This window comes from Pseudomonas sp. UMAB-40, from assembly GCF_900095275.1.
Classification (GTDB): domain Bacteria; phylum Pseudomonadota; class Gammaproteobacteria; order Pseudomonadales; family Pseudomonadaceae; genus Aquipseudomonas; species Aquipseudomonas mandelii_B.
This window is the reverse complement of record NZ_LT607578.1, coordinates 8928-66308: the sequence shown is the minus strand read 5'-3', so window position 1 is coordinate 66308 and position 57381 is coordinate 8928. Positions and strand designations below refer to the sequence as shown.

General features: G+C 61.1%; 53 protein-coding genes (1 of these 53 cut by a window edge). 24 read left to right on the top strand and 29 right to left on the bottom strand.

Translation table 11 applies throughout. The annotated features are described in order from the left end of the window. The 3 genes from K0F88_RS29520 to K0F88_RS29510 form a co-directional block, all read right to left on the bottom strand. Window positions 1-1739 carry the 5' portion of an ABC transporter permease gene (locus tag K0F88_RS29520; RefSeq protein WP_219097515.1) on the bottom strand. The gene continues 733 nt to the left of window position 1, outside the view, so the window shows 1739 of its 2472 coding nt (coding positions 1-1739); it begins with the start codon at window positions 1737-1739; its stop codon lies beyond the left edge, outside the window. Window position 1740: 1 nt separating this feature from the next. Beyond that, window positions 1741-2409, bottom strand: a complete 669-nt coding sequence (locus K0F88_RS29515) for an ABC transporter ATP-binding protein (protein WP_094471750.1) — start codon at window positions 2407-2409, stop codon at window positions 1741-1743. 181 nt (window positions 2410-2590) lie between these two features. Beyond that, window positions 2591-4288, bottom strand: a complete 1698-nt coding sequence (locus K0F88_RS29510) for a sulfatase-like hydrolase/transferase (protein ID WP_094471749.1) — start codon at window positions 4286-4288, stop codon at window positions 2591-2593. A 388-nt stretch (window positions 4289-4676) separates the two neighbouring features. Here K0F88_RS29510 and K0F88_RS29505 point away from each other — a divergent pair, with 388 nt between their 5' ends. From K0F88_RS29505 to K0F88_RS29440, 14 genes are all read left to right on the top strand, one after another. Beyond that, window positions 4677-6029 carry a UDP-glucose/GDP-mannose dehydrogenase family protein gene (locus K0F88_RS29505; RefSeq protein WP_094471748.1) on the top strand — a complete coding sequence of 451 codons (1353 nt, stop codon included), beginning with the start codon at window positions 4677-4679 and terminating at the stop codon, window positions 6027-6029. After that, window positions 6026-7084, top strand: a complete 1059-nt coding sequence (locus K0F88_RS29500; protein ID WP_094471747.1) for an NAD-dependent epimerase — start codon at window positions 6026-6028, stop codon at window positions 7082-7084. The genes K0F88_RS29505 and K0F88_RS29500 overlap by 4 nt, the downstream gene beginning before the upstream one ends. Then, complete coding sequence (locus K0F88_RS29495; protein ID WP_094471746.1) at window positions 7081-7827, top strand: sugar transferase; 747 nt, start codon at window positions 7081-7083, stop codon at window positions 7825-7827. Before K0F88_RS29500 ends, K0F88_RS29495 begins: the two co-directional genes overlap by 4 nt. Continuing rightward, the gene (locus tag K0F88_RS29490) at window positions 7828-8475 is read left to right on the top strand and encodes a CpsD/CapB family tyrosine-protein kinase (protein WP_094471745.1); all 648 of its coding nucleotides are present in this window, start codon (window positions 7828-7830) and stop codon (window positions 8473-8475) included. Window positions 8476-8497: 22 nt separating this feature from the next. Then, complete coding sequence (locus K0F88_RS29485) at window positions 8498-9523, top strand: polysaccharide biosynthesis/export family protein (protein ID WP_094471744.1); 1026 nt, start codon at window positions 8498-8500, stop codon at window positions 9521-9523. 17 nt (window positions 9524-9540) lie between these two features. Continuing rightward, window positions 9541-11133 carry a Wzz/FepE/Etk N-terminal domain-containing protein gene (locus K0F88_RS29480; protein WP_094471743.1) on the top strand — a complete coding sequence of 531 codons (1593 nt, stop codon included), beginning with the start codon at window positions 9541-9543 and terminating at the stop codon, window positions 11131-11133. Next, entirely contained in the window at window positions 11130-12218 is a 1089-nt protein-coding gene (locus tag K0F88_RS29475; RefSeq protein ID WP_094471768.1) for a glycosyltransferase family 4 protein, read from the top strand. The genes K0F88_RS29480 and K0F88_RS29475 overlap by 4 nt, the downstream gene beginning before the upstream one ends. Next, window positions 12215-13582, top strand: a complete 1368-nt coding sequence (locus tag K0F88_RS29470; RefSeq protein WP_094471742.1) for an O-antigen ligase — start codon at window positions 12215-12217, stop codon at window positions 13580-13582. Before K0F88_RS29475 ends, K0F88_RS29470 begins: the two co-directional genes overlap by 4 nt. Beyond that, window positions 13579-14547, top strand: a complete 969-nt coding sequence (locus K0F88_RS29465; protein ID WP_094471741.1) for a glycosyltransferase family 2 protein — start codon at window positions 13579-13581, stop codon at window positions 14545-14547. The genes K0F88_RS29470 and K0F88_RS29465 overlap by 4 nt, the downstream gene beginning before the upstream one ends. Next, on the top strand, window positions 14540-15676 hold the full coding sequence (locus tag K0F88_RS29460) for a glycosyltransferase (protein WP_094471740.1): 1137 nt from the start codon (window positions 14540-14542) through the stop codon (window positions 15674-15676). Before K0F88_RS29465 ends, K0F88_RS29460 begins: the two co-directional genes overlap by 8 nt. Window positions 15677-15688: 12 nt before the next feature. After that, window positions 15689-16690, top strand: coding sequence for a polysaccharide deacetylase family protein (locus K0F88_RS29455; protein ID WP_094471739.1), 1002 nt, complete (start codon window positions 15689-15691; stop codon window positions 16688-16690). Then, window positions 16687-17991 carry a lipopolysaccharide biosynthesis protein gene (locus tag K0F88_RS29450; RefSeq protein ID WP_094471738.1) on the top strand — a complete coding sequence of 435 codons (1305 nt, stop codon included), beginning with the start codon at window positions 16687-16689 and terminating at the stop codon, window positions 17989-17991. Before K0F88_RS29455 ends, K0F88_RS29450 begins: the two co-directional genes overlap by 4 nt. Further along, window positions 17988-19907, top strand: coding sequence for a hypothetical protein (locus K0F88_RS29445; protein ID WP_094471737.1), 1920 nt, complete (start codon window positions 17988-17990; stop codon window positions 19905-19907). The genes K0F88_RS29450 and K0F88_RS29445 overlap by 4 nt, the downstream gene beginning before the upstream one ends. Before the next feature lie 86 nt (window positions 19908-19993). Then, window positions 19994-20683: an N-acetyltransferase gene (locus tag K0F88_RS29440; protein ID WP_094471736.1), complete on the top strand. Its 690-nt coding sequence runs from the start codon at window positions 19994-19996 to the stop codon at window positions 20681-20683. Between the two features lie 63 nt (window positions 20684-20746). On the opposite strand, the gene K0F88_RS33075 is transcribed toward K0F88_RS29440, so the two are convergent. Beyond that, window positions 20747-20833, bottom strand: a complete 87-nt coding sequence (locus K0F88_RS33075; RefSeq protein WP_368073923.1) for a hypothetical protein — start codon at window positions 20831-20833, stop codon at window positions 20747-20749. Here K0F88_RS33075 and K0F88_RS29435 point away from each other — a divergent pair. The 5 genes from K0F88_RS29435 to K0F88_RS29415 all read left to right on the top strand — a co-directional run bounded on the left by K0F88_RS29435 (window position 20805) and on the right by K0F88_RS29415 (window position 24437). After that, a complete protein-coding gene (locus K0F88_RS29435; protein ID WP_368073922.1) occupies window positions 20805-21905 on the top strand; it encodes a GNAT family N-acetyltransferase in 1101 nt (366 codons plus the stop codon). The two genes, K0F88_RS33075 and K0F88_RS29435, sit on opposite strands and share 29 nt — an antisense overlap. Beyond that, window positions 21877-22668 carry a ChbG/HpnK family deacetylase gene (locus tag K0F88_RS29430; protein ID WP_094471734.1) on the top strand — a complete coding sequence of 264 codons (792 nt, stop codon included), beginning with the start codon at window positions 21877-21879 and terminating at the stop codon, window positions 22666-22668. The genes K0F88_RS29435 and K0F88_RS29430 overlap by 29 nt, the downstream gene beginning before the upstream one ends. Window positions 22669-22783: 115 nt before the next feature. Further along, window positions 22784-23476, top strand: a complete 693-nt coding sequence (locus K0F88_RS29425) for a GNAT family N-acetyltransferase (RefSeq protein ID WP_094471733.1) — start codon at window positions 22784-22786, stop codon at window positions 23474-23476. Between the two features lie 356 nt (window positions 23477-23832). After that, on the top strand, window positions 23833-24126 hold the full coding sequence (locus K0F88_RS29420; protein ID WP_010455649.1) for a type II toxin-antitoxin system RelE/ParE family toxin: 294 nt from the start codon (window positions 23833-23835) through the stop codon (window positions 24124-24126). Window positions 24127-24128: 2 nt separating this feature from the next. Continuing rightward, entirely contained in the window at window positions 24129-24437 is a 309-nt protein-coding gene (locus K0F88_RS29415) for an addiction module antidote protein (protein ID WP_010455651.1), read from the top strand. A gap of 13 nt (window positions 24438-24450) precedes the next feature. On the opposite strand, the gene K0F88_RS29410 is transcribed toward K0F88_RS29415, so the two are convergent. Next, window positions 24451-25263 (bottom strand): bifunctional 2-polyprenyl-6-hydroxyphenol methylase/3-demethylubiquinol 3-O-methyltransferase UbiG, encoded by an 813-nt coding sequence (locus K0F88_RS29410; RefSeq protein WP_094471732.1) that lies wholly within the window; start codon window positions 25261-25263, stop codon window positions 24451-24453. A gap of 178 nt (window positions 25264-25441) precedes the next feature. Here K0F88_RS29410 and K0F88_RS29405 point away from each other — a divergent pair, with 178 nt between their 5' ends. Continuing rightward, entirely contained in the window at window positions 25442-25828 is a 387-nt protein-coding gene (locus K0F88_RS29405) for a hypothetical protein (RefSeq protein ID WP_094471731.1), read from the top strand. Between the two features lie 3 nt (window positions 25829-25831). Here K0F88_RS29405 and K0F88_RS29400 read toward each other — a convergent pair whose 3' ends face one another. From K0F88_RS29400 to K0F88_RS29380, 5 genes are all read right to left on the bottom strand, one after another. Then, complete coding sequence (locus K0F88_RS29400) at window positions 25832-27259, bottom strand: sigma-54 dependent transcriptional regulator (protein WP_094471730.1); 1428 nt, start codon at window positions 27257-27259, stop codon at window positions 25832-25834. Continuing rightward, complete coding sequence (locus tag K0F88_RS29395; RefSeq protein ID WP_094471729.1) at window positions 27228-28721, bottom strand: sensor histidine kinase; 1494 nt, start codon at window positions 28719-28721, stop codon at window positions 27228-27230. The genes K0F88_RS29400 and K0F88_RS29395 overlap by 32 nt, the downstream gene beginning before the upstream one ends. Window positions 28722-28823: 102 nt before the next feature. After that, window positions 28824-29855: an SCO family protein gene (locus K0F88_RS29390; RefSeq protein ID WP_219097514.1), complete on the bottom strand. Its 1032-nt coding sequence runs from the start codon at window positions 29853-29855 to the stop codon at window positions 28824-28826. After that, the gene (locus tag K0F88_RS29385) at window positions 29852-32659 is read right to left on the bottom strand and encodes a multicopper oxidase domain-containing protein (protein WP_219097513.1); all 2808 of its coding nucleotides are present in this window, start codon (window positions 32657-32659) and stop codon (window positions 29852-29854) included. The genes K0F88_RS29390 and K0F88_RS29385 overlap by 4 nt, the downstream gene beginning before the upstream one ends. A 185-nt stretch (window positions 32660-32844) precedes the next feature. After that, entirely contained in the window at window positions 32845-34293 is a 1449-nt protein-coding gene (locus K0F88_RS29380) for a HAMP domain-containing sensor histidine kinase (RefSeq protein ID WP_094471727.1), read from the bottom strand. 291 nt (window positions 34294-34584) lie between these two features. On the opposite strand from K0F88_RS29380, the gene K0F88_RS29375 reads away from it, so the two are divergent. From K0F88_RS29375 to K0F88_RS29360, 4 genes are all read left to right on the top strand, one after another. After that, window positions 34585-35931: a hypothetical protein gene (locus K0F88_RS29375; RefSeq protein ID WP_094471726.1), complete on the top strand. Its 1347-nt coding sequence runs from the start codon at window positions 34585-34587 to the stop codon at window positions 35929-35931. A 35-nt stretch (window positions 35932-35966) separates the two neighbouring features. After that, entirely contained in the window at window positions 35967-38210 is a 2244-nt protein-coding gene (locus tag K0F88_RS29370) for an Ig-like domain-containing protein (RefSeq protein WP_094471725.1), read from the top strand. Between the two features lie 61 nt (window positions 38211-38271). Next, a complete protein-coding gene (locus K0F88_RS29365; RefSeq protein ID WP_077750527.1) occupies window positions 38272-38733 on the top strand; it encodes a curlin in 462 nt (153 codons plus the stop codon). Between the two features lie 27 nt (window positions 38734-38760). Beyond that, window positions 38761-40209 carry a curlin gene (locus K0F88_RS29360; RefSeq protein WP_094471724.1) on the top strand — a complete coding sequence of 483 codons (1449 nt, stop codon included), beginning with the start codon at window positions 38761-38763 and terminating at the stop codon, window positions 40207-40209. A 107-nt stretch (window positions 40210-40316) separates the two neighbouring features. On the opposite strand, the gene K0F88_RS29355 is transcribed toward K0F88_RS29360, so the two are convergent. From K0F88_RS29355 to K0F88_RS29265, 19 genes are all read right to left on the bottom strand, one after another. Next, window positions 40317-40676 carry a DUF6124 family protein gene (locus tag K0F88_RS29355; RefSeq protein WP_094471723.1) on the bottom strand — a complete coding sequence of 120 codons (360 nt, stop codon included), beginning with the start codon at window positions 40674-40676 and terminating at the stop codon, window positions 40317-40319. Window positions 40677-41741: 1065 nt separating this feature from the next. After that, the gene (locus K0F88_RS29350; RefSeq protein WP_219097512.1) at window positions 41742-42608 is read right to left on the bottom strand and encodes a CsgG/HfaB family protein; all 867 of its coding nucleotides are present in this window, start codon (window positions 42606-42608) and stop codon (window positions 41742-41744) included. Between the two features lie 31 nt (window positions 42609-42639). Next, a complete protein-coding gene (locus K0F88_RS29345; protein WP_094471721.1) occupies window positions 42640-43059 on the bottom strand; it encodes a curli assembly protein CsgF in 420 nt (139 codons plus the stop codon). Continuing rightward, window positions 43056-43448 carry a curli production assembly/transport protein CsgE gene (gene csgE, locus K0F88_RS29340; protein WP_094471720.1) on the bottom strand — a complete coding sequence of 131 codons (393 nt, stop codon included), beginning with the start codon at window positions 43446-43448 and terminating at the stop codon, window positions 43056-43058. Before csgE ends, K0F88_RS29345 begins: the two co-directional genes overlap by 4 nt. Beyond that, window positions 43445-43984, bottom strand: coding sequence for a type II secretion system protein (locus K0F88_RS29335; RefSeq protein ID WP_094471719.1), 540 nt, complete (start codon window positions 43982-43984; stop codon window positions 43445-43447). The genes csgE and K0F88_RS29335 overlap by 4 nt, the downstream gene beginning before the upstream one ends. Next, window positions 43959-44333 carry a type II secretion system protein gene (locus K0F88_RS29330; protein WP_094471718.1) on the bottom strand — a complete coding sequence of 125 codons (375 nt, stop codon included), beginning with the start codon at window positions 44331-44333 and terminating at the stop codon, window positions 43959-43961. The genes K0F88_RS29335 and K0F88_RS29330 overlap by 26 nt, the downstream gene beginning before the upstream one ends. A gap of 3 nt (window positions 44334-44336) precedes the next feature. Next, window positions 44337-44810 (bottom strand): type II secretion system protein, encoded by a 474-nt coding sequence (locus K0F88_RS29325; RefSeq protein ID WP_094471717.1) that lies wholly within the window; start codon window positions 44808-44810, stop codon window positions 44337-44339. Window positions 44811-44812: 2 nt separating this feature from the next. Then, the gene (locus K0F88_RS29320) at window positions 44813-46648 is read right to left on the bottom strand and encodes a type II secretion system protein GspD (RefSeq protein ID WP_094471716.1); all 1836 of its coding nucleotides are present in this window, start codon (window positions 46646-46648) and stop codon (window positions 44813-44815) included. Continuing rightward, window positions 46645-47163, bottom strand: coding sequence for a hypothetical protein (locus tag K0F88_RS29315; protein ID WP_094471715.1), 519 nt, complete (start codon window positions 47161-47163; stop codon window positions 46645-46647). Before K0F88_RS29315 ends, K0F88_RS29320 begins: the two co-directional genes overlap by 4 nt. Next, the gene (locus K0F88_RS29310; RefSeq protein WP_094471714.1) at window positions 47163-47711 is read right to left on the bottom strand and encodes a GspMb/PilO family protein; all 549 of its coding nucleotides are present in this window, start codon (window positions 47709-47711) and stop codon (window positions 47163-47165) included. The genes K0F88_RS29315 and K0F88_RS29310 overlap by 1 nt, the downstream gene beginning before the upstream one ends. After that, the gene (locus K0F88_RS29305) at window positions 47698-48243 is read right to left on the bottom strand and encodes a PilN domain-containing protein (protein WP_094471713.1); all 546 of its coding nucleotides are present in this window, start codon (window positions 48241-48243) and stop codon (window positions 47698-47700) included. The genes K0F88_RS29310 and K0F88_RS29305 overlap by 14 nt, the downstream gene beginning before the upstream one ends. A gap of 1 nt (window position 48244) precedes the next feature. Next, on the bottom strand, window positions 48245-49048 hold the full coding sequence (locus tag K0F88_RS29300; protein ID WP_094471712.1) for a hypothetical protein: 804 nt from the start codon (window positions 49046-49048) through the stop codon (window positions 48245-48247). Then, on the bottom strand, window positions 49029-50735 hold the full coding sequence (locus K0F88_RS29295; RefSeq protein ID WP_094471711.1) for a GspE/PulE family protein: 1707 nt from the start codon (window positions 50733-50735) through the stop codon (window positions 49029-49031). The genes K0F88_RS29300 and K0F88_RS29295 overlap by 20 nt, the downstream gene beginning before the upstream one ends. An 84-nt stretch (window positions 50736-50819) precedes the next feature. After that, entirely contained in the window at window positions 50820-51353 is a 534-nt protein-coding gene (locus K0F88_RS29290) for a response regulator (RefSeq protein WP_094471710.1), read from the bottom strand. Window positions 51354-51571: 218 nt separating this feature from the next. Continuing rightward, on the bottom strand, window positions 51572-52525 hold the full coding sequence (locus K0F88_RS29285; RefSeq protein ID WP_094471767.1) for a peptidylprolyl isomerase: 954 nt from the start codon (window positions 52523-52525) through the stop codon (window positions 51572-51574). A gap of 14 nt (window positions 52526-52539) precedes the next feature. After that, window positions 52540-54090, bottom strand: a complete 1551-nt coding sequence (locus K0F88_RS29280; protein ID WP_094471709.1) for an ABC transporter substrate-binding protein — start codon at window positions 54088-54090, stop codon at window positions 52540-52542. Window positions 54091-54099: 9 nt separating this feature from the next. Beyond that, window positions 54100-54720: an SCO family protein gene (locus K0F88_RS29275; RefSeq protein ID WP_094471708.1), complete on the bottom strand. Its 621-nt coding sequence runs from the start codon at window positions 54718-54720 to the stop codon at window positions 54100-54102. Beyond that, window positions 54717-55373: an SCO family protein gene (locus K0F88_RS29270; RefSeq protein ID WP_094471707.1), complete on the bottom strand. Its 657-nt coding sequence runs from the start codon at window positions 55371-55373 to the stop codon at window positions 54717-54719. Before K0F88_RS29270 ends, K0F88_RS29275 begins: the two co-directional genes overlap by 4 nt. Window positions 55374-55386: 13 nt before the next feature. Continuing rightward, window positions 55387-57339 carry a cytochrome D1 domain-containing protein gene (locus K0F88_RS29265; protein WP_094471706.1) on the bottom strand — a complete coding sequence of 651 codons (1953 nt, stop codon included), beginning with the start codon at window positions 57337-57339 and terminating at the stop codon, window positions 55387-55389. Window positions 57340-57381 lie beyond the last annotated feature (42 nt).

Below are 57381 nucleotides of genomic sequence, written 5' to 3'. Positions count from 1 at the left end.
AGCATCAGCGCATCGTCCTTGGCCAAACGGTCCCAGGGGTTGTCGCCCAAGGCTTCCAGCAGCGGCCAATGCTGGCGGTAGGTCGGGTGATCGATCACGCCGAAGATATCTGCCGGCCAGCCTTGGAGCTGGATCGACACCTGCCAGTTGGGCAGCACGGCCGTCAGTGAAGGCTGCTGTTTGAGCCAGGTGTGAAGTTCTCGGGACTGTGCCGGGTTTTGTGGATTGATGTAGAGCTCGGCGGTCAGCCGTTGTTCGAGCCAGTCGTTGAAGGTCTGGCGGAAACCGGCGGTCATGCTGCCGGCACCGATGTTCGCCGCCAGCGCCAACAGCAGCGCCATCAGGGCCAGGCTCAGCGCCGGCAGTTGCTGACGGCAGTCGGCGAGAAACCATTGGCCGAGCACCGAATGACTGCGGCTCAACGCCAGGTTCAAGACCAGATTCAGCACCACCGGCAAGGCCAGTGCGGCACCGATCAACAGCGCCGCCATCAGCACAAAGCCACTGGCCAGGCTCTCACCCCGGAACAAGGCGATGAGCGCGATGACAGCAGCCAGTGCCGCGACCCAACCCTGACGCCGTAACCAGCGCGCGTGAGCTTGATGCCAGGCCTGCGGATCGGCCAAAGCCAGCAACGGAAGACGTGCCGCCCGCAGCAGACTGTTGGCCCCGGCCAGCAACGCGCCGAGCAGGCTCAGGCCCACACCGCTGAACCACCACCACGGACTGAGGCTCAACTGCCCCGCCACTTCGGCACCGTACAAACCGCGCAGACTGGCGGCCACATCCGGCAACAGCACGCTGGCCAGCAGGTAGCCGCTGGCGACGCCGGCAAGGCCGCCGATCAGCGCCAGCGCTCCCAGCTCAACCACCAGACACGTGATCAGCATTCGAGCGCTGACCCCACAGGCGCGCAGGGTTCTGAGCAAGCCTCGACGTTGCTCCAGCGCTAGCCCGATCGCGGCGTGAACGATGAACAAGCCGACTACAAACGACAGAAACCCCAAGGCATCGAGGTTCAAGTGAAAGCTTTCAGTCAACCGCGAAAGGTTGTTTTCTTCCCCACTGGTTTTGAGCTGCAACTGGCCTTTGTATTGATCGGGCAGTGCGGCACTGAAATCCTTGGGCAACAGCAGGCGCGACAGTTGCTCCGGCAGGCCGAGAATCTGCTGGGCGAAGCCGATGTCCACCAGCAACATGCCGGGGGCCATATCGGTTTGAACGTGCAGCGGAGGCAATGCCACGCCGCTCACGCTCAGCGGCTGTTCACCTTCATGCAGACCCAACGCTTGCAAAGTCTGCGGCGAAATCCAGGTGCGGCCCGGCGGGGTGAAAAACTCGACAATTTGCTCGATCGCCAACGACCGCCCCGCCACCGCCGAGCCGGCCGGCAGCGACACCGGTTCGATGCCCATCAGCTGTAGACGTTGCTCCTCATGGCCCTTGAGCGTCACCCGCCCTTGCAACACGGGCGATACCGGCCAGCCCGCGCGACGCAGGTCGACAAACAGTTGCTGGGAAAAGGTCGCGCCACTGGGCGCACTAAGGCTGGCTTGCGGTTCGCCGCCGATCAACTGACTGGCTCGAGCATAGCTGTCACGCGCCTGGCTGTTCAGTGCCTCTACGCCGGTCAGCAGGCTGGTGGCGAGCCAAAGCCCGGCCAGCACACTGAAAAATTGCACCGGGTGCTGCCACCAATGGCTGAGCAGCGCCCGCAACGTTTCACGAAAGACGCGCACCTCAGTGCTCGCCCGCGCCAGCCAGATGGCCGCGGTGCAGCACCACTTGTTCCGCCAGGCGTGCGGCAACGCGATGACTATGCGTGACCATCAACAGGGTGGTAGGACTGTCGTCGAGCAATTCCAGCAGCAACTTCAATACTTCATCGCTGGTGGCTTCATCGAGGCTGCCGGTGGGCTCGTCGGCCAACAGCAATTTCGGCTTCGACGCCAGGGCGCGACCCAAAGCGACTCGCTGCTGTTGCCCTCCGGAGAGCTGCTCAGGGTAACGCCGCAGCAAATCACTCAAGCCCAGTCGCTGCACCAGATGCGCCTGCCAGCGCGGATCATGCCGCCCGGCCAGGCGCGCCTGAAACGCCAGATTGTCCTCGACCCGCAGGCTGCCGATCAGGTTGAACTGCTGGAACACCAGGCCAATTTCAGTCCGCCGCCAGTTCGCCAGTTGCCCTTCGTTCATCTGGTCCAGCCGATGTTCGCCGCTTTGAATGCTGCCGCGATCGACCTTGTCCAGCCCGGCGATCAAGTGCAGCAAGGTGCTCTTGCCACTGCCCGACTCGCCCATCAGCGCCAGGCTGCTGCCGGGTTTCAATGTCAGGTCGACACCTTGCAGCACCGGCAACGGACCTTGCGCAGTGGCGTAGCTTTTGAAGACGCCCTTGACCTGAAGCATGGGGGGAGGCTCGCTGATGGCAGTGCGCCTAGGATAGCGGACGGTAGCGGCACCGCGTTATCGTTCTTCGCGGGCAAGCCACGCTCCCACAGGACCGCGTCGTTCACAGCATTGGTAAACAACGCGGTCCCGTGGGAGCGTGGCCTGCCCGCGAAGAGGCCGGATCAGACAACCCAAAACCTCACTGCCCCACCGCCACACTCGTCGCCGCCTGCCCCGGCGTCACAATGCTCTTCAGATCAATATGCTTCCATTCAGGCTTCGCCCCCAACCGGGCATTGAACCGATAGTTGAACGTAAACTCGTCCGCGGTCGGCACGCTCAACGGCTTGCCATACACCGACTCGATCCCCGCCAAGTCATAGCCCATCAACTGCAACAGCGTCGGGAAGATGTTGTAGTGACTCGACCGATCCTTGTTCGCGGCCAGCGCCTTCGGCCAATCCAGTGTGCGCAACTGATCGCCTTGAATCACCACCAGCGGCACCAGGCCCTCCTCTTCCACCGGATCGCCCCCGCAGTGCGTATTCAACCCTGGGTTGCCTCGTTCATGCAGGTCTTGCCCATGGTCCGAGGTGTAGATCAGCAGCGCGTTGCTCATGTCCGCCTGGGCGAAAACCCGGGAGAAAAACTCCCCGACGTTCCACAGCAGCGTGTTTTTGTAGGCATTGCGGTACAGCAGCCAGTCATCCGGCTGACCGTTGAAGCCATCGCGCTTGCCGGTGTCCGCGATCTCGACAAACTGCCCGCGAGGCAGTGTCGGACGATAGGCCATGAACGCGTCCGGGTACTTGTCATGCACCGGAAAATGCGCGCCCACCTTGTTGATCACCACCAGCTCAGGCTTGCCGTCGTTGAGCAGGTCGATCAGTTTCGCCGCTGCCGCCATGTCGCGATCACGCACGCTGGTCTGGTCGAACTGCACAAATTCGTCGATGTCCTTTTTCTCGGCTTCGTTCATCAGGTTCTGCAAGTTGCCACCGGTGCGCTGGGCATCGATGTACACGGTGCGCAGGCCCGCCTTCTTCGCATACTGCCAGATCGACGGCATCGTGCTGTTGATGCGCATGTAGTCGGCGCGGGTGCCGCCGTACCGCAGGGTGATGTTGGTGTCGGCGCTGCAATTGGCAATGGACGCGGCGTATCCGTAATTGAAGATCGCGACGCCCGGGCGCGGTTCCTTGAGGTTGCTGTGCACACCGAACGGCGCGTTGATGTCCAGGTAGTTGCCGGAAATGCTTTCGTCGATGACCAGCACGATGTCGTGCCCCGGCGGCGCGTCGTTGCGCGCCAGGCTCACAGGCTCGCGCGGGCCGACGGTGTTGTGCAGGGCTTCATAAGTGAACAGATTCAAATAAGCCAGCGGCGTGTACATGATCGGCAGGCCACGGGCGCCTTCGCCAGCGCGCACAAACAACACCGCACTGAGCAGCAGCACCCCGAGCACCGGCGCCGCCACCAGCAACGCACCGGGCAATGGCATTCGCCGACGCGGTTTGAGCCCGATGCCGAACAACAGCAGCAAGCCGCCGACCACCCCACTGATGATCGCGTCGCGGTACTGGTACGCCGCCTCCTGAATGAACCCACCGGAATACACCAGCGACACGAAGCTGCTGTAGGTCAGGTAGTCGGCCGTGACGCGGGTATAGACATCGAAAAACACCGCGGACACAAACATCACCAGGGCAAATAGATGACGGATCAATGTCTGGCGAATGTAAGCGGTCATAAAAAGCGCCACGGTTAGCGCGATAAACATCCCGCCAAACAGCAGCACTGGAAAACCTATTCCCATTGCGCTCAGGCGTTCCAGGTAATAGTCGTAATTTTTGAATAAGTAGAGAACTAAGAGCAGTTCTTTAAGGTATCGAATCATAGTCTTTCCGATGCTCGCGGCCGTCCGTTGGCCAATAGATTGTCGGCCATTTTTTGACACTAGCACCGGGCCATCAAAGCGCAAGAAATGTCGGGTTTTTACACAAAGCGTCAAAAAAACGTTGACTCAAATCTGACACACTCGAACCGCTACAACCCTTGTGTTTCATGCCCTACGACCGTTTATCGTTTTCTTCGACATGTGAAAAACCCGTCAAAACCGCGGCAAATCCAGCAGCGGCAAGCACTTGATGGCAAAACGCCCCAAAAATGGGGCTGTTATAGCAGTGCAACATGTCATTTTGCTGACACGTTTTCCCAGCGCTGGGCTATACCCCTTTTGACAGTCTTATTTAAGTTCTTTCCACCGTCTTACGAGGCACGCCAATATGGACGTGAGCGTATTTGGTACGGGCTATGTTGGCCTGATACAAGCAGCGGCACTGGCCGATGTCGGACATCGTGTCTTATGTGTCGACATCGATCCGAACAAGATCAAGCAATTGCAACAGGCCGTGCCGCCGATCAGCGAACCGGGGTTATCCAGCACGCTGGAAGAGAACATCAAGGCCGGCCGTTTGCTGTTCACGACCCAGGCCAGCGATGCAGTCGAACACGCCGAGCTGATTTTCATCGCCGTCGGCACGCCCGCCGATGAAGACGGGTCGGCCGACCTCAGTCACGTACTGAATGTAGCCCGCCAGATCGCCAGTTACATGGAGGCCGATCGCACCCTGATCATCAAGTCCACCGTGCCGGTCGGCACCGCGGACCAGGTGTCTGCCACCGCCAACGAAGAACTGCTGCGCCGTGGCAAGAGCGCCCTCACTGTGCGGGTGGTCTCCAACCCCGAGTTTCTCAAGGAAGGCAGCGCCCTCGCCGATTGCATGCGCCCGGACCGGATCATCGTCGGCACCGACGACGAAGAAGCCCGCGGCCAGCTCAGCGAGCTCTACGCGCCGTTCTGCCGCAACCATGAAAAGATCATGTTCATGGACAACCGCAGCGCCGAGCTGACCAAGTACGCGGCCAACGCGATGCTCGCCACGCGCATCAGTTTCATGAACGAACTGGCCAACCTCACCGAGCTGCTGGGAGCTGACATTGAAGCGGTGCGCAAAGGCATCGGTTCGGACCCACGCATCGGCTACCACTTCATCTACCCGGGTTGCGGTTTCGGCGGCTCGTGCTTCCCCAAGGATCTGCGTGCCCTGCTGCACACTGCCGAACATAACGGCATGCCGTTGCGCCTGTTGCGCAGCGTCACCGACGTCAACGACAGTCAGCGTCACATCCTCTTCAGCAAACTGAAAGCGCAATTCCCCAACGGCCTGGCCGGCAAATCCATCGCGATCTGGGGCCTGGCGTTCAAGCCCAACACCGATGACATGCGCGAAGCCCCCAGCCGTTACCTGATGGAAGCGCTCTGGGCCGAAGGCGCGAGCGTGCAGGCTTATGACCCGGAAGCCATGTCCGAATGCCGGCGCATTTACGGCTACCGCAATAACTTGCACCTGTGCGCCACCCGCGACGACACCCTGGAAGATGCCGACGCCCTGGTGATCTGCACCGAGTGGAAGAACTTCCGTGTGGTCGACTTTGACTTGCTGGCGAGCAAACTGCGCTCGCGGGTGATCGTCGACGGTCGCAACCTCTACAACCCGGAACAAGTGGCGGCGGCCGGTTTGCACTACAGCGGCATTGGCCTGCGGCACATCGTTCCCGAGGCGCCGCGACCATGAAGATTCTCGTCACCGGAGCGGCCGGTTTCATTGGTGCCCATTGCGTGTTGCGGCTGATCCGTGACGGGCACCAGGTGCTAGGCCTCGACAATTTCAATGATTACTACGACCCGCAACTCAAACACGACCGCGTGGATTGGGTGCAGGAGCAGGTTGGCGCTTTCCAGCTCGCGACGGTTGACCTGGCCGACGGTCCGGCCATCGAGGCCCTGTTTGTCCGTGAAAAGCCTGAGGTGGTGATTCACCTCGCCGCCCAGGCCGGGGTGCGTTACTCGCTGGAGAACCCAAGGGCTTACCTCGAGAGCAATTTGAGCGGGTTCCTCAACATTCTCGAAAGCTGCCGCAACCACCCGGTCAAGCATCTGATCTATGCCTCGTCCAGTTCGGTCTACGGCGCGAACCAGCACACGCCCTATTCGGTGAAGGACGGCGTCAACCATCCGCTGTCGCTGTACGCCGCGACCAAGAAAGCCAACGAGCTGATGGCCCACAGCTACAGCCACCTGTATGGCATTCCCTGCACCGGCCTGCGTTTTTTCACCGTGTACGGGCCTTGGGGGCGGCCAGACATGTCGCCGATCCAGTTCGCCCGGGCGATTGCCGAAGGAACGCCGCTGAAGTTGTTCAACTACGGCGAGCACCAGCGCGACTTCACCTACATCGACGACATCATCGAAAGCATCGCACGCCTGATCGAGCGTCCACCGCAAGCCAACGCCGAATGGGACCGTGAACAACCGGACCCGGCCAGCAGCATGGCGCCGTGGCGGATCTTCAACATCGGCGGCCAGCACCCGGTGGAGCTCAAGGATTACCTGGCGCTGCTGGAAAAACACCTTGGACAAAAAGCCCTCGTCGAGTTGCTGCCGCTGCAGCCGGGCGACGTGCTCAACACCTGCGCCGATGCCAGCGACCTGGCTCGGGCGACCGGATTTCAGCCTTGTATCGAGCTGGATGAGGGACTCGGGCGCTTCATCGCCTGGTTCCGCGATTACTACCCACTGCCTATCGCCCACGCGCCGCTAGCGGCTGAACTTCAGCGGAGGATTCTATGACTGGACATGAAAAAACGGTGCCCCTGCAACAGATGCGCCGGGACAAGCGCCTGGACCCGGAGCACCGAATGCGCCTCGACACCGCGATCCATATGCAGGGTCGTGGCTGGATGACCGGCCGTGACGGCGGTCGCCCCTGGACGTTGTCACGCACCAACCGCGTGGTCGCCTGCTTCGGCGCGCTGGTCATTCTGCTATTGATCTCGCCCATCCTGTTGGGCCTGGCGCTGGCGATCAAATTCAGCAGCCCGGGACCGGTGATGTTCGTGCAGAAACGCACGGGCTACCGCGGTCGCAAGTTCGGCATGTACAAGTTTCGCACCATGGTGGCCAACGCCGAGGAGCTCAAGGAGTCCCTGCGTCACCTGAACAAGCACGGCGCCGACGCGATCGATTTCAAGATCGACAAGGATCCGCGCATCACCGGCATCGGTGGTTTCCTGCGGCGCAGCAGCCTGGATGAGCTGCCGAACCTGATCAATGTGGTGATGGGCGACATGCGCCTGGTGGGCCCGCGGCCAACCTCGTTCAACGCGTACCGCTACAAGGACAATCACCTTGCACGCCTGAGCATCTACCCCGGCATGACCGGCCTGTGGCAGATCTCCGGGCGCAGCAATATCGACTTCGACCAGCGCGTTGAGTTGGACCTCAGCTATATCGCCGAGCAGAGCCTGTTGCTTGATCTGAAGATCCTGTTGAAAACCCCCTTCAAAGTATTCAGCGGCCACGGAGCGAGTTAAATGGACGGTTCATCAGCCAAAAGCCTAAGCATTGCCAACCCGAGCGAGTCCAACCTGACGTCGACCGTGCTCGATCAAGATCTGCGGATCCTATTCCTCACCGCCGCTAACCCCGGCGCAGGCACCACCACCAGTGCCCTGGCGCTGGCCAGTCAGCTGGCACAAATGAGTAGCGGCGAGGTGCTGCTGGTCGATGCCAGCCAGTCATCGACCAACCTCACGCAGCAGCTGGGGCTGACCAAGGAGCGCGGTTTTCGCGACCTGCTGTTCAACACCCAGAGCCCGCCATTGCTGCAGGACTGCGTGGTGAATGTGTCCAGCCTGCCCTTCCACATCTTGCCTAACGGCCGGTATGTGCGCGGCACCGAACACCTGACACCCGAACGCCTGGGCCCGTTGCTCGATCAGCTCGGCAGTCAGTATCGCTTTGTGGTGATCGACGGCGACGCGGTGTATTCCGCCGCCGACACCATGATCATCAGCACCCAGGTGGACGGCGTGATCATGGTCGTGCGCTCCGAAGATACGCGCTGGGAAGTGGCCCAGGCGGCGGTTCAGCGCTTGACCCAGGCCGGCGCAAAACTGGTCGGCAGCGTCTTCAACCGACGTAAGTACTACATGCCGAAATGGCTCTACAAAAACCTGTGAGCAATCAGAAAAGGATGACGACATGAACGCCAAAATGCTTGTCCTGCTGTTGCTGCCGCTTGCAGGTTGCTCCAGCACTTCCGAAACCCAGAACATGCCGGTGAATATCCTCACGGCCTCACCGGCCAATGCCCAGGCCACCGATATGCCCAAAGTCGAACAGACCTTGCGGCCACAGGACGTGCTGGACGTGATCTTTCACATCAGCACCAGCGGCTCGGACGCCTACCGCATCCAGTCCGGTGACCAGATCGGCCTGAACTTCACCGCCGCCAGCCAGCTCAACGGCAATCAACTGGTGCTGCCCGATGGCACCATTGAACTGCCGGGCGCCAACACCTCGGTGAAAATCGCCGGGCTGACGTCCGAACAGGCGCGTGAGGAAATCCAGCGCGCCTACCAGCGCAAACAGCTGTTCCAGCCTAACCGCAACCAGCTGGCCGTGCAGGTCATCAGCCCGTTGAGCAACGAGTCGAACCTCAAAAGTGCCCTGAACCACCCCGCTACCGGCATGAGCCGGGAGATCACCGTGGGCACCGACGGCTACGCCAGCTTCCCGGAAATCGGCGCCGTGCCGCTGCAAGGCATGACCGTCAATCAACTGGAAACCTTCCTCAACAAACGCTACGCGCAACTGCCGGGGCGGATGACCGTCGACGTGCTGCTGAAGTCCACGGCGGGTAACGAAATCTATGTGCTGGGCGAAGTTGGCCAACCGGGTTCCTACCCGATTCGCCGGCCGGTCTCGGTGCTTGAAGCGCTGACCCTGGCCCGTGGCAGCAACACCAAGGCACGGCTCGATTCGGTAATGATCATGCGCCGCAACGGTAACCAGGTGCAGGCCGTGCGCTATGACGTCGAAAAAGCGCTCGCCGGCGATGCGTCGCAGATCGCGTACCTGCAACCGGACGACATGCTCTATGTGCCGAAGACCAAACTGGCCAGCGCCGGTGAGCTCGCGCGGCAATTGGCGGACGTGGTGTTGTTCCAGGGCGTGGGCTTCAGCTTCGGCTACCGCGTCGACAACAAAGACAGCAACAACAACTGACTCTCAGGTGACCGACCATGAATCCAAAGGAAAACTACCTGCACGAGTTCTTCAGGATCTTCTTCGCCAACAAGCAGTTGGTGAAACGAGTCTTCCTGGTCTTTGCAGTGATCGCCCTGGTCTTGCCGCTGATGCTCAAACAGAGCTTCGATATCACCGCCCAGGTGATCGTGCAGTCCAAAAAACTCTCACAGGGAGACGCCACGACGTCCCTCAACCAGGAGAACGCCTCGTTCATTCCACCGTCCCTGGCGGACATGGAAACCGAGAGCAATATCCTGCGCTCGCCGGCGTTGATCCGGCAGACCATCAGCGAGTTGCGCGACAAGGGTGAGTACACGCCTACCCCTGGCGTTTTCAACAAACTGGTGACCCAGCCCTTCAAACAGTACGTGACCACGCCACTGCGTGAATACGTGATCAACCCGATGAAAGCCACCCTGGGCCTGGAAACCGACCCGGTACGCGACACGGCGCTGGATGCTCTGACCCAACAGGCGATCGACAGTCTGAAAATCGAGACCCTGCCAGGCTCCAACGTGATCTCCATCATCTACAGCTTCGACAATCCGGCCCAAGGCACCAAGTTTGTCGCAGCCTTGCTGCAGAACTACCTGACGAGCCGTCAGGCACTGCAATCGATCGACTTGCCGCAGTCGTTCTACGAAACCAAGAAGAAGCAATACCAGGTGCGTCTCGATGGTCTGGAAGGCACTCGGCTGGGTCTGCTTGAAGCGGTCGGCTCGTCCGATCCGAAGGAAGAAATCACCTTCCGCCTCAACGCCATCAACACCGAGGAGCAAGCGCTCAACCTGTACCGCGACCGCCTGCTGCAAAGCCAACGCTGGCTCGACTACCTGAAAACCAGCCTGGCCGCAGCGAGCAACTCGAAACTCAACGACTACACCTTCCCCTACACCTTCACCACCACGGTGGACAACGTGGCGTTTGAAGACCGCGAGATCAAACAGATGGGTGAGGCCCTGACCACGCAGGTCAGCCGTTACATGAACGACCTGGCGATCTTCCAGCCAGGCAGCGAACCGATGTTGCTGACCCGCGAGCAAATTGCCCGCACCCGTCAGCAGTTTCTGAAAGTAGTCAGCAACCGGATTCAGGAGCGCAACACTGACCTGGCGATTGTCAGCTCGGTGATCGACCAGAAAACCGCGCGCATTGCCGAGTTCAAGAACCGCATCCATCAGTTGCAGGAAACCCAGAGCAAGCTGCGGCAGATGGACACCGAGATCAACGCGTTGCATGCGGCGTTCTCGACCTATGCCCAGCGCTTCGCCGAAAGCAGCAGCGCACGCTCGCTGGACAACGACCTGTCCAACGCACGGGTGCTCAGCCCGCCGTATGAGCCCACCGAAGCGGCGTTTCCGAAACCGATGCTGATCATTCCATTCGGGTTGTTCACCGGTCTGTTGCTGGCGATTGCCCTGGTCTACGTGCGTGAGTTCTTCGATCACCGTTTCAAACACCCAGCGCAAATCACCCACGAACTGGGCTTGCCGGTGCTGTTGGTGATCAACGATCAGAACGTGGAACCGACCAATCCGCACAGCAACTGGTCTGTGCCTGGCCTCGTGCATTGGGTGCGCAATTGAACGCGCCGCTCATCCCTTCCCTGCCGATCATTCATTTGCTCAGCAGCGGTGGCTTCTATGGGGCTGAGCGGATGCTGCTGGACCATTGCCTGGCGACGCCGGGGCAGCACCAAGTGCTGTTTCTCGATGCGCCGCCAGACTTGATCGCGCGGTTTCGCCAGGCGGGGGTCGACTGCCGGGGTTGCGCGGGGTTGGGGCAACTGCTCACGCATTTGCGCCAGCGCCGGGCGGAACGGCCGTTGATCAATACGCACAACTTCAAGGGCCTGTTGTTTGGCTGGGTGGGCGCCACGTTGTTGCGCCTGCCGCTGGTGATTACCCAGCACGGTTTCACACCGCGCAGCCGCAAGCAGAAGTTCTACACCTGGTTGAGCCTGCAACTGTGCCGCACCGCGTCGGTGAATCGCGTGGTCTGCGTTGCCGAAAGCATCGCCGTGCTGTGCCGTCAGGCCAGCGTCCGGGCGGAAAAGCTGCAGGTGATTCCCAATGGTTTACCGGCGGCTACCGGACTGTTGCCGCACAGCGTGGACCGCCAGCGTTGGCTGGCCGGTTACGTCGGGCGGCTGAGCAGTGAAAAGGGCCCGGACTTTTTTCTCGATGCGCTGATTCCACTCTGCCGGCAACACCCGCAACTGGACGCCGTGATGCTCGGCGACGGCCCGGAACGGGAGGCGCTGCTGGCGCGTATCAACGAAGCGGGTTTACAGGACCGCATCACCCTGCCTGGTTACCAGACCGACATGAGTGTGTGGTGGCGACAACTCGATGCGCTGGTGATCAGCTCGCGCACCGAAGGCACGCCGATGATTCTGCTCGAAGCGATGCAAGCCGGCGTGCCGGTGGTGGCGTTTGGCGTCGGCGGGATTCCCGATGTGCTGCAAGACCGGCACAACGGCCTGCTGGCGACACCCGCCGACAGCGCCGCCCTCGCCCGGCAGATCGGCTCGTTGTTGACTGAACCGGCCATGGCCCGCGACCTGATCGACAACGCAAAACGAACGCAATTGGACCGTTACGACCTCAAGGCCCTGGCCGAACGCTGGTCGCAACTTTATCTCCGTACTGCACGGGAGGCACGCGCGTGATCTTTCCGCTCTCGATCGTCAGTTTGTTCGGCCTGGTCTGCCTTGGTTTGCTGGCCAGCCCTTATCCGTATCTGGCGCCGGGGGCGGTGCTGGGCCTGGTCGGTGTCGCGATGCTTTACCGAAAACCCACCTGGGGTTTGCTCGGGATTGCGGCGCTGGTGCCGTTCGAAGGTTTCTTCAAGGACAGTTCGCTGTCGGGCACCAAGTTCCTCGGCGCGTCACTGGCCGTGATCCTGATGCTGCAACTGGCCATCCACCAGATTCCCTCCGATCGTCTGCGCAGCAATATCTGGCGTTACCTGATCTGGTTCATGGCGTTGTACCTGCTGAGCACGATCAACACCGACAACATGGACATGTCGATGGGGCATCTGCGGGAGCTGAGTGTCGGCCTGGTGCTGTTTGTGATCACCCTGCTGATCGGCCGCGAGATGAACATGAACCTGTTCGCCAAAATGGTCACTATCAGTGTCACGGCGACCTGCGTGCTGGCAATGTTCTCCAGTAAATATCAGGACCAGGGGCGCGCTGCCGGCCTGCTGGAAGACCCGAACGCCTTTGCCATGCTGATCGCCTTCGCCGTGCCACTCGCCTTGCTGCTGGTGGTGCGCAGCCCGCACTTCCTGCATCGGGTGTTCTGGGTCGCTTGCTGCATTTTGCTGCTGGGCGGCATGACCAAGACCGAATCCCGTTCGGGGCTGGTGGTGCTGTTCCTCAGCCTGATGATCGGCGTCTGGCACTACCGCCTCGAGCTCAAACGCATCCGTCCACGGCATCTGGGGTTTGCCATGCTGGGCCTGGTGATCGTGATACCGCTGGCCCTTTATGCGATGCCCAAGGGTTACATCGAGCGTATTCAGTCCTTGAGCATTTTGAGCGCTGGCGCCAAGAGTCAGGACCAATCCCTCGGCCGTCGCGCCTCGTACATTGTGGTCGGCAGCGAGATGATCCGTGAGAACCCGCTACTGGGCACCGGCCCCGGCACCTTCCCCCTGCACTACGCCACCACCGGTTACGCCAAGGCGTTTTCGGCCAACCGCAAAATCGGTGACCTGTACCGCCGCGCCCACAACACCTACCTGGAAATCTTCAGTGAACTGGGGATTCCCGCCGGCCTGTTGTTCGTCGGCATGCTCGGCCTCGGTTTGTACAACCTGGTCCGCGCCCGTCGTGCATGGATACAGCGAAGCAACCGCGAGCAGGCGGATCTGCTGACGCACCTGAGCATGAGCTTTCTGTCGCTGGCCCTGTTCCTGATGTTCCTCAGCGCGCCCAACCAGAAGTACGTGTGGATCATGCTCGCCCTGACCAGCGTGCTGCGTTTGAAAGCCGAAGAAAGCCCACTCGTGGAGGCCAAGGCATGAGCCGCATCAGTATTGTCATCCCGATGTACAACGAAGCCCATCACATCGCCCGGACCCTGCTGGCAGCGCAACGCGCCGCCATCGCCGCCGGGCTGGAATGTGAGCTGATCGTGGCCGACAACGGCTCCGAAGATCAGGGCCCGCACATTGCCCGGCAACTGGGCGCGCAGGTGCTGGTGCTGCCGGGCTTGATGATTGGCGCCTTGCGCAATCGCGGCGCCGCTGTCGCCACCGGAGACTGGCTGGCCTTCATCGATGCCGACGTCGAGATGCCCGAAGACTGGCTCACGCTGTTGTTGAAAATCGAGCCCGCGGTTCAGGTCGACGTCCTCGGGCTGGATTTGCACACCCCGGCCGAAGCCCCGTGGTACGCCAACGCCTGGCAACGTCGCACCTTGCGTCCGAACAACGAGACAGTGCAAACGGTGCGCTGGCTGCCCAGTTCCAACCTGTTGATGCGCCGCCCCTGGTTCGACAAGGTCGGCGGTTTCGATGAGACCCTGCGCACCGGCGAGGACAAGGATTTCACCATGCGCCTTTCCCACGCGGGCGCCCGCCTGCTCTCGGTCAATCAGACCGTCGCCTTGCATTGGGGTTACGAGGGCAGTTGGCGTGAATGGATGGGCAAGGAATTCTGGCGTCAGGGCAGCCATCTGCAGCTCCTGCGCAGCCATGGGATGAGTCTGCGGTTGCTGCGCTTTCCGTTGATGTCACTCGCCGCCTGGTTCCTGGATTTCCTGGCGATCTCCGCCCTGCTCGATGGCTTCCCTCATCATGCGGCGCTCATGTTGTTCCTGACCAGCATTCCGGCGCTCGCCTTGAGCATGCGCCAGACCCTCAAGCACCGCGACCTGCTGTTGACTCTGCAACTCTGGGGCCTGCACTGGCTGCGTCTGCACCTGGCCGGTGCCGCGTTCATCCTCAGCATGTGTCATTGGAAAGCCAGGAGGCCTGCCCGTGGCTGAATTCATTTTCTGGTTGTGCCTGTTATTGCCGGTGTACGCCTATCTCGGTTACCCGCTGTTGTTGACGCTACTGGCGCCGTTGTTTGCGGCGCGGCGTCATGCGGCGCCGGAACCGATGAACATCAGCATCGTGATTGCCGCGCACAACGAGGCGCGGCACATCGAACACAAGCTGCGCACCTTGCTCGCCCAGGATTATCAGCCGGCCTCGCTGCAGATCATTCTGGCCAGCGACGGTTCGACCGATGACACCGTGGCCTGTGCGCGCAAAGTCATCGACCCGCGCATCACTATTCTCGACCTGCCCCGCCAGGGGAAGGCCGCGACCCTGAATGCCGGCGTGGCGTTGAGTACCGGGGACATTCTGGTGTTCACCGACGCCGACAACCAATGGTCCCGCGACACCCTCGGTCACCTGCTGGCGCCGCTGTGCGATCCACAGGTCGGAGCATGCGCCGGGCACATGGTGATCCCGGTCACCGGCGGTGGCCTGAGCATCGGCGACAGCCTCTATCGGCATTACGAAGGCTGGCTGCGCCGCGTGGAGAACCGCACCGGCTGCATGGTCTCCGCCGACGGCGCCCTGCTCGCCCTGCGCCGTGAGTTGTTCCAGGAGGTGCCGGCCGAGGTCAACGATGACTTCTTCATCAGCACCTGCGCGCCGGTGGCGTTCAAGCGCATTGTTTATGTGCCCGAGGCGCAGGTGATCGACCACGGCGTCGACGAAGCGGACAAACAATTCCGTCGTCGTCAGCGCGTCACCGTCGGGGGTCTGCAAAGCCTGGCCCAGCGCAGCGAGCTGCTCAATCCGCTGAAGCATGGCCTGTATTCGATTGCCTTGATCAGCCACAAGTTGATCCGCCGGCTGGCGCCGATCCTGTTGCTGCCGCTGTTGCTGAGCAATTTCTGGCTGTGGGAAGAACACGGTTTCTATCGCCTCAGCCTGGTCGCACAACTGCTTGGTTACGCCGTGGCCATCGCCGGCCTGCTGGATTCGCAACACCGGCTGCCCAAACCTTTCCGTCTCGCCGCGTTCCTTCTGGTGACCCTGGCCGGGATGAGTATCGGTCTGTGGCAGTTCCTGCGGGGGCAGCGGTACGCCCAGTGGAACCCTGAGCAAAACCGTTGAGAGGACTGAGCCATGGCGATCAAACAATTATTAAAACGCACCAGTGGCTGGCTTTATCTCAACTCGTCGGTGGGCCGCAATCAGCTGCAAGGCGCCGGCGTGATCCTGATGCTGCACCGGGTGCTGGCCACCGACCACGCCGCCGACCTGCCGCACCGCAATGAGCTGTGCGTCGGGCCTAAGGCCTTCGAACATTTGCTGGTGTGGCTGAAAAAACACTTCGACTGCGTGTCGTTGATGGACATCCTGCAACCCGGAAAGGTGAGGTCGGATCGCCCGAAAATCACCCTGACCTTCGACGACGGCTGGCGTGACAATGCGCTGAATGCCTTCCCGCTGCTGCAAAAATACCAGGTGCCGGCGAGCATTTTTCTCTCCACCGATTTCATCGGCAGCCGTCAGCGGTTCTGGTGGGAAAGCATCGGTGAAACCCTCTGGGGCAGCCACGGCGAACGTGCTCGAAAGCAATTGATCGACTGCCTGAAAGAGGTCGGTCGGCCCTTGCCGGTGCCCTTCGAGGAACTGGATGTGGAGCGTCGCAGCCTGGCCTTGCTGCATTTTCTGCAAAGCCTGAAAACCCTCAGCCCGGCTGACCTGAATCGCCTGACCGACGAGTGCCCGGACGAGTCATTGCCCCAGGCGCTGGACTGGCATCAGGTGCGCGCCCTGGAAGCCTCAGGACTGGTGCGGTTCGGCCCGCACGGCGCCAGCCACTCGATTCTCACCGGTCTCGACGATCAGCGTTTGCATGAAGAACTCAGCCGCAGCCGCGACGCCTTGCACAATGGCTGCAACCGGCCGCTGCCGGTTTACTGCTACCCCAACGGCGACAACGATGCGCGGGTGCGCGAACACGTTTCCGATCATGATTACCCGTTCGCCCTGGGCACCGGCACCGGGATTTATCGGGGCACCGACGATCCCTTGAACCTGCCCCGCTTCGGCGTCAGCCAACGGGTGGCGCGCAATCCGCAGCTGCTGTCCTGGCGCCTGTACCGCGGGGCACGCGCATGAGCCGCAGCCATTACCTCAAGCACCTGGCCCTGAGCATGGGCACCAAACTGGCGATGATCGGTTTGCGGCTGATGCGCAACGTGTTGCTCGCAAGGATCCTCGGGCCGAGCGAACGGGGTTTGTTTGCCCTGCTCAGCACCTTGCCCGACCTGATCAGCGCCGCCACCAGCGGCGGGCTGAATTCGGCGGTGGGTTTTCAGGCGGCCAAGCAGCGGCCGATGGGTTTGCTGCTGAGTCAGGTGTTGGTGTTCGGTTGCCTGCTGGCGGGTCTCTTGACCTTGCTGGTGGTCGCCCTGGTGCGCGAGTTCGGCAGTGAACTCGACATCACCACGCAACTGGGCCTGCTCGCCTGGCTGTTGTTGCTGGCGGTGCCGTTGACCGTACTGAAAAGTGGCCTGCTGACCTTGCACAACGCCTCCGGCGGCGTGGTGGCATTCAATGCGTTGCGCCTGGTGGAATCCCTGGCGCCGCTGCTGCTGTTTCTCGCCTTGTTCTGGATGTGGAAAGACTCGGCGCTGGAAGCGGCGCTGATCAGTTGGCTGGCAGGCATCAGCCTGGTAGTGCTGGCGGGCTGGTTCTGGCTCAAACGTGCTCAGCCCCTGAAATTGCAATGGGACCGCGCCAGTCAGAATGAACTGCTGCGCTACAGCGCCCGCAGCCATCCCGACCTGCTGTTCCAGCAAGTGATTCTGCGTTCCGATTACCTGTTCATCGGCGCCCTGCTCGGCAGCACTGCGCTCGGTCATTACGCCATGGCCAGCGCCGCTGCCGAGTTGCTGCTGATTGTCCCGGAAGCCGTGACCACGCCGCTGATGAAACGCCTGCTGCAACAGGAAGAAGGCATCGACAAAGTGACGCCGCTGGCCTTGCGCCTGACCGCCACAGTAATGCTTGGCGCCTGCGTGACCATGGCAGTGATAGGCGAATGGCTGATCGTGACGCTGTTCGGCGCGGCCTATCAGCCGGCGTATCCTGCCTTGCTGGCGCTGCTGCCGGGCCTGCTCGGTCTGTGCTACGCGAGCATCCTGCGCCTGGACCTGCTGGGCAAAAACCGTCCCGGCACGATTTCGCTGTTGATGGGGCTGGGCGCCTTGCTGAACCTGGCGCTTAACCTGGTGTTGATCCCGGCTTACGGGATCGTCGGCGCGGCGGCGGCATCGTCCATCGCCTACGTCGCGGTGACCCTGGCGTTGTTGGTGATGTACTGCCGGTTGAGCGGTGTGCCGGTCTGGCAAACCCTGATCATCCTGCCCAGCGATGTAGCGCCGATGCTGCACATGCTGCAACGGAAGTCGGCATGAAACGCCTGGTCCTGCTGTTGAGCCTGGGCCTCGCGCTGAGCGCCCAGGCGGCGCCCATGCGTTGGGCCGATATTCGCGACGGCAGCCTGTACCTGCAACCGGATCGCCCCGACACCCTGACCGTTCGCTGGGCGCCGGCGTGGCAGGCGGATGCCAACGAAGAACGCCTGTACCTGCTCGACGGCCAGGGCAAACTCCAGGGCGAGCGCCTGATCGCCGCCAGTGAATCGCGCGGCAGCCAGAGCTGGTCGTTGGCCCCTAGTGCCTCGAACTATCAACTGGAAATTCCAGGCTACAGCTTCCGTCGCTACCGGGTTGAACACGACGAACGTACGGTGGCGTTGTTCGCCCCGGCCAAGGTGCATTTCAGCGCCGAAACCCACAATGGCGATGAGCTGTACTTCAAGGTGGCGCCGGGTGAACACGCGGTGTTGGCCGGCAAGTTCCACGGCGGTGTCAGTGCCCTGCAAGCGCAGCGTGTGGGCGACGGCAAACAAGTCGCGCTGGCGCTGAAACCGTATCGGGGCTATTGGCAGTTCGACAAGGTCGAGTTGCCCGTCGCACCAGAAGCACAGGTCTGGCGCCTGCGCCTGCAAGGCAGTGGCAAAGTGGCGTTCTGGCTCGACGGCACCGCCAACCTCTTCGCCCAAAATCCGCAGCAGCTCAAGCCCCTGCGCGAGGATGATGGCCAGGTCCGGCTGACACTGCACAATAAAATGCTGGGACCGACCCCGAACCTGGGCATCGCCCTGCCCTACGTCAAGGTGCCGGAATCGAGTTACGCAGTGCTCGATGCACTCAAGCCACAAGCCGGAACCTATTACAGCTTCGTCGACATCACAGCGAAGAATCCGCACTACGAAGACGCTTTCCGTCGGCTGTACCAGGACCGCTTCGGCATCACCCAGGACATCACCTTGTTGGCCGGGAGCCAGCGCCAGGCTGACCTGCGCGCCGACACCCAGAGCAACGCCGGGCTCGACGCCTGGCTCGCAGCGACCCGGGCCCTGGGCGGCAAAGGCACGCACTACATCGGTTTTGCCGACGAGCCGAACCTCAACTACCCGGACTATGCCAACTACCAAAGCATCTTCAACAGCATGGCCCGGCAAGTGCGCAGCAATCCCGCCAACGCCAAGGCTGGCGTGCGCATCGCCATGCCCGCCAGTTCGCGGCTGGTCAACGGCCCGTTTGCCGACAACGCCGCCGACAAGCGCGGCATCGATTGGGCCAAGCGCTTGCTGGCCGAATCCGGCGACAACATCGATGCCCTGGCCTGGCACGAATGGATGATTCGCGACCTGCTGGCAACACGGGTCTACCGTGACAGCGTGCGCCGCGCCGCCGATCTGGTGGGCCTCGACGCCCAGGGTCGGCCGCGCAAAGCCTTGCTGCTGGACCAGACCAACATGTCCAGCGGCTCCAGCCTCAGTCCTTATGATCAGGAAACCCACTTCGCATCGATGTGGTGGGCGTCGGTTGTCATCAATTCGTCCCAGGATGGCTTGCTGGAAATGCTGGGCTGGTTCCAGGCCGCTGACGAACCGAACTACCCCAAAGGCATGTTGCGCGTCCTCGGCGACGATCGCTTCGAACTCAAGCCGGTGGGCCTGGCCCAGCAGTTCATCCGCGAGCACTGGCTGCACAACGTGTTGCTCCTCGAGAACGACGCCTTCGAGGTTGACGTGCTGGCCATGGCCGAGGACCAGAAGCGCAGCCTTCTGGGCGTCAACAAAGCCACGCGCTTGCAGCGTGTGGCCCTGACCGGTGCCCCGTGTCCGCTGGCCAACGGTTCATTACGCTATTTCGGTGCCGACAACCGCGCCCGCGACGCACCCTTCAATTGCCAGGACGGTCGCGTCAGCTTCGAGCTGCCAGGACGGACCCTGTTCAATCTCAGCTGGAGCGCCTCATGAATTGCCAACTATTGCTTTGCGACCCCGGCCATTCGCCGCGCCTCGCATCACTCCACTCACGGCCGAGACCGTCAGGAGTCAATAAAATGAGCGTTTTACAGAAACTCAGCCAACACATCAGGCAAAAAGGCCTGCGCGCCACCCTCAGTAAAATCTGGAAGCACTACGTGTTTTCCCATCAGGAACTGTTGTGGATGGAGCGCGATCTGGTCAGCCCGGTGCCACCGCACAAACTCAGGCCCTACCCGCCGCTGCAGGTAGTGACCATCACCCCGGAGAACGCCGTGGCGTTCACCCGTTACTTCGGTGACCGCGTGGACACCATGGCCGAACTGGCCCGCGAAGGTTACACCGGGCAGATGCACCTGAACGATCAAGGCGACGCCGTGGCCTTCATCTGGGGCGCGGCACGCAACTATCACGACAAGCACTATTACGGCTGCTGGTTCCCGGTGAAAGAAGGCGAGTTCTTCGAATTCGGCGGCGAGCTGACCCGCGCGTACTGGGGCACTGCGCTGTCGATGGACCTGCAAACGGAATTGTGGAAAGCCATGGCGGCCCAGGGTTGCCACACAGTGGTGGATGTCTGTGAGTTCCACAATGTCCCTGCTCTCAAGTTGCACATACGCACCGGCTACAAGGAACAAGGGCGGATCATGAACGTCTACGAGCTGTTTGGCCGCTGGCGCTTCTACCGCGAAACCCATTACAGCGGCTCACGCCTGGATGCCTTGCGCAAACCGGCACGTGAACCTGCTACAGCAGCGGTGACCTGACCCTATGGCAGCACGATTCGAATGGCGCACTTCGATGTGCGCCGCTGATTTCCCGGAAACGGCTTATGAAGCGTTACGTCTGCGAGTGACGGACCACACGCCGTTCAACACCCTGGCCTGGATGCGCGCGTCCGAACAGGCACTGACCACCGGGCAACGCTTGCATGTGTTGCTTGGCTGGCAGGGTCATGAGCTGGTTTTGTGTTTGCCGTTGGTGGCCTCCGTCGAACGTTTTTCCAGGCTGCCGTTTCGCGTGCTGCATCACCTTGGCTATCCCCTTGCCGACCGCCTCGCGTTTCTTGCGAAAACGGACTCGGAGAACATCCGCAAGGCACTGATCGAGATCCGTCGACAGCTTCCCCATGCCCTGCTGCAACTCAACGAGTTGTCGGAGCCGGTCGGCGAAGAAAGCGCGCTGACCGAGTGGATGGCGCACAGTTCGACTGGTGAACGGCGCCTCAGCTGTCGGGTGCCAGTGCACGTAATCAGCGACGCGGACCACCAGGAAGTCTCGGGTGACCCGCGCTATAAACTGCGCCGCGCACGCAAACGCATCGCGGCCTGTGGCGCTGTCGTTCGGCGGATCACCCCCGATGCGTCGACCATGGGCCCGTTGTTGCAGGCCATCAGTGAAGTCGAAGCGGTCAGCTGGAAAGGCGATGAAGGCGTCGGGATTTTCGCCGACGAACGCCACCGACAATGGATGGACCGAGCCTTCACCACCCTCGCCGAACAGGGGTTGGTGCGGGTCGTGGTGCTGGAACTGGACGGACGCTGCATCAGCTATCGCCTCGGGTTGCTCGAGCAAGGCCGGCTGTACGATTACAACCTGGCGTTCCTGCCGCAATACGCCGATCTGGGCAGCGGTCGGGTGCTGCTCGACGAGTGGATTCGCTGGGGGCTGGACGAGCACTGGCGCTGGATCGATGCCTCGCGGGTGAGCCTGGAAAACTCCAGCCATCAACTGCACGAACGCATGACCGGGCAACTGGAGCATTGGCGCTGGAGTTTCTATTCCTGGCGCCCCAGCGGCCTGGCGTTGGGCCTGGCCCTGAGACTTTGGCAGCGACTCAAACCCATACTGCAGAAATGGCAAGCCAAACGGGCAGCAGCGACCGCTGCCACTGCACCGGCGCCCGTTGCCGCAGTGGTCAAAGCAGCGAAGCCAAGCGACACAAACAGGGAGAGCGACCATGCCGCGCCAAGTCATAGTCAACGCTGACGATTTCGGTCTCAGCCCGTGCGAAAACGCGGTGATCCTCGGTGCCTTCCAGGCGGGGGTGATCAGCTCCGCCACGGCTATGGCCAATATGCCGGCCTTTGAAGCGGCATGCGTCATGGCCCAGCATCCGTTGCTCAAGGACCGGATCGGCCTGCATTTCAACCTCACGTATGGGCGTCCGTTGAGTCAGTCGATTCTGGGTCGAAGGAACTTCTGTGACAGCAACGGGGTTTTCGATCTCAACCTGTCCCGCCATCGCCTCTGGCTTAGCCGCAGGGACCGCGACGCGGTGCTGGAGGAGCTCACCGCCCAATGGCAACGCTGCGTGGACAACGGTGTACGGCCCAGCCACATCGATTCCCATCAGCACGTTCACAACATCTGGCCCATCGGTGAGATCGTCGCCCGCTTCGCCGCCAGCCAAGGAGTGGCCGTGCGTCTTGCGCGCAATCTGGGGCAAAACCTGAGCTTGCCCAAGCGCGTGTTCAAGACCTTGCTGAATAATCGTTTGCAGAGCCTGGCGGGTGTGACCGCCGATTATGTGTGCACGCCGGTGGACCTGCGCAATGAAGAAATGCCGACCGACGGCCTGCTGGAAATCGTGGCTCATCCGACGCAGCTGGGCGCGGATTTCGGCGATGCCTATTTGCAGGCAGACGAGTCGCTAACCCTCGTGCTAGAGCGGCGCCTTCACGGTGTTCCGCGAGTGTCCTATGGCGCTGCAAACAGCCATTTGATGACCGGTGAAGCCGCGCTCGAATGAGTTACATACGTTGCAACACATTCAAAGCTGGCGCTTTGACATGAACTTTCAAGCTTGATCTATACCCATCAAAAGCGTTTCCAACCACACCCTGGCCTTGGCTAAGGAGAGCGTCATGAGCATCATCGAAAAGCTTCGCGAACGCATAAAACAAAAGGGCTTGAGCCGCACGTTCAACACGCTGTGGAAACGCTACGTGTTCTTCCACTGGGAGCTTTTATGGATGGAGCGCGACCTGATCAGCCCGGTACCGCCGCACAAACTGCGCCCCTATTCGGGCGTGCGCATGGAGACCATCACACCGCAAAATGCCATCGCTTTTACCAAGAATTTTGGTGACCGCGTCGAGACCATGGCCGAACTCGCGGCCGAAGGTCACACCGGGCACATGTACCTGGACGAAGACGGCCACGCGATCGGGTTTATCTGGGGCAGCACGCGCGATTACCACGACCGCCACTATTACGGCTGCTGGTTCCCGGTCAAACCCGGTGAGTTTTTCGAGTTCGGCGGTGAAATGACCCGCGCCTATTTCGGCACCAGCCTGTCGGTGGACGTCCAGATCGCCCTGTGGGACGCGATGCGCGCCCAAGGCTGCCACAAGGTGGTGGACGTCTGCGAAACCCACAACATCCCGGCTCTGAAGCTGCACATCCGCATGGGCTACCATGAACAGGGTCGCGTCACCCACGTCTACGGCCTGTTCGGCCGCTGGCGCTTCTACCGCGAAACCCGCTACACCGGCTCCCGACTTGATCCACTGCGCAAACCGGGACGGCCAGTGGTGACGGGGGCGGCTAGCGCCTGATATCCGATAGACAGACCGAGTTGCGGCCATCGCGAGCAGGCTCGCTCCCACAGTAGATCCTCAGCGCACGCAGATTTTGTGTTCGACGACGATCCAATGCAGGAGTGAGCCTGCTCGCGATGGCGGCGGCACATTCAGTATTGATGTGACTGACCGAGAGCTATCGCGAGCAGGCTCGCTCCCACAGTGGATTTTCAGCGCACGCAGATTTTGTGTTCGACGACGATCAACTACAGGAGGGCCGGGTGATTTCGCTGGCGAGAGCGTGATACGTCCCACACATCTATGGGAAAAGCCATCCCTGGCGAAGGAAGCGCCTGACTGCTCATTCGTATCCAAGTAGATACATTTGAGCAATGAATTATATTGTTCAACAAACTATGATCTTCGTGGCATGGCATGCCTCAGTTCGTGACTTGCGGGCGAAGATTGCTATCGCTCGTCGCATTGATCGTGCCTCTGCAGGTAACCTGGGTGATATCAAGCCGGTGGGAGACGGCGTTTCCGAAATGCGCGTGGACGTCGGCGCCGGCTATCGGGTCTACTTCACTTTGCGAAACAGTGTCGTCATTGTGCTTTTGGCCGGTGGTGATAAATCTTCGCAAACCGCCGATATCAGGCGGGCTAAAAAATTGGCAAAGGAGGTTTAAACATGAGCCAGACTTTGACTACTTTCGATATGGCGGCACTGCTGGACAGTGACGAAGCCATTAGCGAGTACCTCTCACAAGTGCTCGCAGAGGGCGATAACGAGGAATTTCTTCGTGCTATCGGATACGTGGTGAAAGCGCGCGGAATGACACAGATTGCCAAGGACTCGGGTATGGGTCGCGAAAGCCTGTACAAAGCCTTCGCGCCCGGTGCAAAACCACGCTTTGATACGGTTTTGAAGGTCATCCATGCCCTCGGCATCGATCTCTGTGCGCAGCCAGGTCATTCGATCAATCACTCGGTGCTTTGAGAGATTCTTCTGGCTAGGCTGCTCGCTTCACCCCCACCCACGTAAAACACAACGGCAACTGCGCGGTCTGCCGCTCATACCGGTCATAGAGTTCCTCGCGGTTGGAATGCGGGTACTCCTTGAAGTGGCTGATCTGCAGCCCCGCCTCGATGGCGCCGGTGAAGATGGCGCCCAGGGTGTGGACGAACCAGTAGGACGACGCGGTTTGCTGGTCGACTTTGCCTTCGTAGACGATCGGCTGGTCCTGCACGAACGGCTTGCTGCGAAAGTATGAGCTGTCCAGACGATAGGGATCGGCGGCCTCAGGGTCGACCATTTCCAGGAAGGGGTGGGTTTCGTACACCACCAACGCACCGCCGGGCTTGAGGGTCTGCGCGACATGGTGGAAGAATTCGCCGATGTCGGGCATCCAGTTCAAGACGCCGATGGTAATCAGCGCCACGTCGAAGCGCTCATGCAGTTCAGCCGGCAGGTGATGAATGTCGGCCTCGATGAACTGGGGCTCATGCGGCGAGCGGGACGCCAGTTCCCGCGCCTGATCGAGAAACGCCTCGGACTGGTCGACGCCCACCACGCTGCGAGCCCCCAGCGCAAACAGCGAAATACTTTCCCGTCCGTTGTTGCAGCCCAGTTGCACCACGTCCTTGCCCTCGACGCCGACCTGCTCCAGCACACCGCGAAGTGTGTCATCGAAGCAGCTAAAATCGCGATGACTGACCGCCTTCACCAGGGCCTGCCAATCGGGCGCATCCTTGTGGTGTCGGGCGGAGTCGTTCCAGGCATCGCGGTTGCTGGCGATGGCATTTTCTTTGGTCGGCATTTCCATTGCGCACTCCAGGATTCGGGTCTTTGTTGACCGGCACGAGTCTAGATCAACGTTCTGAAAAACCCATTGGGCATTTGTTGGAATGTTGTAATCCAGGCATCGCGAACGCGTGCCCGCAGGGCAGCTATAGTTAATGGCCTTGGGGAAGTGCGGGAAAACCGATTTCGCAGGTGTTGCCATGAAAAAATCTGATCTGACGCTGTTGATCACCCTCAGCCTGACCGCCATCACCGGCGCCCATGCGGACGACACGCTGACACCCACCACCGATTACAGCAGCAACTTCAATTATTACGGGGCCGACCAGCCCTTCGCCCACCCGGTGCCGCCCTCCCTGAGCACCGTACCGCCTGGGTCATACATCCCGACAGCGCCTCAGGATTTCATCCCGATCGCCAGCCAGCATGAGTTCCGCGACTCTGTATTACCAACCATCGCGGATGCCTCAGTCCGGGTATTCATCCGCTCCTACGATCCGGTACGTGGCGTCTACGTCAACCAGGAAGTCCTCGACCCCACCTGCGTGCTCGAATGCCTTATCCGTCAGGGGGCGACGTTGCAGTAAACCTCACCACTGGCGTTTGTCCGGGCGTGCGAGGCCGAGCTTTTCGATCCGGTAACGCAGCATGTCGCGGCTCAGGCCCAGCAACCGTGCGGATTTGGTGACGTTCCAGTCGGTCTTGTCGAGCATTTTGCGCACCATGTCGCGCTCGACTTCCGGCAGGTTCATCGACTCGGTGCCGTTGTAGGTCGGGCGCGGTTCGTGGTGCTGGGGCTCTTGCAGCACGATCGGATCATCCACCAGGCTCAGGCAGACGTTGAGCTGATGGGCGGCAATCGTATCGCTCTGCGCCAGCAACACGGTTTGCTCGAGCATGTTACGTAATTCGCGCACGTTGCCCGGCCAACTGTAGCTGAGCAGCAACTCTTCAGCCTGATCGCTGAAATGCAGGTTCGGCTTGCCATAGCGTTTACCGTGGATCGCCAGGAAGTGCCGGGCCAGCAGCAAGATGTCTTCGCCGCGGGCATACAGGCGCGGTACCTTGATCGAAATAATGCGCAAACGGAAGAACAGGTCTCGGCGGAACTTGCCCTGTTGCACCATTTGTTCGAGGTTGCAGTTGGTTGCGCTGATCACCCGCAAATCAACCTTGCGTTCCTTGACCGAGCCGACACGGCGGATGGTCCGGTCTTCCAGCAGCTTCAGCAGTTTGGCTTGCAGCAGCAGGTCCATTTCACCGACTTCATCGAGGAACAGCGTGCCGCCATCAGCCGCTTCTACCAGGCCGACACGACGGTCCTTGGCGTCGGTGAAGGCGCCCTTCTCGTGGCCGAACAGTTCCGACTCCACCAGATTGGAAGGGATCGACGCGCAGTTGAATTCAATGAACGGGCCCTTGGCGCGCGGGCCGTCGAAGTGCAGCGCCCGAGCCACCAGTTCCTTGCCGGTACCGGTTTCGCCTTCCACCAGCACGGGCGGCAGGTCGGTGTTGGCCATGCGCCGCTCGGCGTCGAGCAATTGGGCAATGGTGTTTTTCAAGTATTGCATCGGAGCCGATTCGCCGATCAATGCCTGTACTCCTGACTTCTGCGCCTCGCGCTCCTGATAAAACGACAGCGTGCGCTCCATTCGATCAGTGGCCAGGGCCTTGTCCAGCAGCAGCTTGAGCTCCGGCAAGGCCACCGGTTTGGTGACGTAATGAAAAGCGCCCTCTTTCATCGCCACCACGGCATCTTCGACATTGCCGTAGCCGGTCATCATGATCACTTTCAGATCCGGCGCGCTGATGCGCAGCTTCTGGATCAGGTCGTGACCGCTCATGCCCGGCAGCGAGTTGTCGGTCAGCACCACATCAGGGGTGAACGTACCCAGTTTATCCAACGCCTCTTCAGCCGAGTGGCAGACCGTCACCTCGAAGTCTTTGCGCTCCAGGTAGGTCTGAATATTCTCGGCCAGGAGTTCATCATCCTCGACCAGCAGTATGCTGTGCTCCATATTCCCCTCCCGTTGCCACTTTGAAATTGAGACAGACGCGGGTTCCTTCCTGCTCCTGGCTGGTCAGTTCGACCGAGCCTTCGAAACGCTCCATTATTCGTTTGACGAGGGCCAGGCCAACGCCCAGCCCTCCCTGTTTGGTGGTGAAAAACGGCTTGAAGACCATCTGTTGCTGCTGCTTGGTCATGCCTTTGCCGGTATCACTCAAGGTCATCCGCACCTGTCCCGACCGGGGCTGTTCAATATCGACGCTGAGCACGCCGCCCTTGGGCATGGCCTCCAGGGCGTTGGCAAACAGGCTATTAAGAATTTGGGTGAGCAGCACCTGTTGGCTGACGACCGGTGGACAGGTCTGCGGCGTGAAGCGCACCTCCACGTTCGAACGTCGGATCAGCGCGTCGAAAGCACTCAGGGTGTCGTCGATGGCCAGCACCAGGTCCACCGTTTCGGAGTCGTCGTTCATCGGCCGCAACGACACCAGCAACTCCCGGACCCAACGCGACATGCGATCGACCTGGTTGATGATGTCTCCGATGTTTTTCTGCGCACTCTGGCTCGCGATTTCCTGGGCCAGTTCGGCGCTGGAGCGTATGTTCGCCAGCGGATTGCGCAAGCTGTGGGCGACGGCCGAGGACATTTCCCCCAAGGCCACAAAGGTCTCGTTAGTGATCAATTGCTTTTGCTGGCTCTGCAGCAACTTGGACGCACGCCGCACGATCCAGAACAGCCCAAGGTAGATGACCAGGCCGCCGAGCAGGGTCGCCAGCCAGATCGCCTTGAAGCCACGCTGGATGCGCTCCACCAGATCCGTCGGCTCCTTGTAGATCTCGACCATGGCGATGACTTTGCTCTTGTCGGCATTGAACATCGGGATGTAATTCTCGACGAACAGGTATTCAGGCTCACGCAGCAGCTTCTGCTCAGGACGCTCATCGTCGATCTCGTGATAGCTGGTGGACACCAGTTCCTTCATTTCAAAAGATTCGTCCAGTTCATCATCACCTTCGATGCGCATGCCGATCATCTGTGGATTGGTCGACCAGACCACCGTGCGATCCAATGCGTACACCACCGCCAACAGCGTGTCCGGCAAGTGCTCGACATGATCGAGAAACTCTATCCGGGCCGCGGCACGGGCGCCGGGATCTACGTCGGGATAGGCGTTGTCCTCGCGCGGGTCAAGCATCTCGCCCATGGTTCTTTCGCGGGTGATGCCGGCATGACGAATTTCCGCATCGCCGATGGCCTGGATGAACTGCGCAGTCAGCATGGAATCACGCTCGATGCTCTCATCGACGACAAATCGCGTAGACACATACCCCAACCCCAGCGCCACCGCAGCAATGATGAGAAAGCTGCCCAGCGAAAACCAGCGCAGCAGATTGAACTGCCCACTTCGACCCAGGCCTTCTGCTGCCGGTGTGTCCGGCGCAGGTACTTTTTGTTGTTCCAGCGTCTGCATGGGAGTGTCCTGGCTAAGTGCATCAAGCCTTTTCAGCCGTGTCTGGGATCAGTGTAGGTGGCATTGATCGCGGTTGACGGCTTCACTGATAGTATTTCGCCGCTATTGCAACTGCGCCGCTTGCAGCGGTTGCTGACGATCGGTTTCTTCCTGCAAAAATCCCATAATTGACTGCGCAGCGTTCTCATCCAGACGCAGGTTGGGCATCGGGATTTTGTCGAAACGTTCAAACAGCTCCAGCGCGATAGGGTCCTTTTCCGCGAGCATGCGGTCCGGTTCACGAATCCAGCGGCTGAGCCAGGCCGGGGCGCGTTGCCGAGTCACGCCAATCAAATCCGGGCCGATACTGCGCAGCCCGATGCCCTGCCCGTCCAGCGGACCCAGGCTGTGGCACGACGCGCATCGGGTGCGAAACAGTTCTTCGCCATTGCTCGGCGGACGGATCTCGGGCGCATCGGCGTAACTTTCTTCAACACTGGGTTTCTTCCAGTTCTGCAACGTGTTGGCCAACTGATCGGCGAGGATCCACGGGTTCTCGAACGGCGAGGCTTTCATCCAGCGACCGGTGCTTTGGTTGCCGACGATCAGGCTCAGGTTGTGGTCTTTGCTACGTCCGTTGTCGACGCCTTCGATGAACAGGCCGAGTTTTTTTCGAAGATCGGTGACCGCTTCGAATTCACCGGTCAGAAACTTCCAGCCCGGCCCGACCTTGAAGCGTTGTGCATAAGCCTTCAGCACTTCTGGCGTGTCGCTGAGCGGATCAATGCTGATGGAGTAGAAGAAGATGTCCTGGCCGACCCGGTCGCCCAACAACTTTTGCACCTGACGCAAGCGTGCGGTTTCCAGCGGGCAGGAGTCGCTGCACGAAGTAAATATGAAATTGATCACCACCACCTTGTCCTTGATCAAGTCATCGAAGAAATGCACCTGCCGACCGTCCTGATCGGTCAGCAGGGTGTTGGGGAAGTAATCGCTGCCCCAGGGTGTCGCCGATTCCGTCGGCGACAACACCCCTTCGTGGGCGAGCAGCACCTGACTGGCCAGGAGACAGGTCACCAGGACCAGAATCAGGTGCATGCCCAAGGCGCGGGAGCGCGGCGTAGGCGGTGGTGTGTCGGCTCCCCTGCGCTTCATTTTTTCACCGCCACTTGTGGGCCGAAGCCATCGCCATTGCGGAAGGTTGGCAGTGCGGCAGAGTTGACGTAGCGCACGCCATCCCAGCTCGGCAACGGTGTCGGCATCAACTGGAATTGCCCGGGTTTCTCAATGTCCCAGCGCAGCAGCATCGAGTTATCTTCATGCTGAGTGTTGTGACAGTGCTCCATGTACGTCCCGGCGAATTCGCGAAAGTTGATCGCCATCTCGACGCTGTCCAGGCCATCGTTTTCCGAACCGATGCGGTACACGTCCTTGCGTGCCCATTTTTCCCATTCCGGTGGCGCCTTGCCGCCGCGGCTGAGTATGATCCCCTCTTCGAAGTGCACGTGCACCGGGTGGCTCCAGCCCTTGCCGCCTGCCTTGATGTTCCACACTTCCAGGGTGCCGAAACCGCTGACGCCGGCATCGGTGGGACCGGTTTTCAACTGGGTTGCCGTGTTCAAACGACGCGGGTCCATGTGGAAGCCGAATCCGCCATCGGTCTTGACCGTCCACGGTGCTTCATCGGTGCCGTCGGAACGGCCAAAGGTGAAGGTGCGGTGGCGCGCCTGGGACAGCAGGACCTTGTCGGCGGCATTGTCGCGATGGATTTTCAGCGGGATCATCACCAGGCCTTCGGCTTTACCCGGTTTGGCCGGTTCGTACGCCGCTGGGTCCATGGCCAGGTCCTGACCGGTGTAGGCCTTGACGTTCAGTTGCAACACCTTGCCTACCGCCGGGTCACCCTTGTCCCACTGCGGTCCTTTGCTGCTTTGCTTGATCACCGCCAGGTATTTCTCCGACAGCACATCGCTCAGCGAGACAGGTTCTTTCGGACCTTTGCCATCGTCATGGGCGAGCAGGTTGACGAAGAAAATCTTGTCGCCTGGCTTGATGCCGTTTTTGGCGAAGTTGACGATGATGTCGAAGCGCTCGGCAATGCCCTGGGTTGGCAGGATTGCATTGTGGTTCTGTTTGTCACCGTCGGCGTCGAGGTCCATCGTGCCGTCGAATGGCACGCTGTGCTCCATGATGTTGCCGTCATTGGCAATCATGTGGAACGGCACTCGGGCATAGGACACACCGGAGTTTTTCGGCCCCTGAAACTCGCCACTGGTGCCCTTGATTTCACGCACGAGCGCCAGCTTGTAGTAACGCGACACCGAACCGTTGAGCATGCGGAATCGATAGCTGCGGGCGCGCACGTCCAGGGTCGGTTTCCACTGCCAGTTGACCAGCACCTGGTCACCGAGGAAGCCGTCGGTGTTGAACGGGTTGAACCACAGCTGACCAGCCTGATCCCACGCCTTGTCGGCGAACACCAGGTTGACGTCGTAGTCGCGGTTGCCCCACGGCAAGGCGCTGCCGCTGGGGAAACGCAGGTTGACGCCGTCGTTCACTGACTCGTTGCCGCGGTCCAGGGCGCTGTAGTAATTCATCATCGCCGCGTTGCCCTTGTAGACGTTCTGCGCGGTGAAATCGAGCATGTGGTCGTGGAACCAGTGGGTGCTCATGGTTTCGCGCCAGTCGCCGCGGATCTTGATCGTGCCGTGGTCGCAGGTCTTGCGGCTGGGGCTTAAATCGTTGGTCCACAGGGTTTCGCCCGGCGAGCACGGGAACGCCGCGCGCGGGTCATGGGCGTCGGTGTTGATGCTGTCGTAACCGGCCAACTGGATCGGCCAGCGATAGTCGTAATACTGCCCCGGGAAGAAAAAGGCGTTGGCATAGCCGTCGCTTTCCGCCGGTGCGTGACCGTTGTGTTCGTGGGTGCTGATGGTGTGCAGGCCGAAGCCCATGTTGGCCGACGGGTCGATTGGCAAGCCGTTGTAATGGCGCATCAGCACCGGTTGACCGTAACGCACCATCAGCAACTTGGGCGGCAAGGTGCCGTCGAAGGTCCAGACCGAATTGTGGTTCTGCACCGGCATGTTTGGGTGGAAACGCGCATCGACGCCTTTGGCGGTGCCGTCCGTGGCCGGCACACCGGCAACGTTGTGATAGAGGCCACCGGGGCCGAACTCACCCAGCGCATAACCATGCATCTGATGGCTGTCACGCCAACCGCTGTTGACCCTCGCCCCGGTTTGCACGGTTTTGTAGGCCGTTTGCGGGTAGAACTCGTTCCAGCGCTGATGCGACCAGCCTTTTCCTGGCGGCCGACCTTCAGCAGAAGAACCGATATGGCGGTTGAGAAAATACTCGATCTGCGCCTGCCACGGGTTGCGGTCCACCACGTTCGAGAACTGGCTGGGGAACGGCGTCAGTCCCGGTTGACGCAAGAAGGCATCCAGCGCCGCACTCGGCGGTGCACTGCGGGCTGCGCTGGTGGGATCTTGTTGAGGCAACGGCCCAATGGCCGCCGGGGGAAAACCCAGCGGCGCCGCCGGTGTGGTGGGGTCGAGTTTTTCCGGGCCGAACTCTTCGAACAGCACCAGCTGCTGAGTGAACGGCTGAGCACCAAACAAAGGGCTCGGCTTGCCATTGGTGGGGTAATTGAAACTGGTCTGCACGGCCGGCGGCAGGATGTTTTCCTTGCGCGTCGTGTCTCGGCTGCCTTTGACGCCATCAGGCAAATCAAAGGAATCTTCGTTGGCCTCGGGCATGGTCAGGATGGCGTTCAATGCCGCCGCTTCGTCAGCGGGTTCGTCGTAATATCTGGAAGGATCGTTCGGCTCAGGCTCTCGTTCGTCATCGATGGGGCTGGCACGCAGCGTCGCTGTGCCCAGAGCCATTGTCAGGAGGACGCTTAGAGGCGTTATCAGGCCGAACCATTTGAAGGGGAACCGCGCTTTTCTGTCCATCACCAGCCGCCTCGAAATCGTGAAGGGGTAGTGGTGGATTTGCAAAGACCTCGCCAGATTTGTAACAGTTTTATACAAAAGCATTAACACTCAACAAAACAATGGCTTATCAACATCAATGTGCCACGACCGGGGAAAACGACTGGGTCCTGACACCCGCTAGCGGGGAAAGTTCACACCCAGTTTCAGGGGATCCGCTTGAACGACAGACGGACACTCGTGCCCTCGCCTTCACGGCTGCCCAGGGTCACCGCGCCGCCAAAACGTTCCATGATCCGTTTCACCAGCACCAGCCCGACACCCAGTCCGCCTTGCTTGGTGGTAAAGAAAGGCCGGAAGGCCATGCTGCGCTGTTCTTCGTTCATGCCCTTGCCGGTGTCGCTCACGACGACGCAAATCCCCCGCGTATCGGTCGGCTCCAGAGTGATGGTCAGCGTGCCGCCCCTGTCCATCGCTTCCACGGCATTGGCCAGCAAACTGTTGAGGATCTGCGTGAGCTGCACCTGCTGGCTCAACACCATCGGCGTCTCCTGCGGCTCGAACACCACCTTCACCCCGACCTTGGCAATCTGATGCTCGAAGGCCATGAGGCTGTCATGCAAGGCCGCCACCAGGTTCACCGGTTCGGCCTCATCGTTGAGCGGGCGTAACGACTGCAGCAATTCCCTGACCCACTTCGACATGCGATCCACCTGACCGATGATGTCATTGATGTTCTTGTGGGCCGGGCCAGTGTCGAACTCCAGGGCCAGTTCGGCGCTGGAACGGATGGTCGCCAAGGGGTTGCGCAGGCTGTGGGCAACCGCCGAGGACATCTCCCCGAGCGCCACGAAGGTTTCGTTGGTGATCAATTGTTTTTGTTGGGTCGCCAGCAGGATCGCTGCCCGGCGCACGATCCAGTACAGCCCCAGATAAATCAGGCCGCCGCCCAGGGCCGTGGCCAGCCAGATCAGCACCAGCCCGCGCTCCATGCGGTCGATCAGGTCCTTGGGTTCCTTGTAGATCTCGACCATCGCCGTGACGGTATCGCCGTCAGCATCGAAAAGCGGAATGTAGTTCTCGATGAAGATGTAGTCCGGTGGCGTGATGAACTTCTGCTCCATGCGCCCCTTGTCCACGTTGTGATAGCTGGCTGAAACCGGCGTCTTAGAGGAGAAGGCCTGGTCCAGGTCGTCGTCGGAATGGATTGTGGTGCCCATCAGCGCCGGGTTGGTGGACCAGATCACCATGCGGTCAGGGGCATAAATATTGGCCAGGATCACGTCGGGCAGGTGCTCGATATGGTCGAGGAATTCGCCGCGGGCACTGGCGCGGGCCATGGGGTCAACCTCGGGAAAGTCCCTGTCCTTGCGCGGATCCAGCAGCTCGCCCATGGTCCGCACGTTGGGGATCGAGACATGGCGCACCTCGGCCGAGGCAATCGCCTGAATGAACTGGGACGTAAGCAACGCATCGCGCTGCACGCTTTCGGTAATCACGAAACGCGTCGACACCGCACCCAGCGCCACGGCCACCGTGCCGATCACTGCCATGCTGATGAGCGAGAACCAGCGCAGCAGATTGAACGGCTGTTTGCGTGAGCTCAGGCGGATATCGCCCTCTTCTTTCTGGAGGGTTGTGGTCTGACTGGTCATGGACGTTGTTCCCGGAAACTCCCTATAGGGTTATAGCCCACTGTCCGGTCTTTGCCCGACTTCGGGTTTTGTCCCCCCCACCGATTCCCCCCCTGCCCCACTGCCCCCATCTACCCCCAATGCTGGGGACAGTCGCCCGCTTACGCCCTCGGCCCCGTGAAACCGTTTGCGCGCTCCAAGCCTTCACTGCGGGCCTCTGCCGGGTGTTTTGAAAGATTGGTATGGAAGTTGCCAAAACCCTCTCAACTGACCCATCCCTACGGGGCAGGTACTCTGATAGAGGGAATACTCATGCACCCTTTACTGTCCAAAACGGCGGCCGCCCTGGTCGTCAGCGCTCTAGCCCAAGGTGTTGCCCAGGCAGCGCTGTTTGCCGTCGACCCCGGCCCCTATGTTCCCGCCAACGGCTCGTTTGCCGCGTGGTATCAGGACACTCATGGTCGAACCCTCGATCTGTGCCTGTCCAAGGCGGTCAGTTCGCGAGTCCCGAGCGCTCCAGGCGCGCCGACCTACATGTGTAATTTGTTGCCAGCCCCCGGGATCTTCGACGATGCACAACCTGTAGTCTTCCCGACCAACTTCCCCGATGAAGCGTTCTGGTTCACCGGCGACGGCGCCATTGTCGATGCAGCCCGAGGCATCGACCTGACCTATGTCAGTGCCGTCGAAGCGGCCTTCGGCGGTGGCGACCCGCTCGAAGGTGATCAAATCAGCTTTGCGCGCATCCGCATTCGTGTGGACGTGCCCACTGCCGGCACCTATGTGATCACCCACCCCTACGGCGTCGATGTGTTCAACATCGATACCCCCGGGCGGCGGGCGATCAACATGACCCGGGACATCGGTATCGGCGTGCCGAAAACCTATGACGGCGCCCTCAAGGGTGATGTCGGGCCGTTCCTGCGCAGCGTCAACGGCCCCTACACCGAAACCAATCCGGTGACCGGTGCGGCAGAGCAATTCGTCGGCGACCCGAACCTTTCGGAAGCCTTCACCGGCAGCCCTTTCAACACCAATTTCATCCGCATTGAAGGGCCCAACGGACTGGACTTGCGCACAACGGTGATGGCCATCTCCGGCAAGTTATCGACGGTGGTCCGTCCGACTCCGATGATTACCCAGCGCAGCACCTACTCGCGCAAGGCCGGTGAAAGCGCCCCGGTAGCCCAGCAAGACGTGTTCGTCATGGCCCCGCCACCACCGGCCACCGTGACCCTGGACAGCAACAACCCGGCGCTGCACCTGACCGAGGCTGACACCACCGGCAACTGGTATGCGCAGTCCTCGAACAACCCGACGTTACCGAGCACCCTGCAAGTGACGGCCGACAACCACGTGGCTATCCCCAGCAGCACACCGACCACCCTGTCGATGTCGCTGTCCGACCTGGTCGTCATTCAGCGTGCCGAGTACAGCCTGAGCACCGGGCAAATAACCGTCGTGGCCTCCACCAGCGATGAGACCTCGCCACCGGTGCTGACCGCCACGTCCGGCACAGGAGTCGCCATCGGCGCCCTCAGTGGCGACGGCGCAGTGAAATCACTGGCCACCGGTATCTCGCCGATTCCACCCGCCAAGGTTCGAGTGACGTCATCCAATGGCGGCACCGATACCGAAGAAGTGGTCATCCTGCCATGAACGCTCACATGCCCAGATCCTCATCAGGAGGCATCATGAACAATTGGCCACGCCTGGCGCTCAACGCCCTGGGACTGACTCTATCGCTGTCCGGCAGCGCATTCGCGCAACTCGCGGCTGTCGACCTCGGCCCATATACCTTCGCCACCGGGAAATTCCCGATGTGGTATCAGGACAACAATTTACTCTCGATGGAACTGTGTCAGTCCCGGGCTGCCAGCTCGCGGGTGCCGGCTGCCACGCCACCGGCCTACATGTGTACCCTGCTGCCGGCACCGGGCGTTTTCGACGACACCCTGCCGATGGTGTTCCCGGATAACTGGCCAGATGAATCCTTCTGGTTCCTCGCCGAGACCACCATTCCCAACAACGCCGCTGGCTATGGTATGGACGCCTATGTCGCCGGGATAGAAGCAGCATTTGCCGGCGGCAATCCGCTCGATGGCGATCAAATCAGCTTTGCGCGGATTCGCATGCGGATCAACGTACCCGTCGCCGGGACCTACACCATCACTCACCCTTATGGCGTGGAAACGGTCAATGTCACGACTCCCGGTCGTCGCGCAATCAACATCACACGCGACATCGGCGTCGGTGTGCCGGGGAATTTCACAGGGGCACTCAACGGTGCCATCGGACCGTTCCTGCGCAGCGTCAACGGCCCTTACACCGAAGTGAACCCGGACACCGGGGCCGTAGAAACCTTTGTCGGTGACCCGAACCTCACCGAGCCGGTCACCGGCAGTCCCAACAACACCAACTTCGTGCGTATCCAGGGGCCGGCGGGGACCATCGAAACCAGCCTCTTCACCGTGTCCGGCAAAGTTCTCGACAACCGTGCACAAACCCATGTGGAGCTCGGCCGTGCCACTTACCGCCGCACTTCTTCGGGTACCGGCAGCAGCACCCGGGTCGAAGTCTTCGGCAAAGCGGACAACAGCTCGACCCTGTGCTTGCGCGAAACCCTCGCCCTGGTACCCGGCCCACCGCCTACGCCCTGCCAAACCACTATGGTCGGTGACAACAATGGCTTGTTCTTCGGCAATCACCTGATCACCGGCCCCGTACCTCCGGTCGTGGTGATCACTGCCACCAACCCTACCGGCACCACCCGACCTACAGCGGTGTCGAGCAAGCTCACCGACCTGGTGAAAATCCAGACCGCTCGCTACAACTGGAGCAATCACAGCCTGCTGATCGAGGCCACCTCCACGGATGAAGTGGCGGTGCCTGACATGGTTGCGCAAGGTTACGGACGTCTGTCGAAATCCGGCACCCTGCAAAAACTGACCGTTGCCGACCTGACCCAGCCACCGGCCACTGTCACGGTCAAATCCGCCGCTGGTGGTAGTGATACCGAGCCAGTCGTGGTCGTCGGTACGGCACCGGACACCGGCGAAAACCAGGCGCCGCTCTCGGTCGCCGACACCGGCAGCACCAGCTTCGGTGTGCCGCTGACCCTCAACCTGCTGGCCAACGACAGTGACCCCGACGGCAACACGCCGCTGAGCATCACCGCACTGACCCCACCGGCTGCCGGGCAAGGCACCGTGGCATTGAGCGGCACGACTTCGGTGGTCTACACCCCGCCGGCCGTGGTCAATGCACCGCTGACCGCGACCTTCACCTACAAGGCTCAAGACGTCAAAGGCCTGGCCTCGACCGCTCCGGCGACCGTGACCATCACCGTGGCGCCTAACCAGCCTCCGGTGGCCGTCGCCGACAGCATCGCGACCCTGGGTGTGGCAATTCCGATCAGCGTGCTGGCCAACGACACCGATCCGGAAGGCAACGTGCCGCTCGCCGTCGCCAGCGTGACCCCACCGCCAGCCGGTCGCGGCACCGTCACCACTGACGGCACCGTCGTCACCTACACCCCACCGGCCACGGTCACCACGGCCTTCACCACCACCTTCACCTACATCGCCCGGGACAGCTTCGGCGCCCTGTCGACGCCGGCGACGGTCACGGTGCAAGTCTCGCCACGGCCTGCTGCGGAAACGTTCACAGTGACCACGGCAACGGTGTCGGCCCGCTCCAATAACCGCTTCACCTGGGACTTTGCGGGCACCTCATCGGTGATTACCGGCAACACCATCACCGTGCAGGTCACCACCCCGACCGGGCTGGTAACGCTGGGCACCACCACGGTGCCAGTGACTGGCCGCTGGAGGTTGACGGTGAACAACAGCACCACGGTGATCCCGTCAGCTAATCCGACGGCGACCATCCGCTCGTCCCAAGGCACCGTGCGTACCGTGACGGTCATCTCCAACTGAGCCCTCGCCCCACCCGCCGATGTCGGTGGGTGGGGCCGGCCTCTTCCTACAGGACAACGCCATGAAAACGCCGACCGCCGCCCTGCTCTGCCTGCTTCTGCTTTGCAGCAGTGCAGGCGCGCGCGCCGACGATTTGATGGAGAACGACGACCTGGCACCGTCCGCCGACCTCGGCGAGTTGCCTCCACCGGTGGGCCAGCACGCGCTGATCGACCAGAACGGTCAGGCCAACGTGGCGCTGGTGCAACAGAACGGCCAGTCGTTGCTTGGCACCATCGTCCAGTCGGGCAGCAACCAGGAAGCCTGGATCCTGCAACAAGGCAGCGACCTCATGGCATTGATCACCCAGCAAGGTTCCGGCAACGCCGCCTCAATCACACAAAACGGTAGCCACAACCGCGCGCAGATTTCCCAGAACGGCAATAACAACGACGCCAGCATCGACCAGGCCGGTACGGGGCTTTCAAGCGCCGTGACCCAGTCGGGAAATGGCATGAGCGTTTCGGTTAAACAATATCGCTAAAGCACTGCACCACTTGGAGGTTTCATCATGTTCAAACTGACGCCCCTCACCGCCGCCATACTGGTCATTGTCAGTGCCCAGGCGATGGCCGACGACAGCGTTTCCACCCAGGCCCAGGTCGGCACCGCCAACATTGCCGAAGTGAAACAGACCGCGGCCCCGTTCAGTACCGCAGCCCAACAGCAACTGGGTCAGGGTAACGATGCCATGGCGGTGCAAGACACCGCCACCGGCACCATCACCCAGGATCAGGTCGGCGACTTCAATGCCAGTTACGGTGAGCAACTGTTCGAGAACGGCAGCACCATCGTCCAGCAACAGGTCGGTAGCCTCAACACCGCCCATGCCAGCCAGTCGATCGGCATGGGTGAAAACCAGGCGCTGCAACAACAGGCGGGCAGTGGCAACTTCTCGTTCCTCTATCAGGACAGCCAGGAAGCCACCAAAGGCCAGACCTTCCAGTTCGGTGACGCCAACGAGGCCAATATCGAGCAGATTCAACTGGGCATCGCCAACAACGCGACGATCATCCAGTACGGCACCGCCAACTACGGCACCGCCGAACAGATCGCGCACATGGGCGGCGAGATCGGCATCAACCAGGCCGGCGAAGGCAACTATGCCTATGGCGACCAGCGCGACGGCAATGGCGGCGTCGTGACCATCAACCAGTTTGGCGACTTCAACGCCACGGAAGTCTGGCAAGGCGGACAAACCGGCAGCGAGGCCACCGTCAACCAGTACGGGCAAACCAACGAAACCGTGGTCGACCAGAGCTTTGGCCAAAACAACAACGCCCAGGTCCTGCAAGTCGGCGATGTCAACGCCATCTACGCCGACCAGTTCGACTCCGTCGGCTCGGTGCTCGCGTTGTACCAGCAAGGCACCGGCAACGTGCACTTCACCTATCAGAGCGGCGACAGCCATGTGCTGAACGCCACCTCCGTGGGTACTGAAAACAAGGTCTACGCCAGCAACTGGAAAGGCCCGCAACTGGGCGGCCAATTCGGCAGCAACCAGCGTGCGACCGTCACCCAGGCGGGGAACGGCAACATCGCCAGCTTCAAACAGGATGGCGTCGGCCACATCATGACCACCAACCAGACCGGCAGCGGCAACAAAACCACCATCAGCCAGGCCGATTCGTATAACGAGCTGTACTTCGACCAGAACGGCAGCGACAACATCCTGATCTCCGACCAGCGCGGCACCACCAACCTGGCCCAGGGCACCACCAACGGCACCGGCAACACCACCGAGTTCGACCAGTCCGGCACGGGCAACCAGGCGTTCACCACGCAACTGTATGGCAGCGACAACATGATTACCGTCAAACAGGCTGACACCATGAACGTGGCGTACGTGACCCAGGGCGGCACCGGCAACACCGCCAGTGTCGACCAGAGTGGCATGACCCAAACGGCGACCGTTCAACAGATGGGTGCTGACAACCGGGCGACCGTGCTGCAGCAATAATCGCAAGGCATAAAAAACCGCGGCCCTTGGGGGAGGGTCGCGGTTTTTTTGTGCCTGCGTCGGCTGATCCTTCCCACGCTCTGCGTGGGAACGATCAGTGGTGTGGCTTACCCCTGCGGATCGACGTTATCCAGCGCTCGGTTCACTGCTAGTTCGCCCAGCATGATGACCTGCTGCAGCGCCAGCATGGTGTTGCGCTGGGGGCCTTGCAACTGGCTTGCGAAATCACTCGCCAGCACACTTGCCGATGCCAGGGATTCGCAGGCATTGACCAACAGGGTTTCGGTGTCGATATCCGGGGCGATGAGGTAAATGGTGCTGGGCTTGCGTGGCGGGATCGCGCTTTTCAGCGGATTGAGATAGTGATCCAGCGCACGGTCGGCGGCTTCGTTGAGCTTTTTGGGATCGAGGGGATCGTAGGGGGAAACGTCGTCGGATTGCGGGGGGTTGGGTGTGGCTTTGAACATGGTGAAACTCCATTTATACCTGTTGGAACCACCGGTACCTGTCGCTAAACAAGTAAGGGTGGCGGCTGTACGCAGGTTAGCGAACCGAGAGGTATAAGACCCGGCAGACCCGAGGGTCTCCCGCGCACAGCCACCATATCGAAACTGCAGACATCAGCCTGCAATAAAAATGGAGCTTTGTTGCGCTTATACCTGTTCAGGTCGCTAAACCTGGCCGCTGAATTCAGCGACCCGGAAACGATAAAGACCAGGCACAAAGCGCACAAGCCGGCGGATTCTGGCGCAGTCGTAGGCAACGGCGCAAGGAACTGTAGCTTTCAGGAAGTAACGCTAAACACAATTAAACACACCCCTCAAATCAGCACACATTCCCTGTAGGAGTCAGCCTGCTCGCGATGGCATTGGGTCAGCCGACATCAATGTTGAATGACACACCCCCATCGCGAGCAGGCTCGCTCCCACAAGGTTTGGTGCATGCCTGAAAGAAATTGGTCGGCTGTCAGGCCGCCATCGCGATCAGGCTCACTCCTACAATGGACGGTGTACACCCGAGGCTTCTCACCACTCATTAGGCCGAGCGTTAGCTCGCCTGCAGCTTTTGATCTTGATCCACCCGCCCCTTCGGGAGGCCGAGTGGAGGCGTTCATCTGGGGGGGTAGGCGCGTAGCGCCGTGCGGCGAAGCCGCACACATCGAGAGGAGGTCGAAGCGAAGCCGACCGGAGGCGATGCCCCCAGATGAATGCCGGAGCGAGGGTACGCCGAGCCTAGGCGAGGGGCCGGACGTTGGGGCGAAGCGTTTTGGTTCCTTTTGGGCGTTTGCAAAAGGGACTCGCTGTAAGAGCGAAACCATAAGTGGCCGTAACCGCAGAAATGGATATGTACACCCTGAAAGAGATTGGTCGGCTACCAGGCCGCCATCGCAGGCAAGCCAGCTCCCACAGTTGGACTGGGTACATCTGGGGGAGAATGGTCAGCTGTCAGGCCGCCTTCGCGGGCAAGCCTCGCTCCTACAGGGGACTGGGGGTCATCAGCCTGAGCCAGGTCGGCCCGAAGGCCGCCTCGGCTCACTCTTCCTCACCCTCCGGCACAACCTTGTTCTGAGTCAAATAACGATCCAGCGTCGCATTGTTATCAGGCGAAGAATTATCCCCCGCCACCTGCCACAAATGCCGCTCGATCCCCTGAGCCAAAAGATGCCCGACGGCCGCCTCGATCGCCGACAACACACACAACTGCGCCGGTTCGTTGGTGGTGTACCCGACCTCAGCCTCAAGCAACTTCTTGAACTCGATAAACTTGAACACCCCGGCACTGCGACCCACCGAGTAAATCGTCTTGCTGGTCATCACATTCGCCAGCACCTGCCCACTGCGCACATCCACCGCCCGCAGGTTGACCGTGACCTGATCGACCCGATACTCACGGGAAATATCGATCCCCAGGTAGCGCGCCCCTTCCCCGCCACTGCGCACATTGGTGTCGTAGGCGATGATCCCGCCTTCGAGCATCATGTTCGCCGCTTGCAGCGGTGGCAGCTCGCCCTGAATGTTCACCGGCGTATTGGGCTTCTTCTGCGAGGCGCGGATGATCTTGCGCTCGGTCAGCAGGTTTTGCAGCCCTTCACGTTCCAGCACCACAAACCAGCCGCTGGCCTGCAACGCATCCATCAACATACTCGCCGCGCCCTGGGTCACGCTGGTCGAAAACGAACTGGCCGGGGTCGGTTTGTACTGCCCGGTCTGGTCCCGGAAGCCGTACACCACCGCCATCAACCGGCCCTTGGGTCGTGGCATGTTGATCAAGTCGTAATAGGTCGACGCCCGGGGTGTCAGGGTCGGTGATTCGGTGTCCTGCTCGGCACCCACGTTCTCGCGCAAACTGCACCCTTGCAATGCCGCCAACATCAGCCCCAGCGCTATTATTTTTTTCATGTCCGTCTCTCCCCATCGATCCGAATCCCCATCAAGGGGCGAGGCCATTCACCTGGATTTCCGAAATTTCACCGGTCGCTCGGTCGGTCACTTCAATGGTCAGAGCACCGGAATCGTCGACGACGTTGACGATAAAGGCGTCGGTGGACAGGCTCCCGGTGTTACCCGTGGAGATGTTGTCCAGCAACTGCCCCAGCAACCGTGATTGCAACTGGCTGGTGAAGCGTTCGAGAGCCGAAGTCCCGGCCACCGAGGTGCGATTTTTCAGATCAGGATCGTCGTAATCGTTTTGCGCCTGGGCGTTGTTCAGCAACCAGGTGCCATTCAACGGGTTGCCGCCGAACGAGGGGTTGACGGGTGTGTACACCAGCTCCGTGGCCTGCACCAGGCAGCAACTGCCCAGCCCGATCAACCAGAGCCCGAGGTTCCGTGAGACAGTTTTCGTTTTCATAATTCGTCCCTCTCAAGGTCCGTAGTGTCCTGCAACAAGGCTTCCAGTTTGCGCTGGACAATCTGTCCGCGAACCCAGTCGGCGGCGTCATAGGCCTCGTCTTTGAGTTCCACGGTGTTCGGCGGCAGGAAGCGCCGATAAACCAGTCGCTGCTGATATTCCACGGTCACCAGGCTGCCCCAGCGTGCCGAAGGTCGTTCGCGTACCACCAGGTTGAAATCCATCGGGCTGGTGGCGCGCAGGCGTTCACTGAACGAGTAGTAGAAGTCGTGGCCGATGTGCGAAATCGTGTCATCGACGATAAAGCCCAGCATCTCGTCGTCCTCCCCAGCGCTGGCGAACGTCGCCACACACGCCAGGATCAGGGCCGGCAGCCATTGGCGGTTCATGGCGACAACGCCTGTGGCAACGTGGACTGGTTTTTCACCGGGCCCGAGGCGCCATCGAGGAAGGCTTTCTCGGCCACGAACTGCCAGTCCTTGTAACTCGCCATGCCGGTGAAGTCCGACCACTGACTGGGAAAATCCGACTGCTTGAGCGGCAGGTCCGTGGAAGGACTGTTGAGGCCAGTGATGCGCCCGTCGAAGCCGCGCATCAAGGTCCATTCACCGCCGCCAATCGGGTCCGGGTAGAGCTGGCGAATGTGATGTTTGGGCGTTGGAAAACGCTCGTCCTGCAACAGGTCTTCAAGTTCTTTGGGGTACTGCGCCAGCCCCGGCGAACTGCGGTAATAACTGCGCAACGCCTGGGCGTATTGCGTGCCGACCCACAGCAACTGACGTTCGCGATCACGGCGCGAGGCGGTTGACCACAACTCGCCGGCACTGGCCAGGCCCATGCCCATCACCATGATCAGAAACAGCACGCCCAGGTAAGTGAACCCGGCCTCGTCGGCGGGCTTACCACTCGGAATAAAGGCTGCCATCACGCGCCCTCCCTGTGGCACCGCTTTTGATATCGGCGACCCCGCCCGGTACGCCGTCCGGCGGCGCGACCAGTACCCAGAGGTCCATGCGTTCGGAAATCGGGTCCATCGGCGGGTTGCGCAGGTAGCGCTGCTCCACCAGTTGTTCCAGGGAATCGGGATAGCGCCCGGTGTCGCCGTAATAGTGATCCAGGGCTTCGCGCATAGCCGACAGGCTCTGGCGCAGCGTGGTTTCTTTCGAGGCCTCGAGGCTGTTGAAATAGCGTGGCAAGGCGATGGTCATCAGGGTCGCGATGATTGCCATGACCACCATCAGTTCCAGTAGGGTAAAACCCTTTTCCCGACGCATGATTCACCACTCCTTGTACGCGATGCCGTTGAGACCCTTGCCGCGTGCATGGGAGTAAACGTCGAAGACGTCTTCCCCCTCCCGCGGGTTTTGAGCCGTGCTGTCGTAGGAGCGCAAGCCCCAGCCACCGTCGTCGTCACGCTTGACCGGCGTCAGCGGGTCATGGGGCACGCGCCGTAAAAAGTAGAACTTGGCACCCTTGGCGCTACGCACATCACGCACGCCTTCCACCAGCACTTGCAGGTTCGGTGGATAGCCGCTGCTGTTCAGCGACTTCTCGATGTAACCGGCGTCGAAGGCACGTTTGTAGGCGTCGATGGCGTCGCGGATCTGGTAGAGCGCCGCACGCAATTCCTGCTCTTTGCCCCGGCGCACCACGGTCTCGGTCAGTGGCGCGGCCATGCCGGCCAGCAGGCCGATCAGGGCCAGCGTCACCACGACTTCGATCAAGGTAAAACCACGTTGCGAGGCGTTCATGATCAAGGCTTCTCGACGACAACAGTGGTGGTAATGGCAGCAACCGGCCGATCGATGTGTTCATTCTGAATCGGCGCTTGCATCCGGCGGTCCGGCGCCTGGATGTGCATGCTGGTTTCGGTGCCGGTGGGGAATTCCATGTCCGACGGGCTCTGGTACGGCAGGTTGCGCACGATCCGCGGAGTGATGGAGAGCACCAGTTCCGATTTGCCGACGGTGTCCTTGTTGCTGCCGAACAACCGGCCAAGACCGGGGATGTCGCCCAGGCCTGGAATCTTGTTGCCGGTGGCGCCATGGTCGTTACGCACCAGGCCAGCAAGGATCTGGGTTTCGCCATCATGCAAGCGCAGCGTGGTCTGGGCGTTGCGGGTGTCGACCTGAACCGGAATCGTGCCCTGGCGGGTCGGTTCCAGTGGTGTGGCGTTACTGACTTCGAGTGCGATCTTGATCGCCACTTCGTTGTTCAGATGGATGGTCGGCTGCACTTCGAGCTTCAGACCGACGTCCAGATAGGTGACGCTTTCGGTGATCACCGGACCTTGGGTCGACGGCACGGAGGTGGCGCTGATGATCGGCACACGCTGTCCTATGTGGATGCGCGCCTGTTCACGGTTGCTGACGCGAATCACCGGGCTGGCCAGGGTGTTGATGTCATTGTCCTGAGCGTTGATCTTGGCTTGCGGCGACGGCGAAATGCTGATCCGGCTGGAGTTGATGCCTTTGAGTTGATCGAGCAGGGTCACGGCCGAGCCGTCGCTGTTGACCACGCCGAAGGTGTTCGGCCATTGCAGTCCCAGGTCGAGAATCCGCTGAGTCGCGACTTCCATCACCTCCACTTCCAGCACCACTTCAGGGTTGGACTGGTCCTGCGACTGCAAGAGTTTTTCGGCCATGCGTATGGCGTCTTCGGTGTCGCGCATGGTCAGGGTGTTGAGGCGTTCATCGACGAACACGTCACGGGTCTTGAGCATGGTCTTGATCATGTTCAGCGCGGTGTTGGCATCGATGCTGGTCAGGTAGAACGTGCGCATCACCAACTCTTGATAATCCTTGAGCTTCTGCGGCGAGTCGGGGTAGATCAGCAAGGTGTTTTCGTTCACCACTTTCTGATGCAGCTGGTTCTGTTGCAGCAGCAGTTCCACGGCGTCTTCGATGCGCACGTCACGCACGAAGATGGTGGCTTTCATGTCGGGGCGCAGGTCCTTGTCGAAGATGAAGTTCAAACCCGCGACCTGGGACAGCACTTCGAAGATGGTTTTCAGGTTGGCGTCGCGAAATTCCAGGGTCACCGGCCGGTCGAGACGGGTGCGCAGTTGCGGATAAGGAATGACGTTGCGGCTTTGCACCAGACGAATATTGTCTTGCAACTCCAGGGCACCGCCATTCTTGGGGTCCAGTTCGAGGATCTGTTTCACCTGACGGTCGGCGCCGTAGATGTCGCCACGACGCAGGTCGCCCCGGGCCAGTTCGAGTTTGTCATCGAGACTGCGCATGTGCTCTAGCTGGCGCATTGAATCCTGGGCGCGGCGGTTGTGGGGTTCAATGGTCAACACCCGGCCATACTCCAGACGGGCCGAAGCGAAATCACGCTGGGCGCGATCCATGTCGGCCTGGGTCAACAATGCCGTCACCGCACGGGCGCGGCCGCTGGTCAGGGCCAGGTGCAGTTCGGTATCCCGAGGGTTTTCCTTCAGCCCTTCTTCAATGCGCGCCAGGCCGGCTTCGTACTGCCCCGACTCCATCAAGTCGGTCGCTTCCTGCTTGGCAACCTGCGCCGAGCTGCACGCAGCCAGCCCTACGCATACGCAAAGGCTCATCAGCAAACGGGATCTGTTCATTGCGTGCTCCCCACAGACAAGGTCTGGGACAAATGCAGAGGCAGGTAGACAAAGCTGAGTTCCACATCGGAAATCCCCTCAATCCGCCAGGTGTCGTCGATCACATCCCCTTTGCGCACGACGTATATTTTTTCGCCGTTCTGCAAAAACACTTGCAGGTCGGAACGGTCATTCAGCTTGCCGACGAACTGGAAAGGCATCGGCGGTACGCTGGGGACTTGCACCACCGGGGTCTGGTTGACGGGTTGTTCGGTGACGCTGGCCAGCGTCGGTGCAGCCTTCCAGCTGCGAGCGGCGAACAGGTCGCCGGACGGGCTCAGGTCCTTGATCACTGCGGGTTTGCCACTGGCTGAAGCGGCCGGCAGCGTGCCGCGTATTTTGCTTTTGACGGGTGTGGCAGCGGTCGTAACCGACGCATCGCCTTCGTCCGACGGCATGAAATAATCAGGCCCCCAGGTCAGCGCCGCGGCCACGCCGAAGAACGCCACCCAGCCCACTATGCGTTTGGTATTCATCATGACCTCGACAGGTAAAGGGTCATGCGGATCCGCCCGGTCAGGTCGGTGTCGGCGATTTTTTTACGCTGAAACTCCACATCCTCCACCACCACGGCCGGCAACTGGCCGAGCAACGCGTGCAGGAAGCGCCGCAGTTGTGGGTAGCTGCCACGCACCGGCAGCAGAATCTGATAACGGGCCAAGTGGGTCTTGGGGTCAATGCCCAGTGAGTATTCACCCCGGGCCAGGGTGATGTGTTCCTGGGCCGCCAGCGCGTAGATCTTGTCGATGGCCACAGTGGCTTGGGGCTGCGACGGCAGTTTGCTGCGGAAGTCGTCGAGCTGACGTTGCGGCACCACCGGGGCGGCGACACTGCCGTCTTCAACCTTGGCCAGGTACTCGCCGGCTTCGCGGGTCTGCTGGCTGAGGGTTTGCAACGAATTCCAGTCCGGCATCAGGCCACCCAGGGCCCAGGCCAGCGCCAGCAGCAACATCACCAAGCCAGCCAGGCCGGGCACACCCAGGCCCTGGAGGTATTCGTGGACGATCAATCTAGGGATTCGCATCGCCGATCTCCCAGCTAGCCGACAGGTTGAATTGCACCGGTTGTTCCGGCGATTTCACGACAATTTCGTGGCTGAGCAGCGACACATCGGAGAGCTCGTCACTGGCTTCGAGACGGCGGTGGAAGTCGAGCATCGCTTCCAGGTCCCGTGCTTCGGCGCTGATGCGCACCTGGCCCTTGCGGGCATCCGGGGTCAGGGTCAGCAAAGCGATGTTGTCGCGCGGCATCGCTTCGAGCATGGCGAACAGACGTTCCCAAGGGCGGCGCAGTTGCTGCGAGACCTTGCGCATTTCCGCCAGGTTCTGGGCTTGTTCGCGGGTTTCGGCCGGGCTCAGGGTGACTTTGCTGCCGGTGTCGCCGGTGAGTTCGCGCTGGGCGTGCTGCAAATGGCCTTGCTGTTGCGAGGCCTGTTCGGCGACGTGCTGCTGGGCGACAAAACAGGTCACGACCAGCACCACGCCGCCCGCCAGCAGGCTCCAGCCCAATGGGCCCGAGCGGCGGCGTGGCTGGAAGTCGAGCGTCAGGGCGCGCATGTCAGGCCACCGCCCGGGACATCACGTACAAACAATCGTGTACGGCTGTCCGGTCTTCTTCGAGGGTGCGCAAGTGCACACCAGGTACGTCGGGCTGCGCATCGATGCGAGCGGGCGCGTGCAGGTAAACATTCAGCGGCCGCTCGCTGGTGGAGGCCTGCAACTGGCTTTCCCGGCCGATCAGCGCAGTCAGTGCGGCATCGCTGTCGCTGCTGCCCACCGAACGCACCGAGGTCCAGCGCCCTTCCCTGGCCAGCAGCAAGACACTGCGCACAGGCTCGGCGACCACGAACAGGAAGTCACCGGCGTCGAGGCTTTTATCGAAATGATTGAACGCCGCCATCAAGTACGGCTGCACCGAACGCAGGCGCAGGCCGCGACCGCTGACCAGGCTGCGCAGACGCGCCAGCAGGTCTTGCGGCAGCGCGGTGGCGATCCGGTCGTAACCCGCAGGTTCGGCCGACAGCACCATGCTCCAGGGTTGGGCCGGTACACCGTAGAGGTCTTCGAAACACAGTTGGGCAAACCCGAGCAATTCGTCGGGGCTGCTGATCTGTTCGCTCCAGGGCACCAGGCAGAAGCGACTGAAGTGGCCGGAAATCACCACACTCAATTCCGCACCGGCTGGCGCGTGTTCGCCCAGCAAGCGGTCGAGGGTTTCGAGGGCGACGGTCCAGGCATGGAAGCCTTCGTCGATAAAGCCGACGCTGCCCAGCCACAGGGTGTCGCCACCTTTGCGCTGGCCCAGGCCGACACCACTGGCGCCGAGCACGGCGACATAACGATCACGAGACAAAAGTGACACGATTGATCTCCTCGAGCGTGGTCCGCCCCTCAGCTACCAGTTCCAGAGCGGACTCGCGCAACAAGCGCAAGCCACGTTTGCAAGCGTGTGCCTTGATCTTCGAAACGGGTTGGCGCTCGACGATCATCTGCCGCAGTTCGTCGTCCAGGTGCAGCAGCTCGGCAATCGCGGTCCGCCCGCGATAACCGGTGCCCCGGCAATGGCCGCAGCCTTTGCCGTGAACGAAGTGGTAATGATCGACCTTCTGCGGATCGAGCCCGGAGAGGCGCAGTTCTTCATCGGTCGGGGTGCTCGGGGCGCTGCAACTGGCGCACACGAGGCGGATCAGCCGCTGGGCCAGCACGGCGTTGAGGGCCGAGACAAGGCTGTAGGGATCGATTTCCATCTGGGTAAAGCGGCCGATCACATCGAACACGTTGTTGGCGTGAATGGTGGTAAACACCAGGTGCCCGGTCAGTGCCGATTGCACGGCGATCTGTGCAGTGTCGGGGTCGCGTATCTCACCGACCATGATCTTGTCCGGGTCATGGCGCAGGATCGAGCGCAGGCCACGGGCGAAGGTCAGGCCTTTCTTTTCATTGACCGGGATTTGCAGCACGCCCGGCAGTTGGTATTCCACCGGGTCTTCAATGGTGATGATCTTGTCCACGCCGTGGTTGATCTCGGTGATCATGGCGTAGAGCGTGGTGGTCTTGCCGCTGCCGGTCGGGCCGGTCACCAGCACCATGCCGTAGGGTTCGGCGGCCAACCGGCGCAGCGCGCGCAGGGTTTCGTCTTCGAAGCCCAGTGCCTGCAATTGCACGCCGCTGACTTTGTCTGCCAGGTCCTGTTTGTCGAGTACCCGCAGCACCGCGTCTTCGCCAAAAATGCTCGGCATGATCGAGACCCGGAAGTCGATCTGCCGGCCGCTGATGCCGATTTTGAAGCGACCGTCCTGGGGCACGCGTTTTTCGCCGATGTCCAGTTCGGCCATGACTTTGACCCGGGAGATCACTTGCTCGGCGAACTCACTGCCCTGGATCTTGCTGATGTTGTTCAGCACGCCGTCGATCCGGTACTTGATCACCAGGCCGCTGCCGGTGGTGCCCAGGTGGATGTCGCTGGCGTGCATTTTCAGCGCGTCGTAGAGGGTCGAGTTGACCAGTTTGACCACCACGCTGGCGTCTTCGCTGATGCTGGTCAGGGACAGGCTTTGCAGGGTATCGATTTCGATATTGGCATCAGCCTGGGCGTTGAGCGATTCCACCGCGTGGAAGCTCTCTTCGTGACGCGCCAGGTAGGCTTTCAGGTCGTCGGCATGCACCAGGTACAGCGGCGCGCCGTGCAGGCAGTCGTCAATCCAGGCCAGACGAGCCGTGTCGAACGGATCGGCAAACACGCCAATGACCGCATCGTCATGACGCAGCAGGATGAATTCGCGCTTGAGGCATTGGGCCAGGGTGACCCGGTCGAACACTGGGGTGGCTTGAAACAGGGTGTCGGTGTCGAGCACCGGATAATGCAGGGTAGCGCCGAGGCACTGGATGAAGGGCATGGGGGCCAGTTCGCACAACACCCCGAGGGCCTCCAGAACCCGCTCGCCGGAACTGGTTGCCCGGACCCGGGCCTGGGCCAGTTGTTCACTGGAAAAGCGAGACGGTACACATTCCAACTGCGCCGGTTCTACGGCAAGGGATAGACGGTCCATGGCATGCTCTCCAACGCCGGGGGCTTTGAGCCCTGTCGACGCGGCGAGCAATTACGGCATATACCGGAACGGCTTGTCGCGCCACTACTCCCCGGTGAGCAATTGTTCGTCGTCTGGTGCCTTGGAGGTCGATGAACTTCGTCGACGATCTGCCAGCACCCAACTACCGTCGTACAGCTGCAGCGGGAAGCTTTCTGTCCTGCTCTGGCGTCGTTCGACGAATCCTTCGGATGGGCTCGCGCCTGTTCGGTTTTCCCGCTCCATCCCTAAAAGGTCACAGACTGCACGGGCCAATTCCGCCAACGGAAACGGTTTGAACAGGATATGGCTGACTCCCAGTTGCCGGGCCCGCTCACAGACTTCAGCGGTTGGGTGCCCGGTAATCAGCACAAAATGGCACTTCCTGTTCTGGCGGACGGCATCGAGCACCTGAAAGCCTTCCATATCGGGCAAGCGGTAATCGAACACCATCACATCGGGTGAAAAACGTTCGGCTTCGCCGATGGCTGTTTCACCGTTGTGAGCTATCCGGACTTCCAGCGCTTGCGCCTGCAGGTAACCCTGGAGGTTTTCCGCCAGCAGCTGTTCGTCTTCAACAACCAGTACTTTGTTTAACAAGGTGGACTCCTTGAAACTGCAGGTCCGAAATTCGTGCCTGGGAGTACGCGCCTCAATTAGGCTAACGCACACTTCATGCCAGACTGAGCGCCGGTTTTTGGCCGCTTCATCTCTATGATTTTCATGAAAAAATCTTTTCGTTCAGGAACCCCGTCCCCCAAAGGCGGGGAAGCGCTCGGATTTGCCCTGAAGCTTTCCCCACATTTGGGGGGGAACCTTCAATCGTCGTCAATCCGCTCGATTCGATTGCTTGATCGCAACTGCCCCAGAACCTGTAGACGAGCCTGGGACTTTTGCTGTCGGGCAAGGTAAGCCCGAACCATTTCAAGTCCCTGAGCTTCTGAGACATCGGCCGCCTCCTGGTGGTTCTGTAGATAAATCAAATGCCAGCCCAACGGTGTGCGCACCGGCGCGCTGACGGCCCCCGGCGCCAGCGCAAACGCCGCAGCTTCGAATTCCGGCATCATGCGCCCCCGGGGAAAATAGCCCAGGTCCCCGCCTTCGGCGGCGGAGGCATCTTCGGAGCCGGCCCGGGCAACGCTGGCAAAGTCCTCGCCCTGGCTGATTTTCACCCGCATCTCCTCTAAGCGTAGCCGGGCTGCTTCAACTGTGGCGGCATCGGCCCCCTGAGGCACTTTTACCAGGATGTGCCGCGCCTGGATTTGCTCGGGTGTGCTCATTTCGGCGCGATGTTCCTCGTAGAACGCGCGGACCTGTTTTTCGTCCGGCTCAGCCACCTGGAGCAGGTCGGCAAAGACCTTTTGCGCCGCGAGCTCACGGCGTGTGTACTCGGTAAAACTGGCTTCATCGAAACCGGCGTCTTCGAGCCGGCGGGCGAACACCTCGGCACCGCCCATCGCTTGTCGCGTCTGCTCAACCTGGCTTTGCACGACTTCATCGCTGATCTTCACCCCGCGTTTGCGCGCTTCCTGCCACAGCAACTCCTTGTCGATCAGCGCGTCGAGTGCTTTCTGGCGCAATTGCTTGTACGCCTTGGGATTGCGAATGCTGCCCACTGCGCGGCCCTGGTCCTCCAGGTATTCGGCGAAGTAGCGCTCGAGGCGAAACTCGGAAATTTCCTCGCCATTGACCCGCGCGGCAGCCGGGCCGTTGCTGCAGAAGGCCACAGGGGCCCACATCGTCAGCAGAATCAGCAGCGTCTTGAGTTTCATCATCAGGCCTCCCGTCAGGGTGTCGCGGCAATGGGTTTGTACGGTGCGACCAGAAAGAAGCGCTGGTCGGGCAAATCTACGGTGACGATATGAGCACCGCTCAAGCCCAGTCGGCGGCCCGGACCGAAGCTGAGCAGCGGGGTCAGCCCGGTGTCGAAATCGTGCAAACCTTCCAGGGCACTGATGAGTTTTTCGCGGCTGGCGTCGCGTCCGGCCTGCTTCATGCCTTCGCTGAGCAGCAGCATCGAACTGTAGGCGCCGACTTGCAGCACCGCGTGCTCACCGCCGAGGCCTTGGTGTTCGCGCAGTTGCGTCAAGGCCAGGCGCCCGGCCAGCGTCCAGTCACTGGGCACGAACGGATAGGCCAGAAACACCCGCCGGGAAAATCCGCTGGGCAATTGAAACAGGTCGCCGGCCACTTGATTCGACGCGGCGAACAGGTAAGGCACCTGCCCCGCCGTTTGCAGGCGCTCGGCGAGGTGACTGAAACCGACGCCGCTGCCCAGGTAAAACACCGATCGCGAGCCCAGCGGCAACTCGTCCTGCGCCGAGTTGTAGGCCTTTAGCCGCACTTGCTGCCAGGCGTGATCTTGCAGGTACTGGCCAAGGTTTTGTGCCGCTTGCCGTTGGCTCGGCTCGTCCGGGTGGACAATCAGCGTCGGTCCCTGGAGCAAGCGCAAATTGGCGGCGCCGTAGTCGGCCAAGGCGATCAGTTGCTCGCGCAGCCCGGACAGCGGTTCGAAAATCTGCCGACTGGCTGGCGCCATGCCCTGCAACGAGAGCGGCCCGATCAGTGGAATACCGGCGCGTTCCAGCCGCGTGACCAGTTCGGTATCGAGCGCAGGTGCCAGTGGTGCGATCAGGGCGAACACCTGTTCCTGCTCAATCAAGCGGTCCAGTGCCTGTTCGGCACTGGCGCGGTCCGGCCCCGGATCGAGGATGGTCAGGCGCAATTGCCGGCCATGGATGCCGCCCGCCTCGTTAATCCGCGCCACGCTGCCCTTGAGCACCGCCGCCACCGTGGCGCCCTCCGTGCTCAGCGGCCCCTGTCGCGGCAACAAAGTGCCCAAGTGCAGGCTGTCGGCGGTTAACCCGGGGTCGCGGTCATCGGCCACGCGCTTGAGGTAGGCCGTGAGGTTGCGCTGATCATTCATCGAGAGCACGAACCGTGGCATCGCCGGGTCCAGCCGATTATTCGCCGAATCGCGCCCTTCCTGGATCGCCCGGGCCAGTGCGCCCTCGGTGTAGGCCGGGTAATTGCGACCGTTGATCTGCTGTTGCCCGTAACTGCTCGAGAGCCTCGACCAGCTGATGTCCGGCGGCCGCACCCCGCCTTCGGGTCGCCCCTGGGCATCGGCGCCATGGCAATTGGCGCAGGGCAGGCTGGTGGCGGGTAGCAGCATGTCCGCCGCGCCCACCCGAGCCATGATCGGCTCACCACTTGCCGACACGCCCTCGCGATACAGCCGTTTGCCGGCACTTTCGCTGGGGCTCAGCGGCAACGCATTGGCGGCGAGATTGATGCCGCCAATCAGTAGCAAGCCGAGGACGAGGGCAATTTTCATGGCCCGTACTCAACGACCAGCCACGGGCATTGTCAGCAACTGCAAGCGCTGGGCAATGGCGGCGGCCGGTGCATCGGGACGGATCTTGCTCCAGCGCTTGTTGGCCACGTCACCGACAATCAGCTGCGTCGAGTGCTGCTCGGGGGTCGGCACAATCTGGCCGATGCGCCCCAGTACAAGGTCCATTTGTGCCTTGTCGCCGGTGAGAAAAAGCCAGTGGGGGCCATCGACGCCCTGCTTCAAGGTGTAAGCCTTGAGTACCGCCGGCGTATCGCGCAGCGGATCACTGGTAAGGGAAATAAAGGTGATGCCATCGGCCTTGTCGCCCAGCACCTCACGGACTTCCTTGAGCTTTTGGGTGATCAGCGGGCAGGCATCGTTGCAACTGGTGAAAATCACGTTCAGCAGCACCACACGGTTTTGCAGCGCGTCACTGTAGAAGCGCAACGTGTTGCCGTTCTGGTCCTGCAACGGCGTGTCGGTGAACCAGGTTTTCGCATCCCGGGTGCCGCTGGCCGGTTGCGCAGCGGCCACCGCCGGCGCGGGCTCCTGGTGTCCTTCGTGGGAAAACGCCATAAAGCTGATGACGCAAAAACACATCGTCAGGAAGATCAGAGCGAGGGCTTTCATGGTTGATGCTCCATGGCAATGGCCGTGTGTTTGGCGTGGGCGTTGCGCTGGCCGCTGAGTTTCTCGACCTGGCGGGTCAGCACGGCCGGGTCGGTGAAGCCGTAATAACGCGTCCAGTGGCGGCTGTTGCCGTCCCCCACCAGAATCAGCGGTTGATGGCTTTTGAAGTCACCGCTGAAGGAGCCGAGGCCCTTGAGGGTTTCGTTGATCGACTGCGAGCTGCCAGTCAGCCAGCTCCAGCCCGGCCCCTTCTGGAAGCTGCGGGCGTAGTCGTTGAGGCGCTTGGCGTCATCGCGTTGCGGGTCGATGCTGATGGAGACAAGCTGCACCTCGTTACCGACCCGGGCGCCGAGTTGCGTCTGCACCTTGCCCATGATCGAGGACACCACCGGGCACACCGTGGTGCAGCTGGTGTAGATGAAACTCATGACCACGATTTTGTTGGTCACCAGGTCCTTTTCCAGACGCACCGGTTTGCCGTTCTGGTCCACCAGCGCGACGTCGGCGAATTTGACCTGGGCGCTCTCCGAACTGGCGCTTTTGGCCGGCATGTCGTGCCCGGCGTGTTCATCCGCCGAGTGCGCCAGGGCTTGACCGATGCCGACGGCCAACAGGCAGAACGTCAGCAGTCCACGGTGTGCGAATCGGTTCATGTCGGTTTCCTCTTCAGTGAGCATCGCCGGGGATTACCCGAACGCTGGCAAAGGTCTGGTCATCGAAACTCGCGCCAAGGGACGCCGCGCGCACGTGCAGGTACCAGGCGCCGTTCTGGTCGAGGGTCACCGGGGCTTCATAGATGCCGTTCCCCACTTCAAGGGCCGCGACCTGTTGGGCGCGAGATGTCGGGGCGCGGAAGTAGCGCACCTGAACGTCCTTGACCCCGCTGCGCTGTGCCTTTTGCTGACCCTGAACAATGCGAAACCGCACGGTGTAAGGGCTGCCGAGGGCGGCCGTGGATTTATCGAGCATGAACTCGACCTTTGGCACGCCGGGGAGCCTGGCGAGGTTCGGGTCCGGCTCAACCAGCGCCGTGAAGCAATGGATGATGTTCGGCTGGTTGAGCAGGAACGCCACGTCGAAACGCCCGGCGGCTGGCAGCTTGATCCGCGAACTGTAGAGCCCTGGCTCGACCTCGCGCAGGCTGCGGTCGATGACCATGGCAGCCCGCGCCACCTGCCCGCGATTGGGGTAGCCGGACATCGGCGCGTTCATGCCTTCGGCGTAGAAATAAGTGGTGTTGTCCACCGGGTTGACCACGAACACCGCGTTGTCGTCCCGCGACACCGCCAGGCTCGAGGCCAGCGGCAAATCACCGGCGAGCCGTGGCGCCTGGGGCCCGGCTTCGAAGCCCTGGGTGATCGGCGTGCGGCCGGCCCCCAATGACGAAAGGTTGATCATCGTGACTTTGGCCGAGGCCAGTCCGCGGACATAGGCGTAAGCCTTGGTGAACACCACTTGGTAGGGTTCGGCGGAGACGTCCAGTTCGTGGATCGTCGAATCGGTGGCCGCGTCGATCACCGTCACCTGGTTTTCCAGGGTGTTGAGGACGATACCGAAACGCCCGTCTGCGCTGAACCCCATCGGACCCAGGCCCTGTTTCATCTTGATCACCCGCCTAACCGTAAGGCTGGCGGTATCGACCACGGTCACACTGCCGTTCTTGCCGTCGGCGACATACACCGCCTGGGACAGCGGCGAGTACGCCACCGACAGCGGGTGCGAGCCGGTCTTGAGTTGCTTGCTGATGGTCAGGCTGGCGATGTCGATGATGCTCAGGGTGCCGTCGTCGCGGTTGCTGACGAAGGCAAAACGGCTGTCCTTGCTGAAGGCGATTTCATGGTGCCCAGCCCCGGTGGCCAGGTGTTTGAGTGGCTTGAGGCTACGGGTGTCGATCACCGTGACCCCGGACTGCTCGACTGTCTTGGCATTGTTGCCGACCCACAGCAGGCGCTCGTCCGGTTGCAAGGCCACGCGCACCGGATTGCTGCCGGCGGCGACCGAGTCGATCAGTTTGAACTGCTCGCTGTCGATCACCGCCACTGCATCGGCGGTCGGCATGGAGACGAACACCCGTTTGTTGTCCTTGGGTGTGGTCCAGTCCATCGGCGGCTGCTTGATGTCGATCCGTGCCATGGTGCTGGTGATACCGCCCACCGACACCGACGGGTCGACCACCGAGACACTGGCGTCGCGGTTCATCACCAGCAGGAAGTAGCTGTTCAGGTCGAGCAGCGGCCGCGCGCCGATGCTCGATTTCAGGAAGACCCCGACCCGGGATTTGCAGCTTTTCTCCCGGCCCTGGGCCTGGTCGGCGGCAATGGTTTCCGGGTCCAGCCAGGCACCGGGATTGATGCCCGACAACGGCTGACCTGAAGCACCGTCCCTGACGCGGAACTGCACGTCGGCAAACTCGCCTTCACGCAACACACCGTCCTTGGCCAATGACTTGACCTCAAGCGCCACCGAAATCCCGTCACGGGAGAGGTTCTGACTGCTCCAGGTGTTCGGCAGTGCGACTTCGCTCAGCAGGTTGGGCGGCGCGGTGCGCCAGACGCCGAAGCTGATGAGTGCCACCGCGACGAGCAGCGCACAACCGGCGATTTTTGTAGTCCTGTTCATTACCCTCTCCCCTTACAGATCTGTGCCTGCCTTTCCCTGTGG

What these genes read in the sequence shown, in the direction of transcription:
- K0F88_RS29435 (WP_368073922.1), top strand. Translation starts at nt 20,805, where the DNA reads ATGCGCGCGTCCGAACAGGCACTGACCACCGGGCAACGCTTGCATGTG.
- K0F88_RS29335 (WP_094471719.1), bottom strand. Translation starts at nt 43,984, where the DNA reads ATGGCAGCCTTTATTCCGAGTGGTAAGCCCGCCGACGAGGCCGGGTTC.
- K0F88_RS29420 (WP_010455649.1), top strand. Translation starts at nt 23,833, where the DNA reads ATGAATTATATTGTTCAACAAACTATGATCTTCGTGGCATGGCATGCC.
- K0F88_RS29360 (WP_094471724.1), top strand. Translation starts at nt 38,761, where the DNA reads ATGTTCAAACTGACGCCCCTCACCGCCGCCATACTGGTCATTGTCAGT.
- K0F88_RS29280 (WP_094471709.1), bottom strand. Translation starts at nt 54,090, where the DNA reads ATGAAAATTGCCCTCGTCCTCGGCTTGCTACTGATTGGCGGCATCAAT.
- K0F88_RS29400 (WP_094471730.1), bottom strand. Translation starts at nt 27,259, where the DNA reads ATGGAGCACAGCATACTGCTGGTCGAGGATGATGAACTCCTGGCCGAG.
- K0F88_RS29385 (WP_219097513.1), bottom strand. Translation starts at nt 32,659, where the DNA reads ATGGACAGAAAAGCGCGGTTCCCCTTCAAATGGTTCGGCCTGATAACG.
- K0F88_RS29490 (WP_094471745.1), top strand. Translation starts at nt 7,828, where the DNA reads ATGGACGGTTCATCAGCCAAAAGCCTAAGCATTGCCAACCCGAGCGAG.
- K0F88_RS29410 (WP_094471732.1), bottom strand. Translation starts at nt 25,263, where the DNA reads ATGGAAATGCCGACCAAAGAAAATGCCATCGCCAGCAACCGCGATGCC.
- K0F88_RS29270 (WP_094471707.1), bottom strand. Translation starts at nt 55,373, where the DNA reads ATGAACCGATTCGCACACCGTGGACTGCTGACGTTCTGCCTGTTGGCC.
- K0F88_RS29450 (WP_094471738.1), top strand. Translation starts at nt 16,687, where the DNA reads ATGAGCCGCAGCCATTACCTCAAGCACCTGGCCCTGAGCATGGGCACC.
- K0F88_RS29510 (WP_094471749.1), bottom strand. Translation starts at nt 4,288, where the DNA reads ATGATTCGATACCTTAAAGAACTGCTCTTAGTTCTCTACTTATTCAAA.
- K0F88_RS29295 (WP_094471711.1), bottom strand. Translation starts at nt 50,735, where the DNA reads ATGGACCGTCTATCCCTTGCCGTAGAACCGGCGCAGTTGGAATGTGTA.
- K0F88_RS29370 (WP_094471725.1), top strand. Translation starts at nt 35,967, where the DNA reads ATGAACAATTGGCCACGCCTGGCGCTCAACGCCCTGGGACTGACTCTA.
- K0F88_RS29445 (WP_094471737.1), top strand. Translation starts at nt 17,988, where the DNA reads ATGAAACGCCTGGTCCTGCTGTTGAGCCTGGGCCTCGCGCTGAGCGCC.
- K0F88_RS29440 (WP_094471736.1), top strand. Translation starts at nt 19,994, where the DNA reads ATGAGCGTTTTACAGAAACTCAGCCAACACATCAGGCAAAAAGGCCTG.
- K0F88_RS29430 (WP_094471734.1), top strand. Translation starts at nt 21,877, where the DNA reads ATGCCGCGCCAAGTCATAGTCAACGCTGACGATTTCGGTCTCAGCCCG.
- K0F88_RS29495 (WP_094471746.1), top strand. Translation starts at nt 7,081, where the DNA reads ATGACTGGACATGAAAAAACGGTGCCCCTGCAACAGATGCGCCGGGAC.
- K0F88_RS29285 (WP_094471767.1), bottom strand. Translation starts at nt 52,525, where the DNA reads ATGAAACTCAAGACGCTGCTGATTCTGCTGACGATGTGGGCCCCTGTG.
- K0F88_RS29345 (WP_094471721.1), bottom strand. Translation starts at nt 43,059, where the DNA reads ATGAAAACGAAAACTGTCTCACGGAACCTCGGGCTCTGGTTGATCGGG.
- K0F88_RS29405 (WP_094471731.1), top strand. Translation starts at nt 25,442, where the DNA reads ATGAAAAAATCTGATCTGACGCTGTTGATCACCCTCAGCCTGACCGCC.
- K0F88_RS29365 (WP_077750527.1), top strand. Translation starts at nt 38,272, where the DNA reads ATGAAAACGCCGACCGCCGCCCTGCTCTGCCTGCTTCTGCTTTGCAGC.
- K0F88_RS29375 (WP_094471726.1), top strand. Translation starts at nt 34,585, where the DNA reads ATGCACCCTTTACTGTCCAAAACGGCGGCCGCCCTGGTCGTCAGCGCT.
- K0F88_RS29505 (WP_094471748.1), top strand. Translation starts at nt 4,677, where the DNA reads ATGGACGTGAGCGTATTTGGTACGGGCTATGTTGGCCTGATACAAGCA.
- K0F88_RS29305 (WP_094471713.1), bottom strand. Translation starts at nt 48,243, where the DNA reads ATGCGCGCCCTGACGCTCGACTTCCAGCCACGCCGCCGCTCGGGCCCA.
- K0F88_RS29425 (WP_094471733.1), top strand. Translation starts at nt 22,784, where the DNA reads ATGAGCATCATCGAAAAGCTTCGCGAACGCATAAAACAAAAGGGCTTG.
- K0F88_RS29515 (WP_094471750.1), bottom strand. Translation starts at nt 2,409, where the DNA reads ATGCTTCAGGTCAAGGGCGTCTTCAAAAGCTACGCCACTGCGCAAGGT.
- K0F88_RS29350 (WP_219097512.1), bottom strand. Translation starts at nt 42,608, where the DNA reads ATGAAAAAAATAATAGCGCTGGGGCTGATGTTGGCGGCATTGCAAGGG.
- K0F88_RS29380 (WP_094471727.1), bottom strand. Translation starts at nt 34,293, where the DNA reads ATGACCAGTCAGACCACAACCCTCCAGAAAGAAGAGGGCGATATCCGC.
- csgE (WP_094471720.1), bottom strand. Translation starts at nt 43,448, where the DNA reads ATGAACCGCCAATGGCTGCCGGCCCTGATCCTGGCGTGTGTGGCGACG.
- K0F88_RS29355 (WP_094471723.1), bottom strand. Translation starts at nt 40,676, where the DNA reads ATGTTCAAAGCCACACCCAACCCCCCGCAATCCGACGACGTTTCCCCC.
- K0F88_RS29275 (WP_094471708.1), bottom strand. Translation starts at nt 54,720, where the DNA reads ATGAAAGCCCTCGCTCTGATCTTCCTGACGATGTGTTTTTGCGTCATC.
- K0F88_RS29415 (WP_010455651.1), top strand. Translation starts at nt 24,129, where the DNA reads ATGAGCCAGACTTTGACTACTTTCGATATGGCGGCACTGCTGGACAGT.
- K0F88_RS29330 (WP_094471718.1), bottom strand. Translation starts at nt 44,333, where the DNA reads ATGCGTCGGGAAAAGGGTTTTACCCTACTGGAACTGATGGTGGTCATG.
- K0F88_RS29485 (WP_094471744.1), top strand. Translation starts at nt 8,498, where the DNA reads ATGAACGCCAAAATGCTTGTCCTGCTGTTGCTGCCGCTTGCAGGTTGC.
- K0F88_RS29455 (WP_094471739.1), top strand. Translation starts at nt 15,689, where the DNA reads ATGGCGATCAAACAATTATTAAAACGCACCAGTGGCTGGCTTTATCTC.
- K0F88_RS29395 (WP_094471729.1), bottom strand. Translation starts at nt 28,721, where the DNA reads ATGCAGACGCTGGAACAACAAAAAGTACCTGCGCCGGACACACCGGCA.
- K0F88_RS29310 (WP_094471714.1), bottom strand. Translation starts at nt 47,711, where the DNA reads ATGCGAATCCCTAGATTGATCGTCCACGAATACCTCCAGGGCCTGGGT.
- K0F88_RS29465 (WP_094471741.1), top strand. Translation starts at nt 13,579, where the DNA reads ATGAGCCGCATCAGTATTGTCATCCCGATGTACAACGAAGCCCATCAC.
- K0F88_RS29315 (WP_094471715.1), bottom strand. Translation starts at nt 47,163, where the DNA reads ATGAATACCAAACGCATAGTGGGCTGGGTGGCGTTCTTCGGCGTGGCC.
- K0F88_RS29480 (WP_094471743.1), top strand. Translation starts at nt 9,541, where the DNA reads ATGAATCCAAAGGAAAACTACCTGCACGAGTTCTTCAGGATCTTCTTC.
- K0F88_RS29325 (WP_094471717.1), bottom strand. Translation starts at nt 44,810, where the DNA reads ATGAACGCCTCGCAACGTGGTTTTACCTTGATCGAAGTCGTGGTGACG.
- K0F88_RS29320 (WP_094471716.1), bottom strand. Translation starts at nt 46,648, where the DNA reads ATGAACAGATCCCGTTTGCTGATGAGCCTTTGCGTATGCGTAGGGCTG.
- K0F88_RS29390 (WP_219097514.1), bottom strand. Translation starts at nt 29,855, where the DNA reads ATGAAGCGCAGGGGAGCCGACACACCACCGCCTACGCCGCGCTCCCGC.
- K0F88_RS29265 (WP_094471706.1), bottom strand. Translation starts at nt 57,339, where the DNA reads ATGAACAGGACTACAAAAATCGCCGGTTGTGCGCTGCTCGTCGCGGTG.
- K0F88_RS29500 (WP_094471747.1), top strand. Translation starts at nt 6,026, where the DNA reads ATGAAGATTCTCGTCACCGGAGCGGCCGGTTTCATTGGTGCCCATTGC.